Origin of the sequence: Salinivibrio sp. IB282 (genome assembly GCF_001995685.1) — a bacterium.
In the GTDB taxonomy this organism is placed as follows: domain Bacteria; phylum Pseudomonadota; class Gammaproteobacteria; order Enterobacterales; family Vibrionaceae; genus Salinivibrio; species Salinivibrio kushneri.
The window spans coordinates 1-57,671 of record NZ_MUET01000007.1 but is presented as its reverse complement, the minus strand read 5'-3'; the positions used below and the strand labels follow the sequence as shown (position 1 = coordinate 57,671).

Sequence of the window (57,671 nt, the reverse complement as noted above, 5' to 3'; positions counted from 1 at the left end):
TGGTGGAGGCACAAGCAGAAATCGACCATCAACGCTTGCCTCTTACACTGGTCAATGGCATTGAAATTTCGACCTTGTGGCAGAACTTTGATATCCACATTGTAGGGTTGAATGTCGACCCCCAGCATCCGGCATTAACCGTATTGATTGCCGAGCAAGCTGAGCGACGCCAACAACGTGCTGAGCTGATTGCTGAGCGGTTAGAGCGCTCGCATTACACAGGGGCGCTTGCGGGGGCGCGTGAACTGGCTGGCGATGCGCCGCTCACCCGTGCGCATTTTGCGCGTTGGTTGGTCGAGCAAGGTCACGCGAAAACCATGCAAGCGTGCTTTAAGCGCTTTTTAACTCGAGGGAACACCGGCTATGCACCGCCTAATTGGTGTTCGATTGCAGATGCGGTTGCGGCGATCCATGAGGCCGGTGGGCAGGCGGTGCTTGCTCATCCGGGCCGATACAAGCTCAAAGCCAAGTGGTTGAAACGATTACTGACTGCGTTTTCTGACGCCAATGGCGATGCTATCGAAGTCGCTCTTCCTCAGCAGTCGCAACAAGAGCGTCGCTTGCTGGCCGATTACGCGCGAGATTATGGTTTGTTGGCCTCGCTGGGATCGGATTTTCATTATCCCTCTCCGTGGACAGAGTTGGGCCGCAATTTATGGCTACCCAAAGACAGTCAGCCGGTTTGGCATGACTGGACATGGTTAGACGCAGCGGAACAAAAATGGCAATCAGCAAATCAACTAGATAGCGACAAGCCAGACGCGTTACAATAACGAGATACGTTATATTGATAGCGATAAGGATTATCCGGCGCGCAGACCATTCACGCTGGATTTGCGGTGCGCATCCCGATGGGGTCAAGCTACAGCAGGAGGAACCATGAGTCAGTTTTTTTATGTCCACCCAGAGAACCCGCAAGCGCGGCTGATCAAACAAGCGGTGGAAATTGTCCGAAACGGTGGAGTGATCATTTACCCCACCGATTCGGGCTATGCGCTTGGCTGTCAGCTTGAGAACAAACAAGCGTTAGAGCGTATTTGCCGTATTCGCGATCTCGATAAAGATCATAACTTCACCTTGTTATGTCGCGATCTGTCTGAGTTATCACTGTATGCACGGGTCGATAACGTTGCATTTCGCTTGATCCGCAACAATACACCTGGCGCGTATACATTTATTTTCAAAGCGACCAAAGAAGTGCCAAAACGGTTGATGAATCCAAAACGGAAAACCATTGGCATTCGTGTTCCAGATAACCAAATCGCCCTGGATTTGCTCGAGGCGCTGGGTGAGCCGCTAATGTCGACCTCACTGATTCTGCCCGGTAATGATTTCACCGAATCCGATCCCGAAGCGATTCGCGATCAATTAGAGCACAGTGTGGATTTGATTATGCACGGTGGTGTATTAGGTGAGCACCCCACCACAGTGGTCGATTTTAGCGAAGGCTTGCCTGAAATTCGCCGTCATGGCAGTGGTGATCCCGCCCCGTTTGATTAATGCTAGACGACAGGTGAACCAACGCGTCGTGTCGCGCGTACTTATCCATGCAATGTTCTTGTTCTGATGTTGCGTCAACCTGTGGTTGACCTTCCATTCCCGCCCAGCCACCTTGCTGGGCGTTTTTTTGTCCCGGTGTTTTGCTATTGACTCAGCCACAACAGTTGATATGCCGTGAACGCGTGAAACTGGTTCTCTATCTCTACGCTTATTGGTATCATACACGGCTGGCTAACTTATTATCGTTAGCTCTTATGCCAACCGAGACAGTGATGACGCCTGTGAAGGCGACAGTAAGGTAAGAAAACATGAGCGAAAAATTACAGAAGGTGCTAGCGCGTGCTGGCGTAGGTTCACGCCGCGAGATGGAAGGCTACATCCAAGCCGGTCGGGTGAGTGTTAATGGTGCTGTTGCCAAACTGGGTGACCGCCTTGATGATCCCAGTGCGTTGGTACGTGTTGATGGCCACGCGGTGCAGCTTAATGCGCCTTCTGAGTCTGTGTGTCGCGTTCTTGCATACAACAAACCAGAGGGTGAGTTGTGTACGCGAAGCGACCCAGAGGGGCGTCGTACCGTATTTGATCGCTTACCTAAATTGAAAGATGCGCGTTGGGTTGCGGTTGGCCGTTTGGATGCTAACACCTCAGGCTTAATGCTGTTCACGACCGACGGTGAATTAGCGAATCGCTTGATGCACCCAAGCCGCCAAGTGCAACGTGAGTACATGGTGCGTGTGTTTGGTGACGTGAACGAAGATATGGTGAAAAACCTGGTTCACGGTGTAGAACTAGATGATGGCGTGGCACGCTTTGAAGACGTCGTTTATGCGGGCGGCGAGGGCATGAATCACACCTTTTATGTGGTGATCACTGAAGGACGCAATCGTGAAGTGCGTCGTTTGTGGGAAACCCAAGGTGTGACGGTAAGCCGTTTGAAGCGCGTGCGTTACGGCGATATCTATCTTGAAAAAGACTTGCCGCGTGGCGGTTGGCGTGAGATGGACCTTAAAGAGGTCAACTATCTGCGCGAAATGGTAGAGATGAAGCCAGAGTCGCAGACGGTGATCACGCCAGAAGATCAAAAGCGTAAAAAATCGCGCCAGAAGATCCGCCGTGCGGTACGTCGCTACGAGGAGCGTATCGACAGCAATGATAAGCCGAAGAAAACACGCCAGGCTCGTCGGGGTAATGGACCCGCAGCAGGGCCGAAAGGCGGAAGCCCGAAAAAGGGTAATCAGCGCTCGGGCGCGCCGCGTGGTAAAGGCAAACCAAGAACGCGTAAGTAAGTCTGCGTGATGTTCGCTAAAGCCCGGCCATGTGCCGGGTTTTTATTTTTGTGTGACGGGGTCGCTGTCATCGTGTTCTTTATTATTGATAGCAGCCATCTCATGCTAGCCGATCGCAAGCATCACCGTCGCTATCAGGTGCAAAACTGTCCCTATCTGCGACAAACTTGTTCGATAAAACCACTTACAGCTGTTTTGATGAATTGAACTGTTGGTATGGGGACGAGCGCAACATCAAAGTCAAACTCAGCATCGATTTTTAAATCGGTTTGCTAAAACGAGCGCCCCCAACCATGGGGGCGCTGTGCTTAGCGCTTAGGTTGTGCATCGATACATTGTCCGTGCTCACCAATACCTTCTGGTGCCATCAGATACAGATAGAGTGGCATAATATCCAATGGTGTTTTCAGTGTTTCTGGATCTTCCCCTGGGAACGCGCTCGCGCGCATACTGGTGCGGGTACCGCCTGGGTTGATGGCGTTGACACGTACCTTGGTATCAGACATTTCATCTGCCAGTACTTGCATCATGCCTTCGGTCGCGAACTTAGAAATCGCATAGCTGCCCCAATAAGCACGCCCTTGGTGGCCGACAGTCGATGTGGTAAACACTACGCGAGCATCGTCAGACTTTTTCAATAATGGCAACAGGGCTTGCGTCATCAGCATGGTCGCTTTGACATTCACTTGCATCACATCGTCATGTGACTTTTCATCAATTTGATCGAATGGGCTAAGCACACCGAGAAGGCCAGCGTTGTGCAACACGCCGTCTAAGCGCCCGAACTGCTGTTCAATGGTGTCTGCCATATCCAAATAATGCTGACGCGTGGCTCCCAGCATATCCAGTGGGATAATCGCTGGCTGTGGTGCGCCCATGGCATCAATTTCATCGTATACTGCTTCAAGTTTTTTCACGGTGCGACCGAGAAGGATGACAGTGGCGCCTTTCTCTGCATAGCTAAGTGCGGCTTGGCGGCCAATGCCAGCGCCTGCACCGGTCACCAAAATCACACGCCCTTCAAGCGCGTTTGAGCTTACTTGGTAGTCCACGATATAAATCCTTATTTATTGTTAAACGTAGATTATTGTAAGGTTGCAGGTAAAGTGTGACAACCAAGTGCGTGATGTACGGTTAACGGCATTGCCAACGTAGCGATAAAAAAGAGGATACAACATTGGATTTCATTGCGGATTATGGGCTTTTTCTGGCCAAAGTCGTCACTTTCTTATTAGCGGCATTTGTGTTGGTCGCTTTATTAGCGGCATTTGTGTTGGTCGCTTTAGTGCGCGCCGCGAGCGACAAAGGGGGGCAAAAAGGTAGCCTGAAGCTCACTGACTTGACTGAGCGGTTTAAAAATTATCGTCAATCGCTAGAGCAGCATTTGTACAATGAGTCGTCGTTAAAAGCGCGAGAGAAAGACGAGAAAAAAGCCAAGAAAAAGGAAGAAAAGGCGCAAAAAGCCGCAGCCAAAAAGCAGAGCGAATCATCGGCTCAACGAGATCCACAACTGTTCGTGATCCACTTTAAAGGCAGCATTGATGCCCGCGAAGTGGAGGCGTTACGCGAAGAGGTGACGGCGATTTTGTCGGTAGCAACCGAACAGGATGAAGTCTTGGTCAACGTCGAGAGTGGTGGCGGTATGGTGCATGGCTACGGCCTAGCAGCGTCTCAGCTGGCACGCTTCCGTCAAGCAGGGGTGCCCTTAACTGTGGCGGTCGATAAAGTAGCGGCAAGCGGGGGGTATATGATGGCATGCGTCGCGGATAAGTTAATTGCAGCGCCGTTTGCGATTATAGGCTCGATTGGGGTGATTGCCCAGCTACCTAACTTTAACAAGTTGCTAAAGAAAAACGATATTGAATTTGAGCAGCTGACCGCCGGTGAATTCAAGCGCACGCTAACCATGTTTGGTGAAAACACTGACAAAGCACGCGAGAAGTTCAAAACGGAGCTGGAAGAAACCCATGGTCTGTTCAAAGCGTTTATCAGCGAATACCGCCCGTCTCTCAATGTCGATGAGGTTGCCACCGGTGAGCACTGGTTTGGTAACCAAGCATTGGAGCGAGGATTGATTGATGAAGTCTGTACCAGCGACGAGTATTTATTCCAGGCGGCGAATAACGACCGAAAAGTGCTGTCGGTGTCGTACCAGCAGCGGAAGAACATTGCGGAAAAACTGGCTGGCGCATCCGCGGAAGTGGCCGATCGCGTGCTGCTAAAATGGATCAGTCGTGGTCAGCGTCCGTTGGTTTAATTCATATCCCGTGTGCTGTCTGTTGGTGCTAGACGTTAGACAACGGAGAGAAATAGCGGCAACAGGCGCCCGATAATGAGCGAAATAGTGGTAATAGTGTGAGCCAAGCCAAAGATTACCGCATCCACTTAGCTATTTTGCGTGCGGCAATGGTAATGATTAGCGCGTTTTTGCCGGAAACCGGCATGAAGAACAATCGGGATATTACCATCACAATTGCGTAACAATTGTGGAAGGGACGAGCAATCAGCGTGTTTTGCTGCGAATTTAGTTGATATTCGGCTAGACTCGCTCAATATTGTAAACAGATAGCGGCACTCCGCATGGAAGTGCAACGCAACGAATTTTCGACAGTTTTAGCGCAAAGGGCGTCAATTAGGTCATTATGGGCAAATCTCTCGTCATCGTGGAGTCCCCAGCAAAGGCGAAAACGATCAACAAATATCTCGGCAAAGACTTCGTGGTGAAGTCGAGTGTCGGGCATGTTCGTGACTTGCCAACTGGAGCGACGCAAGGCGGTAAAAAAGCCGCACCTGTGTCCACGAAAGGGCTCAGCGCCGAAGAAAAAGCGCGAATTAAAAAAGAAAAAGAACAGAAGGCGCTCATCAATAAGATGGGCGTTGATCCTTACAATGGCTGGCAAGCGAAATACCAAGTGTTGCCCGGTAAGGAAAAAGTCGTCGCCGAGCTTAAGTCACTGGCTGAGCAAGCGGACCACGTTTATCTCGCAACGGATTTGGACCGCGAAGGGGAGGCCATTGCTTGGCACCTGCGCGAACTTATCGGTGGTGATAACGACCGTTTCAAGCGCGTCGTGTTTAATGAGATCACCAAAAATGCGATTACACAGGCGTTTGAAGCGCCGGGTGACGTCAATATTGACGGTGTTAATGCGCAGCAAGCGCGTCGTTTTCTAGACCGTGTGGTGGGCTTTATGGTCTCGCCGCTGCTATGGAAGAAAGTGGCGCGTGGCCTATCGGCCGGTCGTGTGCAGTCGGTCGCAGTCAAGCTGCTTGTTGAGCGAGAGCATCAAATAAAGGCCTTTATTCCCGAAGAGTTTTGGGATGTGCATGCCGACACGCTCACACCGAAAGAGCAAGCACTGCGTTTGCTCGTGGCGCAGCACAACGGCAAGGCTTTTAAGCCGAAGAACAAAGATGAGGCCATGGCAGCGGTATCGGCGCTTGAGCACGCTAGCTTTGTGGTGCGTGATCGCGAAGATCGCCCGTCAACCAGCAAACCATCAGCGCCTTATATCACCTCAACATTGCAACAGGCGGCAAGTACGCGCCTGGGCTTTGGGGTGAAGAAAACCATGATGCTGGCGCAACGTTTGTATGAAGCCGGTTATATCACTTACATGCGTACCGACTCGACCAACCTCAGTAAAGAGGCGGTCGACGCGGCTCGTGGCCATATTGCCAGCGAATACGGTGAGAAATATTTACCTGAGTCGGCCAATGTCTACGGGGCTAAAGCCAACGCACAAGAAGCGCACGAAGCGATCCGACCTTCTGATGTGGGGGTTAAGGCCGATGATTTGCAGGGCATGGATCCCGATGCGCATCGTCTATACGACTTGATTTGGCGCCAGTTTGTGGCCTGCCAAATGGTACCGGCAAAATATGATTCGACCACTTTGACGGTCGATGCGGGCGATTACACCTTGAGAGCCAAAGGCCGTACGCTGCGCTTTGACGGTTGGACGCGGGTACAGCGTCCTTCTGGTAAAAACGAAGATCAAACCTTGCCAGCGGTTGAGGTGGGTGAATCACTGACACTCGACAAGCTTGATCCCAAGCAGCACTTTACTAAGCCACCCGCCCGTTATACCGAAGCGGCCTTGGTTAAAGAATTGGAAAAAGCGGGCATTGGTCGTCCATCGACGTATGCGTCTATTATTTCCACGATACAAGACCGCGGTTATGTGCGGGTCGAAAATCGTCGCTTCTATGCTGAGAAAATGGGTGAGATTGTCACAGACCGCCTCAACCAAAGTTTTGCCGATTTGATGGACTATGACTTTACCGCTCGCATGGAAGCATCACTGGATAAAATCGCGGAAGGTCAAGCTGACTGGAAAGGGGTACTTGACGACTTCTTTGCCGATTTCACCGCAGAGCTTGAACAAGCCGAGCAGGATGAAGACGAAGGTGGTATGAAGCCCAATAACATGGTGATGACAGATATCGACTGTCCAACCTGTGGGCGTAAAATGGGGATTCGTACCGCTTCGACTGGGGTGTTCCTCGGCTGTTCGGGTTACGCATTACCCCCGAAAGAGCGGTGTAAAACCACCATCAATCTGATGGATGAAGATGGCATTGTTAATGTGCTCGAAGAGGACGTTGAGACCGCTGATCTTCGGGCGATGAAGCGTTGTCCGATTTGTGAAACGGCGATGGACTCTTACCTCATTGATCAGCATCGCAAGCTGCATGTGTGTGGTAATAACCCGAGCTGTGAAGGCTACGTGGTTGAAAAAGGCGAGTTTAAGCCGAAAGGCTATGATGGCCCAGTGGTGGAGTGCGACAAATGTGGTAGCGACATGGTGCTGAAAAATGGCCGGTTCGGTAAATACATGGGGTGCACCAATGACGAGTGTAAGAACACGCGTAAGATCCTCAAAAATGGTGACGTGGCGCCACCGAAAGAGGATCCGGTGCACTTTCCAGAACTGCCATGTGAAAATTCAGACGCCTACTTTGTGCTACGCGATGGCGCTTCAGGCTTGTTTATGGCCGCGAGCAACTTCCCCAAATCCCGCGAGACACGCGCGCCGCTGGTGGAAGAGCTTCATCGCTTCAAAGAGCGTATTTCGGACAAGTTCAAATACCTTGCCGATGCCCCGCAGGAAGATCCCGATGGGCGTCCTACTGTGATTCGTTTTGCGCGTAAAACTAAAGAGAATTACGTGCGCAGCGAAGAAAACGGTAAACCAACGGGTTGGTCAGCCTTCTTTGTGGATGGTCAGTGGGAAGTCACTGATAAGCGCAAGAAGAAAGCCAAAGCCTAATAGGCGCACGCGCCAACGATTAAGCCCGCCGCTAAGGCGGGTTTGTTGTTTTAGAGAAAGCTTGCCCTTGCTTGATCCGCACCAATATCTTCTCGACAACAGTTGTTAAAATCCCGCCTTTGTCGTTTACCGCTGAGGCGTCATGGAGCTGCATCAACTTGTTAATACACTAGGCCAAGACTTAAAACACCGTTATGGCGAACGTGTCCATAAGCTGACGCTACATGGTGGTTTTAGTTGCCCCAATCGTGATGGCACGCTCGGACGGGGCGGCTGTACCTTTTGCAATGTCGCCTCATTTTCCGATGAAACCGCGCAGCACCAAACCGTTAGCGATCAACTGCGCCTGCGCTCGAAAGAGGTAGACCGAGCACGTCGTTATCTGGCGTATTTTCAAGCCTATACCAGTACTTATGGTGAAGTCGCGCGATTAAAGGCTTTGTACCAGCAAGCACTCGCGCGTGAAAACATGGTCGGGTTATGTGTCGGTACTCGGCCAGATTGTGTGCCTGAGCAGGTGTTGACGCTGTTGGYGGACTATCGTCAACAAGGGTTTGAAGTCTGGTTAGAGCTGGGTTTGCAAACCGGCCATGATAAAACGTTAAAGCGCATTAACCGTGGCCATGATGTGGCGGTGTACGAGCGGATCACTCAACAAGCCCGTGCGCTCGGTATCAAAGTATGCACGCATTTGATTGTTGGCCTGCCTGGAGAGGGCATCACCGATCATCAAACAACGATTGACCGTGTGGTGAGCACAGGCACCGATGGCATCAAATTGCATCCGCTGCATATTGTTGAGGGGAGTACCATGGCGAAAGCGTGGCGGGCGGGGCGTCAAAGCGAAATAACATTAGACGCCTACGTCGATAGCGCCACTATGATGATCCAGCGAACGCCCCCTGAGGTGGTGTATCATCGCGTGTCTGCGAGCGCGCGTCCACCGACGTTACTGGCCCCTTCATGGTGCGAGAACCGCTGGTTAGCGATGACCGCCATTGCTAACCAGCTGGACCAACATGGCGCACAAGGCACCGCGCTTGGTACTGCTTTTACTGCGCGTTAGGTTCTGATTGTGAGGACGATACGCCGGGAGTGAGCCGACGCAGCAGTTGGCCAATATCTTGCAACATCAGATATAAACACGGCACCAAAAACAGCGTTAGCAAGGTGGCAAACATCACCGCAAAGCCAAGTGCAACAGCCATTGGGATCACAAAACGCGCTTGCAGGCTGGTTTCAAACATAATGGGGAGTACCCCCGCAAAGGTGGTGATAGAGGTCAGTGTGATTGCCCGAAAACGGGCACAGCCGGCGTCGATCACTGCTTGTTTGATCGCAACACCCGCGTTGCGCGCTCGATTAATATAATCCGTCATCACCAGCGCATCGTTGACTACCACGCCTGCGGCGGCAATCAAACCAAATGTCGACATCATACTTAAATCAATATCAAACCAATAATGTCCCCAAATAGCCCCCGTTAAGCTAAAAGGGATCACAGACATGATAATCAGTGGTTGTGTGTAGCTTTTTAAGGGTACGGCTAACAACGCATAGACCACAATCATCCCGGCAATAAAGAAAAGCTTTTGTTCATCTTGCTGGGCTTGTTGTTCTTCAATCGAACCACTGAGTTCACTGGTAACCTCCGGGTAATCGGCCAATACCTCAGGTAGCACCGATTGCTGAATGGTCTCCACTACTTGATTGGGTTCCACTAACTCTTCATCAATCGCCCCATAGACATAAACCGTTCTAAATCCAGCTTCACGGCGCAGGCTACTCACCCCAGGTTGCTGTTCAAGTTTAACCACATCGCCCAACATAACTTGTTGACCGGTTGGGGTGGTGATCACCGCATAACGTAAGGATGAAAAGGCCTCCCGGGTTAATTTGGGATAACGCACCATGACTCTTATTTCTTCACCGTCACGGATCAGGCGCTGCGCTTCCCCGCCATAGAAACTCCCACCGACTTGTTGTGCAATGGTGGTGAGATCCAGTCCTAGATCATGAGCCACGGGCGTGAGGGAAATAAGCACTTCCTGGCTGCCGGAATCGATGGATGAGGACACATCAAAAAGGCCCGTTTGCTGGTTAAGGCGCGACATTAAAGCACGTCCGGCCGCATTGAGTGTGTCGATATTGGGCCCAAAAAGGAGGAAGCCAAACTCATCACCTTGCTCTCCACCATTCACGTCATCTTGAATGGTGAGTTTTTTAACCCCTGGGATCTCCGGCATCGCCTCGCGCCAGCGCCGTGACAATTCGAAGGTGGTAAAGGGGCGCAATGTATCATCGACTAAAGGGATCACCAGTTGTCCCGAGGTTCGCCCTTCATTAAATACGAGCGTGTCTTGCACCATGGCTTGGCCCGTTTCGGCTTCTGTGGCGTTATCGACCCGGTAGACCATACTTTCAATGGCTTTGAGTGCGGCAATGGTTTGCTCACTGGAGGCGTTATTGTTCATCTCAAGACGAATATTGGGAAAATCATGCGGGACTTTGGGCGTCGGCACCATACGCACGTGGCTGGCAACCACCAATGAAACACTGATAGCTAATAAGGCACCAAATAATGCGAAAGCCGACCAGCGCCAATGCACGGCGAAGGTGACGGCGCGGCGGTATGGCCCATTGACAAAGCGATGGAATTGCCGATTAAAACGCTGGCGAAAGCTATTTGATTTGGGCGTGGAAAAGTGGGTGTGCGCCAAGTGAGCGGGCAAAATAAGCTTCGACTCTACCAAGCTAAAGATCAGACACAAGATGACGATTGACGCGATGCCAAAGAAAAAGGCGCGTTCAGGGCCGCTCGACATAATAAAAGGGGCAAAGACGGCAATGGTGGTGAGCACGCCAAAAGTGGCGGGGGTGGCAACACGCTGCGCCCCGGCGACAACGTTATTGACACCGCCACCCTTGTGCTCCACTTCGGTATAAACACTTTCGCCGATAACGATCGCGTCATCGACGACAATCCCCAACACCATAATAAACGCAAATAGCGAAACGATGTTAATGCTGACCCCAATCACTGGCATTAACATGACCGCGCCAAGAAAGCATACGGGTAAACCGATAAGCACCCAGAGGGCAAGTTTAAAGCGCAAGAATAGTGTCAGCAGTAACGCAACCAGTACCGCCCCTTGTAATAAGTTTTTGAGCATCATATCAAGGCGGGCATTGAGATAGTGTGTCATATCGACCACCGATTTCAGTGCCAACCCGGCGGGCAATGTCGCGTTCTTTTCACTGATGTACCCTTTGACAGCGTCGGCGACAGTGACCATGTTTTCGCTAGCGGTGGCGTTCACCGAGAGAAAAATTGCATTCTGCCCCGAGTACTTAAAGTAGCGCTCGCCCTCTGTAAATCCGTCTTTAATGGTGGCAATATCCTGCAGCAATAACCGACTGCCGTTGGGGCCAATTTTGATTGGGATCTGGCGAAATTCATCACCGCGGTAGCGTTGATTCTCGACCCGAATTGCAATCATGCCGCTGTCGGTGCGTACCTCCCCGGCAGAGAAATTGGCGGAGTAGCGGGCAATGGCGTCACTCACCTGGTTAAGCGTGAGGTTATACTTGCGCAGAATACGGGGGGCCACTTCGATGGCAATCTCGTAGGTAGGGGCACTGAGCTCCACCAAGGTGACGTCCTTGAGTTGGAGGAGCTCGTCTTCAATGTCCTGTGCTGCGCGTTTAAGCTCAGTGAGTGGCTTATTGCCTACCACTGCCATCTGAATAACGGTTTGGCGAAACTCCACTTGCGCGACATTAAGCGGCTCCATCGACGCGGGGAGGTTGGACAGAGCGTCGACCTCTTGTTTTACGCGATCCAGGACGAGATTGAGATCTTCCCCAACATCCACTTCGATTTCGACTTGACCAAATCCGCGCCGCGCGTTTGAAACCACCGATTCGATCCCGGTGACATCTTTAATCGCCTCTTCGACTTTAACCAGAATACTTTCTTCGACCTCCTGTGGAGACGCCCCAGGATAGTCCGCTGTGATATGGATATAGTTGATTTCGATGTTAGGGAACATCTGTCGCTGAATGAAAAAGTAACTGGCAACCCCCATGATGAGTACAAACACCATGATCAGGTTTGCCGCAACCGGATTGTGGGCAAAATAGGCAATGAGCCCACGCGATGGCGTGTCAGCATTATTCATGTTCACCCTCCGGCGATACCTGCGATGCGACGCGAACCGCCATGCCAGGCTCGGGGAATTCAGGCAGCGTGGTAACCACTTGGTCATCATCGCTTAACCCTTGGTCAGCGTAGATATACTGGCCCTCCGTTCTTACCACGCGTAGCGTACGCGGGGTGAGTTTTCCCGCTTGGTTGACTACCCAAACTTGACGATTGTTTATCAAGGACTGCGGCAGCTTAAAGACGTTCTCCAACGTTGCCCCTTTGAACGTCGCCTCGATATAGCTGCCAAAAGGTAGGGCAGGTTTAGCCGACTGGATGCCGTAAGGATCATCAAGGCGCACCACTATCCGCATCATGCGCGTACTTTGCTCTACGATGCCGAGATCGCGCACCAGTCGCGCTTGGCGTTGAGCTGGCTCGCTGCCGTTGCGAGTAAGCTGAACCTCGATCCCCGCTAAGGGTGTAGGTAGAAAGAGGGTGTCGAAGCCAGCAATAGGCAAATGCACTTCCGCCGCCTCGATACTATTAAGTACCCCCACCGGGCTTCCTGCGTTGATGTACTGCCCAACCCCGACGTCTCGCGACACGACGAGTGCATCGTAAGGGGCAGTCACTTGGCAGTTGTCTAAGTCGCGTTGTGCACGTTTTAACGCTGCTTGTGCTGATTTTACGCGGGCTTTTGCGCTGAGGACTTGTGGCTTGCGTAGGTAAAGATCGGTGACTTGTGAGGGAGGAAGGCTTTTTGCTTGACGTTTTGCCACCGCGGCCTGGGCTTGTTCTTCTATCAAGGCCGCTTTTGCACTGGCAAGGTCGGCTTCGGCATTTAGTACCGCGGCTTGATAGTTCTCAGGCTCAATGGAAAACAGCACATCACCACGTTTAACAATGCCGCCAGCAACAAAGTTTGGATGCCAAGCGACGACTTCACCGGACACTTGAGCAGAAAGCTGTGTGGTCTCTACAGGGATGACCTCACCGTGCGCTCGTAAAACCACTTGGTGCTGGGTTGGGTGAACAACGCGTGTTTCAACAATCGGTGGTGGCGGGGACGCAGCATTTTCTTGGGGAGCGGATTCTGTTGCCGCGATGGCGGTATAGCCCAGATAGCCAAGACCGAGAATGATAAGAGGTAAAAACCAACGTAGTCCTTTCATTGATGCCGGGATCCTTTTTCGCCATGGCGTGGCGGTATATTGCACTATGGGGTGAGCTTAACGCTTCATTGACTAATCTATCACGCGAATCTGTTGATTGAATGACAGGTCAACCTAACTTTTGATGCGCATCAGTTTTTCTATAACAGCGAGTACGGCTTAATATGCAACAGCGATCGTTGTGCGGCGATGTAAAAAGCCCTCGATCGCGAGACAAGGCATTGTCGCGGGGGAGTTCCGATGACGTAAACACAGTTGTAGCTGTGGTTATTTTTCATAATAAAATTACATAACTCCCAAATTCCATGCACTTTTTTGCCGTTTTTGACGATAATAAAATGTTTTTTACGTAAAAAAACACCCTCATCTATCCATTCTCTTCTCGTTAATTTTGTAAGAAAAAATAAGATTGGCGACTTTTGCCGTTTTTGACGTGATTTCGTATTCGGATTCTATGATTTTTATTTCATTTTATTGACATTAAAATACGCTTCTCCGGAAGCTGTCATTTCTAAAGAAATGTATAAACAATTGTTTATAAATCACTTTGTGTTTTTTATGAATAGGATCCATGTCATAATACGGTCAAAAACATGCTCTATGTCATATTATTCGTATTAAAAATTAAGCTGTGATTGATATTTTTCTCTGCGTAATTAGTCTGAGGATGTGGTTACACGAAATGTGTAAGCAGCGGGGGAAAGCTGAAATATATTTCTCAGCTTTCAAATCGGTTTTGCACTCGACAAAACTTAATAAATCAACGAGGCAAAGCCAGTATCTTGCAGATAGCAGGAGTCTTTCATGAATAAAATGTTTAGCGTATTGACATTAGCTGCAGCGGTTTTTAGTGCGGTGGTGGCGGCGCCAGCATGTCACAAACATTATCCTCAGAGACATCACCTTTTTTTACTGAATCTACCTTAAGTGGGAATCTCAATTTTTGGATGCGATCCCGTGATCGCGCAGGTACAGATGCCAACGGCAACGATACGGCCAAAGAAACCAACCTTGACCATGGCTCTATCTACGCAAATCTTGCCTTTAACTCAGGCTATGCTGCGGAAGTGGTTGGACTTGATTTGATGGCCTTTAGCACCTTTGATATGTGGCAAAACGGTAGCCCGGACCACGAAATGAACTTTTGGGGCGTGAATAATCCCTTTGATAAAGAGCCAGATGATAGCGAATGCACGGGCGCATGGGACGATGTGTGCACGGATAATGGTGTATCTCTGGCTACTGCGGCGGCTAAGTTTAAATTTGGCGAAAACGTAACGGCGAAGCTGGGTTATTTTCAGCCTTCAGTACCAAGCACGATTGGTATTAACTGGTCGTTTGCGCCGGGCACTCATGTAGGTGGGGAGTTAGGCCTGAGTGTCGATAATCTTGATCTGGGCCTTGTGGTCTCCGAGCGCTATAAAGCGCCTTGGTTTAAAGAAACCTATGAATTTCAAACGACCGATGGTGAAGACGCTGGTACCGCCTATTCGTTAGGGGCGCGGTATACATTGGATAATGATGTTTCTATCGATGCGGCTTATGGGGCTTTAAGTGACGGTGACCGTTGGAATGCCCATCTCAAAGTCAAAGGCACCACTGAGGGTGGCGTGTATTGGTCGCCGCAACTTTATGTGGTCGATGATGATGAGCAATATGATAGCACGGCATTCCAGCTAGCGATGCTTACCAGTATGTCATCAGGTCAATACTCTTATCGTGCAGAGGCCACCTATACCGAAGCCGACTCCGGGGATCCTGCCAAGGTGCAAAATTTAGCGTATCGCTTGACGAGTCAATATGGTGGCTCGAACGGTACCTATGACATTTGGTGGAATAACCGTTCCGACTTTAACCACGATGAAGAACTGGCGGTATTTGGGTCGTTATCGCGTGATTTCTCGGATATTGGTGCAAAAGGCTTTAGTGCAGGCTTTAACGGCGCTTATGGCTTTGGCTCATCCGCCAAGGGGTACGATGATCTAAAAGAATACTCTTATAGCCTGTTTGCGAATTACGCCATTCAAACGGGTGCACTTAAAGATGCGAAAGTAAGCTTCTACTTCACGCAGTACTTTAACGATACCGATGCGCCGAGCTGGAAAGGGTATACCAATCTCTTCCAAGACGAAGATGACTTTAAGCTAACGTTAGCCATTCCTTTCTCCATTAAGTAACGTCTTTTTTGGTACTGTCTTTTAGCTGGGCCCAGTGCTCAGCTTTTTTTATGTGCTGTGCAATCAAACTACATCAGGTTGCCAGCGCATTTGGATGAATATCACTGGCTTTGGTTAATCGTGCTGTGAAGTCAAAATGCTGCTAATCACTGGCAATGCCCACACAATATTCGACCCTTTATCTTTCCACCAAAAATCACTATGACAAAACAAGTAAAAAGTCGCACTAAGTCGCTTAACAGCATGTTATGTCGCTGGAACATTGATAGATTGGTCAGCCTTGGTAAGGTGGCCCTATAATCACTAACAAATAAAATGTTGAATTATTAAGAGAGGGTATGATGAGTAAGAAGCGCCGGTATTCATCGGAAGTGGTTGATGGGGTGTCTAAAGCACCGGCTCGTGCCATGTTGCGCGCGACTGGCTTTGAAAAGCAGGATTTCTCAAAACCGCAAGTGGGCATTGCTTCGACTTGGAGCATGGTGACACCGTGCAATATGCATATCAACGAACTGGCCGATCATGCCTGCAGTGGTGTGGACGCTGATGGTGGTAAGGGCGTTATCTTTAATACCATTACCATTTCTGATGGTATTGCCAATGGTACGGAAGGTATGAAGTATTCTTTGGTCTCTCGTGAAGTGATCACGGACTCCATTGAAACGGTTGCGGCATGCCAAGGTTTTGATGGCTTGGTGACCATTGGTGGTTGCGATAAAAACATGCCCGCTTGCGTTATTGCCATGGCCCGACTTAACCGGCCTTCTATTTTTGTCTATGGCGGAACGATCAAACCGGGTGCAAATCATACCGATATCGTGTCTGTATTCGAGGCAGTGGGTCAGCATGCTAAAGGCGATATTGAATTAATAGATGTTGAAAAGATAGAGAAAACGGCCATTCCTGGCGCAGGTTCTTGTGGTGGTATGTACACCGCGAATACGATGGCATCCGCTATTGAAGCCTTGGGATTAAGTTTGCCGGGCAGTTCAGCTCAAGAAGCGATCTCACAAGATAAGCGTGCGGATTGCGAAGCGGCGGGTAAAGCGGTGGTGCGTTTAATCGAAGAGGGCATTCGCCCCTCAGACATTATGACGCGGGAAGCATTTGAAAATGCCATCACTGTGACCATTGCGCTTGGCGGTTCAACCAATGCGGTGCTGCATTTGTTGGCTATGGCGAATACGGTTAATGTAGATTTAAGCTTGGATGACTTTACACGCCTAGGGCAAAAAGTCCCTGTGCTTGCGGATTTGCGTCCAAGTGGTCAGTACATGATGTCAGAGCTTGTGGCCATTGGTGGTRTTCAACCATTGATGAAGCGTCTATTGGACGCGGGTCTATTGCATGGTGATTGCTTAACGGTGACAGGAAAAACCTTGGCGGAGAACTTAGAGGAGGTTGAAGACTATCCTGATCACCAAGATATTATTCGTCCGTTTGATAATCCTATTAAGCAAACCAGTCACTTGGTGGTATTGAAAGGCAATGTCTCTCCGACGGGGGCCGTGGCAAAAATCTCGGGCAAAGAGGGTACGCAGTTTACTGGTCGTGCTCGCGTATTCCACTCTGAAGAAGAAGCCTTGCAAGCGATTTTAGATGGCAAGATCGTAAAAGGGGATGTGATTGTTATTCGCTACGAAGGACCCAAAGGGGGCCCAGGCATGCGCGAAATGTTGAGTCCAACTTCTGCCGTGATGGGGCGTGGCTTGGGTAACGACGTTGCACTGATCACGGATGGTCGCTTCTCTGGGGGGAGTCATGGTTTTGTCGTAGGCCATGTGACACCGGAAGCCATGGATGGTGGCCCCATCGCAATAATTGAAGATGGTGACACCATTTCTATTAATGCTGATGATATGTCGATTGATGTCGATTTAACGCAAGCCGAAATGAATCAGCGTTTAAGTCAGTGGCAACAGCCAGAGCCACGATACAAACGCGGCGTATTGGCAAAATATGCCAATACTGTGATTTCCGCAGCGGAAGGGGCGGTGACTGACCAAGATCTAAAACTATAAATCGTTGTTGAGTTTTACGGTTTATCACTTGGTTGCTCAGCCAGTCTTAGCGCTTCACCAAGGTTTGAATGTGCTGTGCAATCAAATTACATAAGGTTGCCAGCGCATTTTGGTGAGCAACACCGGTTTTGGTTAATCGCGCTCTCGAGTAAAAATGCTGTCAATCAGTGATAAGGCTCTCAAGCTGATGATAAAGCGGTCGGATGTCTTATCGTTGAAATAGTACTGGCTGGAGCCTCGTTCTATGATACACGCGAACACTTTTTAACTAAAACAGGGTTACGTATGGAATGGTATTTAAAAGTGCTGCGTAATTATGCCACTTTTTCAGGGCGCGCCCACCGTCGCGAGTATTGGATGTTCTTTCTGATTAACTTTTGTATCTCGTTGGCGCTTAACATTGTCGCTGAAGCAACGGGATTAGTGTTGCTGAGCATTGTGTATTCATTGGCGGTACTACTGCCAACCTTAGCGGTGACATCAAGACGTTTGCATGATACCGGGCGCTCAGCATGGTGGTTGCTCATCTCACTGATCCCTATTCTCGGAATGCTTGTATTGCTGGTGCTTTGCGCGTTGGAAGGGGATCAAAATAGCAACCAATACGGTTCTAACCCCCAGCTTGCGGAAGGTGTTTAGCACGATGGAGTGACTTGCTTGCATGAGAACGGCTGTTACGACAAACACCGAGTTTGATGACAGTCGATAGCCTGCTCATGGCGAGTGACTCGGTTTTTCAGCATTCCTCTTTCCAACTTAGGTGCTACATGATTATACTCGAGCCCTACCAATTAGTTGACGCTAGTTTTTCTCCGTGGCGTCCTATTTATTTAGACGTTGCTCAGGCCCTGTCTGATCGTATCTCGACACCTGATATTGAGGTACTGCATTTTGGCTCCACGTCAGCCAAAGTAGGAGGCAAGGGGATTATTGATTTATCCATTCTCTATCGTTCCGGCGAACGCGACCATGCTGTCGCTCATCTCTATGCACTCGGTTTTCAAGATCAGCACAGTGATCAGCCTTTTCCCGAACACCGTCCTCGCAAAGATGCCTCTGTAACCTATCAAAGTGAGCGGTTTCTGATCCATGCTCACGTGATTGAAAAAAACAGTGAAGAGCATCGTCGCCAAATGGCGTACAAACAGTATTTGCTCGATAACCCTAGTGTACGCATTGAATATGAAAACAAAAAGCGCGCCATACTCGCTCAAGGTGTGCGTGATCAAGATGTTTACGTCAAGCACAAAGCTCCTTTTGTAAAGGGGGTTTTGGCGGAACTTTAAAGGCGCATGTGCAGCATGATTCACCTCTATCGTTCTGCCTGCTTTTCAACCATCTGAATCAAAAAGAATAAAAGGGCTATTGACCTCGGGTTAAATTTCATTAAAGTACAGTCTCGTTCGCAGCGCAGTCTGCGGACTATGGTGCTACCACGCATAACTGCGTTGCCCTGGTGGTGGAATTGGTAGACACAAGGGATTTAAAATCCCTCGGCGTTCGCGCTGTGCCGGTTCAAGTCCGGCCCGGGGCACCATAGCACTTTCATAATCCCTATCTGTATTCTATCTCGAGTAAAATAGTCTCATTCTGTCGCGCCTCAAACACAGAGAGCTTGGCGTTTTCTGATACGCAGTAGGTCGCTACGAATAATTGCATAATCGCCGATAGTTTAAGGATGCTGACAAGCGGTAATAGCGCTTTGTGTCTTTGCCGCGCTCCGGTAGGATAGCGAGAGGAGGGCGGCATGAATCTAACCCAAATTGATGCGTTTTGTGCAGTCGCAGAGACTGGCTCAGTGTCTGAAGCTGCACGTCAGCTGGATGTGAATCGTTCACGATTGAGTATGGCGATTAAAGCGCTCGAGCAATCACTTAACGCCGAATTGTTCTATCGCACCGGTAACCGTCTGACACTGTCGGAAATCGGCAAAGCCGTTTACAAAGATTTCGAGAGTATATCGGTCACCGCGGCCCGCATTCGTCGCACGTGCGAGCAAGCGAACGCGGGCTTTAATGCCGAAGTGTGGATCGCGCGTGATGATGCGATCCCCGATCAACTTTGGCAGGACTGGGCGCACCAGCTAAACAAGCGCTTTACGGCGACGTCCTTCAACCTCGTATTGGCGTCGAGCGGTGATCTGGCCAATTTGGTTGAAACGCAACAAGTCGATTTTGCCTTTGGAGTAGACTACGAACGGATTGACGATCCGCGCATCAACTATCAACCGCTGGGTAAAATTCGCATGATGTCGGTGTGCAACAGTGAGCATCCATTGAGTCGATTGCGTCGAGTCAGTGATGATCAATTGCGTAATGCCATGCAAGCGGTAATGGTCTATCTCAATGAAAAAGACAATCCCGAGCTGCAACCTTTCTCACGCCGCTACATTGGCTTTTCCAGTTTTGAATATATGCTCAATACCATCTTACAAGAAGAAGCGTGGGGCGTGTTGCCTGAGCCGCTGATCCGGCAATACTTACGAGAACAGCGCTTAGCAGTGATCAAACATACCTATGGTTTGACCCAAGAAGACTATTGTCTATTCACCGCCTCAGGGATGGCCGAGCATCCGGGAATCCAATGGCTGAGTGATAGCATTACTAACTACTTGTTTGATTTCTAAATACGCGGCTCGATAAGTGGTTTTTCAATAGGTTGCCATACAGGTTAAGCAAAACTTAACCTAGGTTAAAAAGTTTAAGATTTTCTGAACACCTACCGAGCGCTACAATGCCGTCACTGATTTTTACTGAGCATCATTATGACCGCATACACGCGTTATCTTCCTTTTTCATTGGCTGTGTTAGCCTGTTTAACCCCTTGGGTAAGCTCGCCGATCGCTCTGGTGCTGGGCTTTTTGTTAACCTCCTTGGGCTGGGTACCAAGCGCAATCCCCCTCACCAAAATCACCAAAAAATTGCTGGCTTATTCGATTGTGGGTCTAGGGTTTGGTATCCCACTGCAAGAGGCACTCGCCGTGACAGGCGATGGGATAGGGCTGATTATTGCCACCATTGCAGGCACGCTGGTTTTTGGCACATTACTGGCCAAACTGATGGGACTGGATAAAAAGACCGGTCACCTGATTGCCTCAGGCACTGCGATTTGTGGCGGCAGTGCAATCGCAGCTGTCTCGCCCGCTATCAACGCAGATGATAAAGAAATTGGTTTGGCGTTAGGCACGGTGTTTGTGTTGAATTCATTGGCGCTGTTTGTGTTTCCTATGGTAGGACATGCGCTGGGGCTAGATCAGCACACGTTTGGAACCTGGGCGGCAATCGCGATTCAWGATACGTCATCGGTGGTGGGCGCGGCGTCCGCTTATGGTGAGCAAGCACTAACGACCGCGACCACCCTCAAACTTGCGCGCGCATTATGGATTGTGCCTGTGGCGTTTGTCAGTGCACTCATGTTTCGCAGTCACGCTAAAAAAATCACGATTCCGTACTTTATCGTTTTCTATTGTCTGGCGATTGGTATCAGTGATGTCTTTGTCCAAGCGCAACCTATCTATGAAGTGATTTTCGCCATTTCAAAGCAAGTATTAGTGGTGTGTTTATTCTTAATCGGCTGCAGTATTTCTGTTACCCAGCTACGCAAGGCAGGCCCTAAGCCTTTACTGTTTGGTGTTGCGCTGTGGGTGATTATCTCCTGTACATCGCTTGCTTGGCTGCTGCTCGCTGCCTAGTCTCCATCGTTGCCTCAGGTTCACTCATGCGGCGTGTCCTGAGGTAAACGTAATACCGCGACCAACAGAAACGCACTGAGTGCCGCACCAAACTGCCACCATCCTGTGCTGGTTATCGCGAGGAAAAGCTGCAAGCCAATTGCCGCGAGTAACACGCCTTTTCTCATCTTCTTAGTCCATAAAGAATCTAAATTTAGATTTAGTATGCGTAAAAGTTATATACAAGCAAAATGCGATTTAGCGCTATCTCATAACTAAAATTTGTTTAGAACACTCACTGTCAGAAATATTGACAGTTATTTTTTCTTGTAAGTAATTGAAATGACATGGATTTTATTGGAATCTTTACAGAGTGATGAAAATGTCAGCAAGTTCGTGTTTGTAAAGCGGCGCAGTAGCACCAAGAATATGTGCGTGTTTTCTACTTTTGGTGTTTTATGTCTCCTCAAAACGTGATCAATGAAAAGTCAGTATTAGTGTTTTCAGCCCTTCTCGCATTGGGGTTTGCCATCGCCGGCCTTGCCGTTGGATGGATTGCTGGCTCTTTAGTGATTATGTTCGACGGTATCTACTCCTTGATTAGTCTAGTGTTAACTTTGTTGTCACTGGGAGCGTCATGGTATATCCACTCGCGTTACGCAAGGCCGATCACACGTGCGCTGCTGACACCGCTTGTTGTCGCCATTAAAGGCGCCGTGATTATGCTGCTTGTGAGTTATTCTCTGTATGAAGCGGTTTCTTCCTTGGTCGAAGGCGGACGTGCGGTTAACCCGTCATTGGCGGTACTGTTTGGTATTGTCAACGTGGTGGGTTGCGGTTACGGATGGTGGATGATTGCACGTAAAAACCGGGCAGGGCAAAGCCAGTTGGTGGAGGCGGAATCGCGCCAGTGGCAAATGGACACCTTATTAAGTCTGGCGGTCACCTTGGGCTTTCTAGGTGCTTGGTTAGTGGCGCATTCACCCTGGTCGGATTATGCGGTTTATGCAGATCCTATGATGATGGTGTTGATGTCGTTCTACTTCATCAAAGTGCCATTTGTCATGGTGCGTAACGCGTTAAAAGAGCTCGCGCCTGTTACAGTAAAGTGGTATCGCACCCGCTCAATGGCGTAATCAGAACACGCCGCAACGCGGACCTAGCCAAACGATCTTATACCCTTGCAGGGGCCAGCATATACTGAGGCGGCGTTTAGCCGCCTTACTGATATTACCTTATGCACTATAACTTTTTTGATTGGCTTTCATATCAACCTAGATACTGTGACCGATTTCAACGTAGTGTGACGGTATACATTTTGTTCTTTATGCTCGTCTGTTGAGGTGTTGACAGCAGAACGTCGCGACGGCGCTTACACTGAAAAGTAACCATAGCGCTGTAGTAGAGAGAGAATGTTGCATATAGCAAAAGCGGAGTTAAATAATCTAGACGCCCTCATGGTGTTATTTGACCAGTACCAGCGCTGGCTCGCGATTCGTCCGCCGCTCAGCCAAACAAGGGCGTTTACTGAGCAACGGTTGCGCGAGCAAGATACTTGTATATTGACCGCTTCTTACCAATCCTCCATGGTGGGATTTGTCCACCTAACGCCTTTGTATTCATTGGCGAGGGCGCGCCGTGGCTTAATTATTAACGATTTGTACGTGCAGCCGGATTCACGGCGACAAGGTGTCGCGCGGGCGTTAATCTCGCACGCTCTCAAGGAGGCTCGTGCCCGCCAAGCCGCTTGCTTATTGCTACAAACCCATCAAAGCAACCATGCCGCTCATCATCTTTTTGAATCTTTTGGTTTTATTTGCGACGTTAGCCAGTACTATTTTCTGGACGTAACCGATTAACGGGTGACGAAAGGAGTAGCTAATGGCGTACGATTTTGATGCCCAGACGGTCTCACTCACGCAACCTTGGTTGGCGGGTGAGCACGCTGGGCAATGAGCTCGCATCAGCTTGTGCACTACAACGCGAGTTTAGTGAGGTAGTGATGGCTTAACGTCAGTGAGCGTGCCAGCGGCTTGGGCAGGGTGTCGATTTCGAGGCTATCAAGCAGGTTTTTCACATGCAGCCCAAGTTCGGTATCACCACTGATACTGAGTTGGCGCTGGAAAAACAGCGTATCCGGATCGCAATAGTGGGTCGCCATTTTTAAAAACGCTAACCAATCTCCCTCGATACTGGCGTCTTCTTCCCCCGATAAACTCACTAATAATTGGTTGTCTTCGTTCAGCGACACGAACCAATTCGCGTTGAGATCACGCAATCCAATGCGAATAGTACGGCCAGCAAGAAAGTCGAACTCGTCCTCTGCCAGCGGTACCGCAAAAGCGGTATTCATGACTTTCGTCAGTACCTGAGCTTGCAGCCCATATGGTAATTGAGTGATCGCTTTTAGCCCTGGTGTAATCAGAGCTGGCTGAGGCAGTGGCAGAGCAAGGGGTTGTTGTGTGATTGGGTTAACGAGCATTTGGCTTTCCTTTGGTGCCAATGGTTGAGTGCCACTAGAGTAGCGAGGTTGGAGGCGCTGCCATTGGATCCGAGTCAAAAATGAGGAGGGTTTTTGTGGCAACAGCGTCATTTATCGCGATTTTTATCCTCATGGGGAAGTGAGCTTGATACATATCAACCCCCCACACTGGCAACGCCCTTATCTTAGCCGGACAATCATAAAATGGAATGCAATGTTATGGAGCTCCTTTGTCCGGCGGGCAATATTCCGGCGGTTAAAAAAGCGATCGAGCATGGCGCCGATGCGGTGTATGTCGGCTTAAAAGATGATACCAATGCGCGCCATTTTGCTGGGCTGAACTTCACCGACAGCAAATTGCAGCGTGCCAGTCAGTATGTGCATGACCACGGCAAAGACTTGCACGTTGCCATTAACACCTTTGCTCACCCCGATGGTTGGCGCCGCTGGCAATATGCGATTGATAGCGCCGCCGGAAATGGCGCTGATGCACTGATCCTTGCTGATATGGCCTGTTTAGATTACGCCGCCAACACCTATCCCCATTTGGATATACACCTTTCTGTTCAAGCATCCGCCACTAACGCTGGGGCGATCCGTTTCTATCAGCAGCAATATGGCGTTAAGCGAGTGGTATTGCCACGGGTGCTGTCTATTCATCAGGTTAAACAACTAGCACGCGATACCGATGTTGACTTAGAGGTATTTGCCTTCGGCAGCCTGTGCATTATGGCCGAAGGGCGCTGCTATTTATCGTCTTATCTTACCGGCCAGTCGCCCAATACCGTTGGCGCTTGCTCACCGGCGGCATTCGTGCGCTGGCAAGATACTGAGCAAGGGTTGGAGTCGCGCTTAAACGGCGTCTTGATTGACCGTTACCAAGCCGATGAAAAAGCGGGGTATCCTACCCTCTGCAAAGGTCGTTTCTGTGTTGACGGCAACCGCTATCACGCCCTGGAAGAGCCCACCAGTTTGAACACCTTAAGTGTCCTACCTGAGCTTTATCGCGCTGGGATCAAATCGGTCAAAATCGAAGGTCGTCAGCGCAGCCCTGCGTATGTGGAGCAGGTTGCACGGGTATGGCGTCAAGCGATTGATCGCTGTGTCGCAAACCCCGAGGCGTTTGATATTGCACCGGATTGGGCGCATTCGCTCGATAGCCTTTCTGAAGGGGTGCAAACCAGTTTGGGTGCTTACCATCGCAAGTGGCAATAAGGAATTATGATGCAATTTTCTCTCGGGCCAATCCTGTATTACTGGCCTAAGGCTGAGGTTGAAGCCTTTTATCAAGCGGCAGCAGATAGCCAAGCCGATGTGATTTATCTCGGCGAAACCGTCTGTGCTAAGCGGCGAGAGCTGAAAACCAAAGACTGGATCGGGCTCGCGCGTGAGCTGGCCGAGTCTGGTAAACAAGTGGTGCTCTCGACCATGGCGCTGATTGAAGCGCCCTCAGAGCTGAGCATGCTAAAACGCTACTGTGATAATGATGATATTCGCATTGAAGCGAATGACGTGAGCGCGGTGCAATTTTTAAGCGAACGTCGGCAGCCCTTTGTGGTGGGGGCGGCCATCAATTGCTATAACCCGCAAACATTAAAGCAATTTGTTGACCTTGGCATGACACGCTGGGTGATGCCGGTGGAGCTTTCGCGCGATTGGTTGGTGAATATGTTGAACGGCTGCGATGCACTGGGTATTCGCGATCAGTTTGAGGTGGAGGTGACTGGCTATGGTTACTTACCACTGGCTTATTCGGCACGCTGTTTTACTGCACGCTCAGAAAACCGTGCCAAAGATGACTGCGAGCTGTGCTGCCTCAACTACCCCAATGGACGGTTAACCGAGTCACAAGAGGGTCAAGCGGTATTTGTGCTGAACGGCATTCAAACCCAGTCCGGGCAGTGCACAAATCTCATTAACGATTTACCGTCGATGCAAGGGCTGGTGGATGTGGTGCGGTTAAGCCCACTGTCGCTTGACACCTTGCACTGGGTAGACAAATTCCGTGCTAACCAAGCAGGCAATAATCCGCAACCGCTCAACCACGATTGCAACGGCTATTGGCACCACTTGGCAGGCATGACACAAATCATCGAGTAGTTGACGTTTCCTTTCAAGGGTGTGGGTAGAGTCACTGCATCAGTCTGATTTATCGGCCAGTATCTAGTGTTGTAGTTTGACTAAACAATGGCATCAGGCGGTTGAGAGCCAGAACACCCCAAGACTTGAAAAGGAACACAAGGATGCAAGTGAGACGTGCCTCGGTTGAGGACTTGGATGCCATCTTCGCCCTGAATGTACAAATTGGTGACATGCATCATCAACATGCGCCGCATCTGTTTGCAACGCCTGACCCAAGTGGTCGGGCGTTTTTGCAGCAAGCACTGCAAGAAGAGGATAAGTACTTCTGGGTGGCAGAGCATCAACACAACGTGATTGGCTTTTTGTCGGCAAGGCTGGAGTCGTTTGAACATATTCCTCATCTGGTCGACGATCCCATGTGTCATGTGAATACCATCGTGGTTGATCGTGATGCTCGTGGAACCGGGGCGGGCAAAGCGTTAATGGCTGCGTGTACCCAATGGGCGAAAGACAATCATGCCACTGTGATAAAACTAGAAGTGATGACGTTTAATCAGGATGCACAGGCGTTTTATCAAGCGCTGGGGTTTACCCCAGACTCTATCACCATGATGCAAAGATTGAATTGCGAGCCGGAGGAGCCAGCACAATGATTGATAAAGACACCGTGATGCGGGTGGCACGACCCACTGACAATTTGGCCGATATTACTAACATGTATTGTGATGGGCTGGGGTTTGAGCTATTGGCGACGTTTTCTGGCCATAATGATTTTGATGGTGCCATTATTGGTCACCCACACCACAACTATCATCTTGAATTTACGCATCATCGCGGCACGCATGTCGGCCCAGCGCCCTCACAAGAGAATTTACTGGTTTTTTATTTGCCGGATCACGCCGCATGGCAGGCTGCCTGTCAACAAATTGAAGCCGCTGGGTTTAAACCTGTGCCGAGCTACAATAGCTACTGGGATAAAGACGGCTGCACCTTTGAAGATCTGGATKGTTATCGTGTGGTGCTTCAAAATCGCGAATGGGCATGGTGAATGTGAGTTAGCGCGTCGCTCATAAGTTATTGGCTATTAACATTATTGGCATAACAGATTAGCGCTTTGTGTGATTATCTATTAACGTTACTCATGTTTAGTTAGCAATAACTAATGATAGCTTCAGTGCGGTCTAGTCAGGTGTTTTAGCGTTCGCACTGATGGATAAAACATAAGGAGAAAGCAATGTCTCAGCAACGCTCAACGTCGGGCGGCCAATGCCCTGTGATGCATGGTGGCGCAACATCGGAAGAGATGGCACACAAAACCTGGTGGCCCAATGCACTTAACCTCGACATTCTTCATCAGCACGACACAAAATCAACGCCGTTTGATAACGATTTTGATTACCCGTCAGCCCTAAAAACACTCGATATTGACGCACTTAAAAATGACGTTAAGTCGCTACTTACCGACAGTCAGTCTTGGTGGCCTGCCGACTGGGGACATTATGGCGGTTTGATGATTCGCATGGCGTGGCACTCCGCGGGGAGCTATCGCATTGCCGACGGCCGCGGTGGCGGTGCGACCGGTAATCAACGTTTTGCGCCTTTAAACTCATGGCCGGATAACGCCAACCTCGATAAGGCCCGTCGCCTTCTATGGCCGATTAAGAAAAAATACGGCAACAAAATTAGTTGGGCAGATTTGATCTTGCTCGCGGGCACGCTGGCGTATGAATCGATGGGGCTAAAAACCTACGGGTTTGCGTTTGGGCGTGAAGACATTTGGCATCCAGAGAAGGATACTTATTGGGGCGCAGAAAAAGAATGGTTGGCCCCAAGTGATGCAGAGAACAGCCGTTACTCTGGCGCACGCGATCTCGAAAATCCACTTGCCGCAGTGATGATGGGGCTGATTTATGTTAACCCTGAAGGGGTAGATGGCAACCCAGATCCGCTCAAAACTGCCCATGATATGCGTGTCACGTTTGAGCGCATGGCGATGAATGATGAAGAAACCGTCGCGCTAACTGCCGGTGGCCATACCGTGGGTAAATGTCACGGCAATGGCGATGCGAGCGTATTAGGACCTGAGCCTGAAGCGGCCGACGTTGATGAGCAAGGCTTAGGCTGGAATAACCACCAAGCGCGCGGCATTGGTCGCGATACGGTCACCAGTGGCATTGAAGGGGCTTGGACTACCCATCCCACGCAATGGGATAACGGCTACTTTTATCTCCTGTTTAACTATGAGTGGGAATTGAAGAAAAGCCCTGCGGGTGCCTGGCAGTGGGAGCCTATCGACATCAAAGAAGAAGATAAACCTGTTGATGTTGAAGACCCCTCGATTCGTCGTAACCCCATCATGACCGATGCCGATATGGCACTCAAAATGGACCCGGCCTATCGCAAAATCTCTGAACGCTTTTATCAAGACCCTGACTACCTGGCAGACGTCTTTGCTAAAGCCTGGTTTAAACTCACGCACCGCGATATGGGGCCCAAGTCACGTTACATCGGCCCAGATGTGCCGAGTGAAGACTTGATTTGGCAAGATCCCGTGCCTGCAGGACGTACCGATTATGACGTGGCAGCGGTAAAAGCAGATATTGCCAATAGTGACCTGACGTTGGCAGAGAAAGTGACCACCGCATGGGATAGCGCACGGACTTATCGCCAATCCGATAAGCGGGGTGGGGCGAACGGCGCGCGGATCCGCCTAGCACCGCAAAAAGATTGGCTCGGGAACGAGCCGGAGCGTTTGGCGAAGGTAGTCAACGTGCTGAGCAATATTGCCCAGAAGCACCAGATTAGTTTGGCCGATACCATCGTGCTGGCAGGCAACCAAGGCATCGAAGAAGCGGCAAAAGCGGCTGGCGTCCCCGTCGACGTCCCCTTCGCACCTGGCCGCGGTGATGCGACCATGGAGCAAACCGATATTGCTTCGTTTGAGGTGTTAGAACCGGTTGCAGATGGATTCCGTAACTGGTTGAAAAAGGACTACACCGTTCAGCCTGAAGAGTTACTGCTCGACCGTGCCCAATTGATGGGACTCACAGCACCTGAAATGACAGTACTACTGGGTGGTATGCGTGTGCTTGGCACCAACTATGGTAGTGCCCCGGAAGGCGTATTTACCGATCGGGTCGGTGAGCTTAGTCATGACTTTTTCGTCAACCTGACGGACATGGCGTATCAGTGGAAACCTGTCGGCCGTAACCGCTATGAGATCATTGAGCGTAATTCGGGAGCAGTGAAGTGGACGGCGAGCCGCGTCGATTTAGTGTTTGGCTCTAACGCCATTTTACGCGCTTATGCCGAGTTTTACGCGCAAGATGATAACCAAGCCAAGTTCGTACACGATTTCGTGGCGGCGTGGGTGAAGGTGATGAACGCTGATCGTTTTGATCTGGTCGCTAAGCAATGATTTAATCGTTACAAATTGTGATCACCAAGCCGCCTTTCATTGATAGGCGGCTTTTTATTTGTCTTAAATCAAGTCAGGGCTTGGTTGTTGTCGTGCTACATGCAGGGTTTTAGTACAGTGAGCTGAGTAAATTCCATCCAATTCTTTTATCTTTACCATCTGGCGGAGTGAATTATGCTAGAGCTGCTCATTGGGCTAGTTGTAACAGTGGCCGTGGGTTACTTCATTGTCAAAGGTTATCGTCCTGCAAGTACCTTGCTAACCGCAGGGATTTTATTACTGATTATCACAGGGCTAATTGGGCACAGTGTCCTGCCGGCTAAATTGACGTCGACGGGCAAGCTGTTTACCGACTCGCTTGAATACGTGAAATACATGCTGCAATACCGGGGTGGTGGTCTCGGGATGCAAATTATGTTGTTGTGCGGCTTTGCGGCCTATATGTCGCACATTGGTGCCAACAACGTCGTGGTGAAACAGTTCTCTAAGCCGCTCTCGGTGATCAAGTCACCCTATGTGCTGCTGGTGGCGGCTTACATCGTGGCCTGTTTGATGTCGCTGGCGGTCAGCTCTGCCACTGGGTTGGGGGTCCTGCTGATGGCCACCTTGTTCCCGATGAWGACTGCGATGGGCATTTCTCGTCCCGCCGCGACAGCAGTGTGCGCGTCTCCTGCAGCGATTATACTTTCACCCACCTCGGGCGATGTGGTGATTGCAGCGGAAAAAGCAGGCTTACCGCTCCACGTGTTTGCGGTCGAAACCGTATTGCCGGTCTCTATTTGTGCGATTATTGTGATGGCCGCCGCGGCGTACTTTTGGAATAAATACCTGGATAACAAAGAAAACACGCCGATGGAGCGTGTGGACGTCTCCGAGATAGAAACTCACGCGCCAGGTTATTACGCCGCCTTACCTTTTCTGCCTATCATTGGGGTGTTTTTATTTAACGGTGAAACCATTCCGGGCCTCTATCTAGATATCTACACCATTGTGGTGCTCTCTATCTTTTTAGGTGCGCTCGTCGACTTCGCCACCAAACGTTTTAATGGTCGCAAAACGTTAGAAGATCTGGATGCGTGTTATGAAGGGATGGCGGATGCCTTTAAAGGCGTGGTGATGCTGTTAGTCGCTGCAGGGGTATTTGCACAAGGCCTTATGTCAATTGGTGCGATTGACAACTTACTCGGCTTAGCAGAAAGCGCTGGGGCAGGCGGTATTGCATTGATGATGCTGCTTACTTTACTCACCGTCGCAGCCGCTGTTGCCACTGGCTCTGGAAATGCACCTTTCTATGCGTTTGTTGAATTAGCACCGTCTTTGGCAGCGAAAATGGGCCTCAATCCGGCATTTTTGATTATCCCTATGCTGCAAGCCTCTAACTTAGGCCGAACCATATCGCCGGTGTCTGGAGTGATTGTGGCGACATCTGGGATGGCAAAACTCAGCCCGTTTGAGGTGGTTAAGCGCACCTCGGTGCCGGTCCTCTGCGGGTTAATTACCGTGATTATTGGCACCCTTGTATTGGTGCCGATGATGGCGTAACGCCGCAAGGCATGAAACGCTCGCGTGCAAGTGTTCGCGGGCGTTTTTAATCGTATCGCACCATAGACCAATACAGTTTTGGAAGAAAGCAACATGACTGCCCCGACCAAAATCACCTTTTTCTCCACCTTAACGCCCATGGTGGCCGCCGGTGTTAAAACCATCACCATTCGCGATGAATCTGAAAGTCACTATCAACCCGGTTCGCGCGTCGCGGTATATCAGCTAGAAACTGATCATTATGTATGTGACATTGTGATCGACAGCGTTGCTCCGCTAGCGTTCGAGGACATTAATGCTCGCCATGCTGAACAAGAGGGGATGTCACTTTCCGACTTGAATGCGCTGATTTTGCAAATCTACCCAGAACGCCCGCCGTTGTTTGTGATTGATTTTCACCTTGCTTAACGGTTCGCGCGTGTTCGTCATGGCGCACCATTAAAAAAGCGCCCGATAACACACACGCATCGGGACGCTTGATGGTTTATTAGACGATCTTAGGTTGACCATCCGAAGCGGTGGCACCCCCGTCGACGGGGAGATTAACACCGGAAATAAATGACGCATCGTCACTGACAAGAAATGCTACCGCAGAAGCAACCTCTTCAGGCTCTGCTGGACGACCTAGTGCGATACGTTCATTGAACTTTTCCCGCACCGATTCAGGCCAGCCATTAGTCATATTGGTTTTGACTAAGCTCGGGCAAACGGCATTAATACGCACCCCTTGAAGGCCGTGATCGAGTGCCATGGCACGTGTTAGATTCGCAACCGCGCCTTTTGCAGCACAGTAAAAAGCCGCGCCCCAATCACCGCCCAGGCCTGATACTGACGCCGTATTTACCATCGAGCCTTTGGTTTTTATTAACTCAGGCATGGCGTATTTAGCGCAAAAAACCACACCATCAATATCGACACCTGATACTTTTTCCCAGTCGTCCAATGTGCCGTCAATCACCGAGCCAGGTGTATGCACCCCAGCGTTATTGATCAGCATATCTAACTGACCAAAGTGAGACACCACTTCTTGAATCATGGCTTCTACCGCTTTTGGATCTGACACATCGACAGAGAGCTTCAAGACGCGATCAGCATCGTATTTTGCAGCTGTGTCATTTAATGCCGCTTGGTTCCAGTCCGCAATGGCCACTTTGGCGCCTTCTTGATAAAGGCGGTCGGTAATCGCGGCGCCAATACCGTTGGCGGCACCGGTAATCAATGCGACTTTTTGGTTAATACCTTTCATTGTGTTCTCCTTTATGTCTGTTTGATCAGGCGAATACCGGATCCATACTGCCGGCCTCGCGTGGGGCCATGAGCTTAAAGTTGTCGCTGTAGTCCACGGGAATGGCGATAACAGCTGGGCCTTGGGTATCCATGGCTTGTTTCAGTTGAGTGACTAAATCTTCTTGTCGTGTCACCGCAAAGCCTTTAGCGCCAAAGGACTCGGCGTAGGCTTTAAAGTCAATCGGGCCAAATTTCACACCAGAAAAGCGCTGATACTTTTTGACTTCTTGCATCTCTACCATGTTGTAGGCGTTGTCCACCCAGACAATGTGTAACAAGTTGCATTTGAGGCGGACTGCGGTTTCAAGCTCCATGCTCGATTGCATAAATCCACCGTCTCCGGACACGGACACCACTTTACGGTCGGGGTTGAGCAAGCTCGCGCCAATTCCCCACGGCAAGGCGACGCCCATGGTTTGTTGGCCATTAGAGACCAATAATTGCCGAGAGCGGAAGCAATTAAGATAGCGCGCAATCCAAATATGGAAGCTGCCCATGTCTAAGCACAAGGTGGTGTCTGGAGTGATCACATCCTGCATGGCTTTAATCAAATGCAGTGGATGCATGGCAAAATCTTGGTGTGAACGACTGTATGCTCGAATAGCTTGGCGCTGGTGGGCCACTTCTTCAAGTAAATCAACTGTTGATTCGGGCATAAGCCATTGATGATCGAGTTGTTCGGTGAGCGCATTAAGGGTGGGCTCAATCTGGCCAACGAGCTCCACGCTAGGGCGGTAATAGTGCTCAATTTCTGCTGGTGCCACATCGATATGGATAATATCGGTGTGTTGCGTGTTCCAAAGCTCTGGATCATATTCAATTGGGCCAAAACCAATGGTGACGATCAGATCAGCGTTCGCTAACAAGAGATCACCGGGTTGATTATTAAATAAGCCGACCCGACCCGCAAAGCGCTGATAGTAGGTGATGTCGACGGTACCAGCAGCCTGATAGGTCCCGATGACGGGAAGCTGAGTACGATTGAGTAGGGCGCGAATAGCTGCGGCATTTTCAGGACGGCTGGCTTGTAACCCCAGTAAGAATACCGGATTATGCGCCGCTTTGATTTTGTTGGCCGCTTCGCGGATAGAGCGCTTATCAGCCATCCCTAATGGTGCCGGGAATGAAGGCGCGAGCACGCCACTGTCGACCGGTTGGTTAAGAATATCCATAGGTAAACTGACAAACGCGGCACCCGGGCGACCGCTTTCCGCTGCACGAAAAGCGTTGGCAAGGATTTCAGAGGTCGCTGAACCGGCTTGGACTTCGGCACTGTATTTGGTAACCGAATTGAAAATGCTGACGGTATCTAGGCTTTGGTGGGTTTGTTTTTGTTGATCGGCACGTTTCACCGCCCCACCTAAAGCAACCACAGGATCGCCTTCAGAATTAGCAGTCGCCAGTCCAGTCACCAGGTTCGTGCAGCCCGGGCCGGACGTTGCCATGGTGACGCCCGCTTTACCGGTTAAGCGGCCAATAACACCGGCCATAAAGGCGCCATTCGCCTCATGGCGGACCGGGATCATTTTGATATTGGTATCTTCAATCGCATCAAAGAGGCGATCAATTTTTGCGCCAGGTATACCAAAAATATACTCGACGCCTTGGCGTTCTAAGTGGGTTGCGACCAGTTGTGCGCCTGTGTCCCAATGCGTTGTTGTTGTCATGTTGGGCTCCTCGTGAGGTTAGCTCCCTATGGGAGGTGATATTATTTTTCTGCTTGTTCGATAGCGGCGTGAATATTGTCTGGTGTTAAGTTCGCGCCCAAAAATTCCGCATTGGTGGGGAGGTCAATCACCAACTTGGAGACGCGGCCGATTTGCAAGGTGCCGCATGCCAACTCGTAGTCTTGGACATGGCCGCCGCCTGCGCGAGTGTCAGTGATAAAGTGCTCGTGATAGCCCGCGACATTGATGCCCTGGGTATATTGCGGGCTACGGAAACCAGCAATTACGCCATTAACGTGATCAAAACGAAATTCTGGTTGGGCATCGATGGCCTCGAGCATGGGCTTGTATGGTGGTGTTTGCTTGGGCACGGTGCGCGTACGCACATGCTCGAAGGCGCCATCAATTCGAACGGCACAGAACAGGTTGTCACTTGGCACCAGTGTGTCGATTACGTCGTGCAGCTCTTGGCGCGACATGGGATGATCAAACTGTTGTGTAATGTCTGGTTTGAAAAAGGTCATAACGGCGAATGGTGTTTTTTGCTCAGGATCCGCGCGCCTTGCCGAACCATCGCCGCGTAGTTGAAAAATCGTCTGATCAAAGGCGATGAGTTCACCGTCCAATTGGTTAAAGGTCCCTAGGCCAAAGTCGCCATGTTCGAGCAGGTCGGCCATGGTGGTCTCGCCCTCATACACGCCATCAATCAAGGCACTCATCAATGAGGTTTGATAAATCTCACCTTCTCCTGTTTGTTGGTGATGCTTGAGATAGGCGGCGGCGACATGTTCTGCACAGTGGCAGGTTTGGGTGCTCATAAAGCGTCCTTATAAACCGAAGTCAGTTAGGTTAAAACCGAATCTTGATGATGCGAGGTTGAAGAAAGAGACACCAATACAAATAACGTTGGTTTTGATATCTAAAAGATATGGCACATGGAAAACGTGGTAAGATATTGAATCCAAACAGTTGATAATGCGCAGCATTAAGGCATGACGATGGAGTTTAGGTATTTACGGTATTTCGTCACAGTGGCCGAGTGTCAGCACTTTACGCGCGCGGCTGAGAAACTGGGTATTGCTCAGCCGCCACTGAGCCAGCAAATTAAAAAGCTAGAACAAGAGATAGGTGTGCCCTTATTAGAGCGCCTACCGCGAGGTGTGTCGTTGACACCAGCAGGAGCGGTGCTTTATCAAGGTGCGGTAAAAATTCTCAGTCAGTTAGATCAAGCCGTGCAGCGCACAAAGCAGGTTGCCCGCGGGGAACGTAATCAAATACGCCTCGGTTTTGCCAGCTCGACGGTCGTCAGCCAACAAGTGTTAGCGCTGGTGCGAGGGTTACAAGAACATCATCCCGATATCGACTTTCAGCCGGTCGAGCAGCCCATGCCATCATTAGTGGAGACACTTCGTCAACAAGAGGTGGATTTAGCTTTCTTACGTTTGCCTTGTTATGCCAGTGAACATGTGGCGCATACCGCCTTATTTGATGATCCCTTTAAACTGGTTGTCGCGGCTGACCATCCTCTCGCGACATGTCACAGCGTGACGTTGTCACAGCTCGGCAATGATCCGATCATTCTCTTCCCTCGTGATATCGGGCCTGGGCTCCATGACGCGTTATCTGATGCATTAAAAAGCGCAGGATTGACACCATCTTCTGCATCGCTTGCGCCACAACTCCATTCCGCAACCGCAATGGTATCCGCGGGTTTTGGCGTGGCCTTGGTTCCCGCTTCGCTAACCACCCAGTTGAGCGACCACGTGTCAGTGCTGTCGCTGGTACAGATGCCTTTGAGTAGCCAAGTGGTGCTGGCTTGGCAACGCACGAATACTGCCCAAGTGGTGCGTCGCTGTATTGCAACGGCACGCGAATGGGCGAATGCTCAATAAGCCACCCAGATCGTCATCGTGTTCAACGCTAACGCGCGGCGTGTTGTAAAAACTCGAGTTGCATCCGCTCTTGCTCGGACATTTGATAGGGCTCGTCGGATAATTGTCCGGTATCGAAAGTACCGAGTGAATAATAGTCTTGTGGGCTGATGCCAAATTGTGCCCGTTCACCGGGATAACCGGACATTCGCTCAATGACCACGTCTTTCAGTTGCCATTCATCGCCATAGCCACGCATTGCGGCTTTGAACGCGCGTAGCGCCAGAGTTTGCTCTCCTTCACTGAGGCGTGTCTTACTGGTTAATGCCGCAACGGGTTGATCGTCAGCAGTAAATAGATTGGCACGTACTCGGTAAATACCGCTTTTGTCGATATCCAAAACCAGTGGTATCACCATATCTGGCCCGCGGCCGAAAACCGGCTTCACCCCTTTCACTTCCGCAATAGGTTGATAAAGACGAAAGTCGGCAGTGAGCACGTCGTCGCCCCCATTAAAATTGAGAGCCGCTTTGAGGCGAAGCTCAATGGGCCAGTCAGCTTTGGGTTCAATGTTCCACTGTGTCTCTGTCACATTGAAGCGGGTCAATTCCCGATTAGCCTCGACATCAATGACTGACACAGTCGCGTGATTAAAAGAGGCCGGGGTGATCAGTGAGGCTTGAATGTTTTCCGGATAAAAGTAGCGGTATTGGTTGAGCTTTAATGCTGCTTTTACCGAGCCATCGAGGATCGGCATCGGCGTCGAGACATATCGATTCCAGTGTAGATAAGGGCTTTGCTTCGATGGAATAGGGATCGAATAGGAGGGGTGCTGGATTTGCTCTGCATAGTCGGCCGCAATGTAGCTCAGTGTCGGTGCCATCGAGGTTTGCTCGATATCGGGTTCTTCTGGACGATATTGCGCATTTCGAGGGGTAGACGCTGGCGTCGATGGCTCGTATTCGGCAACGTCGGGCGATGGCTGTTGAATGCTCTGTTCAGCCGTCATTTTGGTGGGCGGCGCGCCGGGAGTATCAAGCCATAGGTAGGCAGTAATGCCAATGGATACGACCAAGGTTACTGCGAGTAGCAGTCGAGTCATAGTAGCCCCTAATTAATGTGTTACAGGCACGGTAGCACAGGAAAGAAAAGCGAATCAGTCGTCCTACTGCCCTTGTATCGATGAAAGGGCAGCTTTGTTAATGACGTCACAGTGTATCCGAAATTATTGTGGAAGAGCATGGACCAGCTCTGACAAGGTGTCACGGTCTGAATCACGGACAAAGCGGTATTTCTTGCCGAACCAGCCATCTTCGTCAACGGTCTCGACGGCGATACGAGACTGATCGCCGAGCACAAGCTCTGGATCGGTTGCCGTCACTTTCCCCTTGTGCCAAGGGTTAAAGATAGTGAGATGGCTGTATTTGTCGCCCATCAACAGTGGATAGTGCGAGGGCATAAAACGTCTAACCCCTTTGTGGACATAATCTAACTGGCCGTCGAACTCAATCGCGGTCGAACAGCTATCAAATGCATCGGCATCGGCAGCGCCACAGGCGGAGTGTGCGGCAACCACTCCATCATCACTGCCTGGAATAAAGGGAGATGTCGCCCCCAAGAAGTCAGAGCCATTTCCGACAAAACGAATACGCGGTACGCGGTTATCAGGCCACATCGCGAGTTGTCGCGCGTTGGCCACTTTCAAGTCGTTCAGTACGCCGATATTGCCTTTGCTGGGGAGTTGTCCCATCCATAGTGACACGGCTTTTTTCATGGCATGATTGAGCCAACCGCCGCCTTCGGTAACATTCACCGCGATATTGGCCAACTCAACGCCGCCACCCGCACCGGCGAAGTCAAAGGTACCGACAATATTAAGAGGTTCGAGCCCTGCGTTGGTCAGCCAGTTTTCTTGATTATCTAACAGGTAGCGCGCGACCAAGTCGCCGGTAGAGTGGGTGACTAAAAGGCAGCCGGACAGACAGGTTTCTTGCTCTGAAAGCGTTTTTAATGCAGGCCATAGATAATCTGAGGCAATCTTTCCTTCGATGCGTTCGTGGGCGGGCCAATCGATACGGGCATCGGCGTACTGCAGCCAGTAATCTTGCCAGTAGTCTGAGCCATCTTGCGCGACCTGATCGTGATCGGGGCGGCTTTGCAGTTGATCAGGCTGAAAGCCGTGAATCAGTACCACCTTATACGAGCCGATCGCGGCGAAGGCCGAAGCGGAAAATATGGCCGCCAGCATGAGTAATGCGCGATATATATTTTTCATTGTTTTAGCCAACTTGTTTTGAGTAAACACTCAATATTATATAGCGTATTGTGCAATAAGTGCCATAATCATTAGGTCAATAATCACAAAGTTAAACGCAATCGTGTCGCAGTATATAAAAAAGCGCCACTCGGTGGTGGCGCTTGATACCATGGCGCTTAACGCTTAACGCTTAACGCTTAACGCTTAACGCTAACGAAAATAAACACGCACATCGGTTTGGCTTCGGCTTCCATCGCCCGTGAGCAGTAGGTGCAGACGTTGCTGATCACGTAAATCGACCTCGATATACTGGTTGCTGCCCGGCACGTCTGAAACGGCTTGATTTTGCGCTTGCGTTGGCCAGTAATCCTCGGCGGCGAATACGCTCAGGTTTCCCGCGTCACCATCCGCCATGACCCACACTTGCGCTTTGGTTGCGCCTTCTGGCACATCGGCATATAGGTAGCGACGTTGATAAACGCTAATACTGTTGGGGCTGGCGACGTTAAGTTGCATCGGGCGCAAGTCATCGGTGCCAGCTGGCGTTTCAGGCTGTGGTTCTGGCGTTGGCTCGGGTTGCACTTGGCCTTCCGCATTCACTTTAAGGGTGACATCGGTAAAGTCACCGCGCCCGGTGACACTTAAGGTATAGCGGCCTGGCTCTACATCGTTAAGGGTCACGGTTTCATTACTTGTCTGGTTCCACTCGGTGGCGTCAAAATCGTAATAGTGCGCTTGACGATCTTTCGCCACGTAGAGATCGGCATTGCCCTGTCCTTCAATGCTAAATGTCAGCGCGCTAGCAGGTTGGGTAAGGTCAATTTGATACAGGTGCTCACTGTAGGCTTGTCCACTAATGGTAACGGTTTGACCTAGAGACAGGGTTGTGACGTCTGGTTGTTCTGGTTCCGGCTCTGGCTCGGGATCAGGATGAGGCGGCTCGCCGCTATCTGAACTATCCAGCGTGGTCAGCCATTGTGAAAATGCGGGACCATACTGTTCACCATAATCCTTTACCAAGTTCGACCATTTTTCAAAGTGTCCAGCTCGGCCGGCTGCGAGCAACGCATTGACAGCTTCTGGGTGCTTTTCAAACAAGAAGCGTACCGCCAAATATCCCCAGCGATAAACGCGGTTCACATCGTGCTGATAGGTGGTGGCAAATACGTCACTGAGTGAATAGCCGCCTTCTTTGCCCAAGCGTATGGCGTCGGCATAGTCATCGCCATGGGCCATGTATTCAGCAAAGCCTTCTAGCCACCATACGGTGTGGCCGTGGCGAAGTACGTCGTTAAAGTCGCCATACATATTAAAGCGCCCATCGAGATAATGAACATACTCGTGCTCGAGGTTCCAAATCGAAAGCGATTGACCATTATCATTGCGGTAAGCGATAAAACGGGCTTGGTTGTCTGGATCGGCAGGATTTCCTTCTAGGTATTGGCCGCCATWATCGGTCGAGTTACCAAACAAAAAGGCTGAATAGGTTTTGTAGTCCGATGGGTTATCAAACACCACGACTTCAACGCTGTCGTTCAGATCGTCGGCGACCGCTTGATAACCTGAGTTCACGGTTTGATGAAAGGCCACTTCTTTATCGTGCAGGCTTTCACATGCCTGCTGCGATTGCGCTTGTGTCATGCTTTGTGAACGAATAATGGCCGGGCCATCACATTGATGGCGATAAGGCACCACTTTGGCTTCTAGTGTTGCTTTGGCATCAGACAAACCTAATTCCGTCACCTTGTCGGGGGCGTAAGCATCCACCATTTCTGCCATGCCCACCCATACGGCGTCGTTTTTGCCGCCTAGCGGGAAACGCGGTAATAGATCACGATAATGGCTAATCACACGATCTCGCACGCTGGCTTGGGGGGCCATCAATAGCCGTCCCATTTCGCGGACAGTGTTTGATACCAATAACGCCCCATGGTCGCTATTGGATAGCTGAGGATGATTGACAACGAACTGATAAAGGCGGTCAATCAAGGAGAGATCGGCGGCGAGCACATCGTAAAAGGCTTGACGAGACTGGTGGCCTGCCATGGCACGGAAAAGGTTGTTGAGCGCATCAGCGTAACGGCGGTCGTCTAGGCGGTCTGGGTTGAGGTTTTCCAGCAGTTGAATTTGTAGGTCTAGAGTCTGCGGCAAGCGCTTGATGCTGTCGGCCATCAGCGTTAAGCCATGCAAGGCATCGGCTTGGGCGCGACCTTTTGCCGTGGCGTAAGGCGAGCGTAAAAATGCATTGATGGTATCCGCGAGGCGATCGTCTAGCGCATCAGAAAAATCAGCGTTCGCTTTGTCACCGTAGAAGCGTACATAGTAGGCCGCGCGTACGTACTCGGCTAAATTAGCAATTTGGCGAGCTTGGCTGTCATCACCCTGATAATGGGTAATGGTCTGCGATAAACGCTGTGCCACTTTACCTACAAAGGCTTCTTGGTAGAGATTGTTATATCGAATAGACGCGGTGTCATACCAGCTGGTAAAGCAACCGCGTTCAGCACTCATAATCGCTTCGATAGGTGCATTACTGGCCGCCAAATCGGCAATATCACATTGAGCGCTAGCCCATGCACTGGTGCTGCTAAAGGCGGCAAGCGCAATGAGTGCCGATAGCGGTTTGGGTCGGGAAGGAAATAGTGTATACATTTCAAGCTCCTAGATGTTTTTAGGCGGAGCCGTTATAACTATTTTCCCGACACTATGGGCTTAATAAGCCTAAAAATTAGGGCTTGGTTCCGTTTTCTCTTAAAAATTTGCCAGTAATGTATCATTGCGAGTCTTTTTCGCGCAGGTGTAATTTGGCGATACGTTTTGTCACTGTATACACACGTTTCAAAGACTCAGTCCACTCCATCTCAATGCTGAATAGCTGTAGACGGTTGGCATCATGCTCGATCAAGCGCTCGGCTTGGTGAGCCAACACTTTATCTAATAGGGCGTTGAGCGCACGTTTGGTGTGCAGTACTTGTTTCGCGCGGTTATTATCGCCACGCCGAATGGCATTCACACTATCTAGCAGTGCGTGAGTGACTTTATCTTGAATCGTATCAAGGGTCTCCCGCATCTCATCGCTGATATCGATCTCGGCATGCAGTGATTTATCCATGATAGGAACCAAAGTGTCCTCAATCAGGTCAGCAATGCTCTCGAGTTTATCAGTAATGCTAATCAGGGTGATCTGTCGGTCACTCTGTGCTTGTGTGAGTGGCTCTTTACGCAATCGACCGAGATAAAAAAGCACATGTCCGTGCAAAATATCGACTTGATGCTCAAGCTCGTCGATTTTTTCTAATGCATGAGTCGCCGCATCTCGCTCTCGCTGGGAGGCTAATTGAGAAGTGAGAGGGGGGAGCGTATTCATCATATTGCAAACCCGGCGTCCGATGCGGCCAATTTCGAGCTGGGCTTGATCCATGGCGATATCGGGTGTCATCAGCAGCTCTTTAGAGAGATATTTGGGTGAAACACTCGGGCGTTCACTTGGGACAGGCTTAGGTTTTTTGGGGATGATTTTCTTGGCGAGCCAAACAAACCCGCCGACAAACGGCAACATGACCAATGTATTGACGACGTTGAATAGGGTGTTGGCATTGGCAATTTGGCGAGGCAATTCCGCGCCTAAGCGCTCAACCCCCGTGAGGTCAGGATGACTTGGCGACAGTGCGACGCTCCAATCACTCAACACACTGATCAATGGAAGCCATACCAACACCCCGATAATGTTAAACAGAATATGTACGCTGGCGGTTTGTTTAGCCTCTCGCGATTTCCCAATCGCGGCGAGGAGGGCGGTCACACAGGTGCCGACGTTGGCACCCATCGCTAATGCGATCCCGCCCTCGAGGGAGATAAAGCCTTGCCCCGCTAGGACGATGACAATCCCGGTTGTGGCAGATGAAGACTGCACTAGCGCGGTAAACAGGGCCGCCAGTAGAATGGCAAAAAAAGGATTGTGCATTTTCGCCATGGTATCAATAAACGGCTGATAATCGCGCAGCGGTGACATTGCCTCACTCATCACGTTCATCCCCGTAAAGATCAATCCCAACCCGAATAGCATTTTACCGTATTGCTTGGTTTTATCGGCCTTGGCGGTAAATTGAATAAAAAAGCCGACGGCAACCATCAGATAGGCGGCTTGAGTGATTTTAAAGGCGACAATTTGGGCGGTAATGGTTGTCCCGATGTTGGCACCCATGATCACGCCTGTTGCTTGCGCGAGCGACATTAACCCCGCAGAAATAAACCCGATGAGCAGCACAGTCGTGACAGAGGAAGACTGAATGGTTGCGGTCACCCCGGCCCCTGTGAAGACACCGGCGACTCGGTTAGTGGTGAGTTTGGCTAACAAGGCTTTAAGTCGGCTTCCAGCGGCGTTTTTTAGTGCTTTGGACATTTTATCCATGCCGTATAAAAACAGCGCCAGGCCACCGAGCAGCCCCATTAACATTGTGAGGGTATGGAGCGAAGACGCGTCCGTGTTCGCTGCCCATGTGAGGGAGGGCAGCAAAAATAAGAGGGTGGCCAAAAAGCGCCACTGCCAAGTATGACTCAACGCGGTTAGTCGCATTTATCGCCTCTACGTTGCTAGATTATGACCAATAATCATTAACATAGATGCAATAAAACTGTAATGCGAGTGGCGCAGTGACGTTAGGTGAGGCATTGACGGAAAGAATCGCTAGGGGATCACACTCTTAGAGTAACGTGAGACGGTGTTAACTCAAATAAAGCGGCCGACAAAAGGTCGGCCGCAGAGCACTTAGCTTTGGCAGCTGCCTTGATACTGCCAAACCCATTGGTTAGTGAAAGGGTCTATGCTCCAGTTGTCTTGCGTGGCCTGGAATAGATGCCCTTGATACTGAACGGTGACGCCTGCTGGATAATAGTTGTATCCACCCCAAGTCGGCATATTGGTACAGCGGTTGGTCTCAACCCCGCGATCGTCAAGGCGTGCTAATACGTTGGTCGCATAGTCACGCGCCCCCACCACCGTGACGTGCAGAGCCATGCCCTGAATTTGGCTAAAGCCACAGTACTCTTCGTTGCCTGCATTGGTTGAGGCGCAATCGTTGTCATTGACAGTTGCAGGGCGACCTACCGCGGCATATAAGTCTACTTCGCCGTGACCACGATAGGTTTGTAGCCAAACGGTGCCGCGAGGCGCATTTTTTACCACGAACTGGTAACCAGCGCCCGCACGCCCTTGGATTTGCACGGGCTGATCGAGCGTCAGCGGCAAAATCTCTGGTTCAGGTTGTGGTTCTGGGTCTGGCTTAGGGTTTCCTTCCGTCCCTTGGCAGCCCTGAGTTTGAATGCCCACTTCGGCAAAGGCCTGACTCACTGCACCCGCTGGGTAGTTAAGATCTTTAGCGGCTTCGCAAACCCCATTCGCACCTTGTTGGAAACTGGAATTCGGACGCCAATAAAGCTGATTCGCTGTCGCAAATGCCTTAAAGGCCTTTTTGATATTCCATTGGTCGCTGGTGGCGAGATGGTAAAACGCTTTGTTGAAGATACCTGAGCTAAAGTGCACGTCGATGCCAGAGTAATAGCGGTCGACATGACCAATGGAGCGTCCATCTTGGCTTGGGTTAATGAAATAACGCATGGCTTCGCTATGCTTCATCACGTATTCACCCATTTTCCAGTTAAACTCACCAAACACGTACTGTCCCAGAGCCGCTGCGGCGACATCCGAGAATGATTCATTCATCCCACCGGACATACCACGGTACTCAAGTCCTGAGTTTTGCTCGGTAAAACCATGACTCACCTCGTGAGCAATGACATCCCACGTGGTGAGGGGATACATGCTGCCATTACCGTCACCAAAGGTCATTTGCCGGCCATCCCAAAAGGCATTGCCGTAACCTTGACCGTAGTGGACGCGCATGGTGAGTTTCTGTCGAATCGGACGTATACCGAGCCAGTCTTGGTACATATCAAATACTTTCTGACCAAAAAACTGCGCATCATTCATTGGCGCATAAGCACCGTTGACTTGACGGTAGGTGTTTTGTGGGCAATTAAACTGATGAACCTCTCCGCCCCATTCGCGGTTATTCATGTTTAATGTCACCACGTTGGGGCTATCCATTTGGCAGTAGCGGTTGACCTCAAAACTGCCTAGCTGGGTATTGGGACCGAAATTAAATCGGCCGCTCTTTTGGTTACCGCCGGGGCCACCCGCCTCTAGGTGCGCGATGCCGTCCCAGCTGTCGAGAATATCGCCAGACTTCGCATCAATAATTTTGATCGGACGCGATGGGTGACCATCGTCGCTGGCGAGATAGTCGACTTTGTAGACCAGGCGGGCTGTTTGTTGTTTATCCAGCCAGACCAAAAGCTCTGTGTTTGCATCCGCTTGGTGAAAATGCTGACTGCCTTGGTGAGTCTGGCCTTGTGCAATCGCGATAGCCTGCTGTTGATTAATCATGGGGAGTGTACCACCGATATCTTGTTCGATATCAGTGACAACGTCACCTTTAACGCTGGGCGCAAAGCCGCGTGCGGCGGTATTTTCAACCACCGAATAACCGTAAACGGGAACGCCATGATGTAGCTGCTGCTTGCGCACTAAGGCTTTGTTGCCCACTTGTAGGCGTGACTTTTCACGAAAGCTTAATGCTGGCGATGAGGCCACCATCGTGCGAGGTTGATCATCATTTAATGCCGCGCTCAAGTCTAAGCTTGAGGCGTCGACCACATTGGCAGCCTGAGCAGGTATCGCTAATGGAAGGGTTAAAGCGAGTAGCGTTTTACGCATAGTGTCCTCTTCATACTACAACGAGTTAAACATCCTTGGTTACTATCCATCGTGTGCGTATCAAGCGGGTTTTCGAGCAGTGATAATGAGGATTTGGTTCAAAAAGTGTCTAGAAAAGTGGAACTGGTGTTCGATTTTTACGTTATGTGCACAAAATAAAAGACAGCGCTAGCGTGTGTTAAAAAATGATTTAAGCGTTGTAATTTCGTGGCTATGCTAGCTAGGGGATTCGATATTGGGAGTAATGCTGTGAGTCACTCATACTCGCGCCTTTTACTGCGGGCAATATTATTAGGCTTTTGCTTAACCGTGACGCCTGTGATGGCAAACCAACAGGCTTGGCAGTCGCCTGATTATATTGTTGAGGCATTTTATCGTATCGCATTTCAGAGCGAGTATGTGCAAGGTGAACAAGGCGTCCGCAAGTGGGATGGCCCGATCCGCTATCATGTGGCGCATCCGATCAGTGCGAGCCAGTTACACGACGACCTTGTCACATATCATGTTGCACATCTGGAGACGCTAACCGGGATCGACTTTATCCCAACGCCGACTTCGCAGCGTGCCAATCTAACGATTATGTTCACCAATCATGAACGTTTTTTAGATGATGCGCGCAAACAGTTTAACAATGCCGATGTCTCACCATTACATGATGCCGTGTGTGCGGCTAACTTTCGAATCAATCAAGATGGCACGATTCATCATGCAGCGGTTGTTATTCCCGTTGATTTAGCACGCTCCAAAGGGAAACTCGTGGCCTGTGTGGTGGAGGAGCTGACACAAATTATGGGGCTGCCCAATGACGATGATCGGGTTTTCCCATCGATTTTTAATGACCGCACGCCACAACAGCTTTTGACTGGGCTAGATGGCTTATTGCTTAGGCTGTTATACCTCGACGAAATAGAAGCCGGGCAAGATTGGCAGACGGCACAGACCATCATTCAGCCAGTCGTTGAACAGTGGGCAAGTGACGGCACCATTGACAATGCACACCGCAGTGTCAAAACCGGTGAGCTTTATCGTTTACTGGGCTGGTAGCCGAGCGATTAACGCCATTCGTTTTCCATTGATTTGCTCAATAACACAAATTGTTTAAAGTGATTTAGACATTTCGCCATCTTCGACAACACTTAAAGGACAGGACAGCAAATTGTCATGACGGTCAAGGGAGGCGACATGGAGTCGATCACTGTTAAAGATTATATGAACAAACGCCCGGTAACCTTTTCACCGGATATGCCGCTTTCTAGTGCACTGGAAAAACTGCTTCGTAGTCAGCAAACGGGTGGGCCTGTGGTAGATGCCAATAAGCGGTTGGTCGGGTTTATCTCCGAGCAAGATATGCTGCAGCAGCTGCTACGTGACAGCTATCATTGCCAAGATTCACACGCCGTGGCGGATTGTATGACCAGCAACGCGTTGGCGGTTGAACCCGAGGACAGTATTATCAAGCTTGCGGAAATGATGGCGCCCACCAAGCCTAAACTGTACCCGGTGGTCGACGAGGGCAAGTTGGTGGGTATTATCACCCGTCGAGATGTCTTAAGAGCGATCAGTATGCAAATGGGTGAATGTCTGACCCATCCAGTTTGAGGTTTTTCATTACGCGCACCTTACTATTTGGGTAAGGGGCGCTTATTTGCTATCGCCACCAAGATGGCATCGCCTTTCTTGTTTCCCCTCCCATACTGACGGCTGTCCTTTCGCGCGTTGTGGTTGGCCGCGTACAAATATTGAACGAATTGTGGTTGTTTTTCATTCAGTCTTATGTGCTAGTCAATCAATTTTAATCCTGCTTATTTAAGTAGTTACTTGCCACTGGGCAACATATAGTTCGATTATTAGTGCTTGTTTTGCGTTTTTCTGCTATTGTGCCGCCCGTTGGTAGCGGGCAGTTATCGCGAGGTTGAGGCGTACAAAAGCCCAAGCGCGGCAGCAAAACGATAAGCAGGATGCTGGAGTATCGTGACGTGTGGCTAACCCGTATTGACGTCAATGTGAATGTAAATGAGGTAACACAAAGGTCAAATTAAACAATCAGGGAGGATGAGGTGAGAGAAACAAAGAGGTTATATGTATCAACTCAATTCAATTGGTGCGCTAGAATCATTCCTGATTGCCATCGGTGTCCTTTTTTTAGGCCATTTTGTTAATTCAAAAACGCCCGCATTAAGAAAATTTAATATCCCAGAGCCGATTGTGGGCGGGTTAATTATTGCGTGTGTTATTTCTATATTACACTACAACGGTATTGATTTTAAATTTAGCTTGCCGTTAAAAGATACGTTTATGCTGATGTTTTTTGCGACCGTTGGTCTGGCAGCAAATTATAAACAATTAGTAAAAGGCGGCTTAAAGGTATTTTGGTTTCTTGCCATCGCTTCTGTGTACATCATTATACAAAACGCTATTGGTGTCAGTTTTGCGTCGATGCTTGGTTTAGATCCATTGATGGGGCTGGTCGCTGGATCGATCACCCTGTCTGGCGGGCACGGAACCGGCGCGGCTTGGGCCCAGATCTTGACCGATGAATATGGTATTCAAAGTACCCTGGAAATTGCAATGGCGTCGGCAACACTCGGTCTGGTGATTGGTGGTATTATTGGTAGCCCAGTTGCTCAGCGTTTGATTAATAAACATCAGCTTGAGTCTGAATATGGACGTGGTACCACAACACACGAAAAATATCCCGAGCTTGTCACGTACAATGAAAATGAAGAAGATAAAGTGACAGCGAAGAAAGTCATTGAAGTCTTATTTATTTTACTGCTGTGTATTACGGGGGCTCGCCATTTATCTGAATGGGTGAGCGGGTTTAATATTGAATGGCTAATGGTGCCTGACTTTGTTTATGCTCTCTTCTTGGGTGTAATAGTCACCAATACGCTTGAGGTTTTTAAACTCAGAAAGCTAGAGTCAGAAACCGTGGATATGGTCGGCACTGTCTCTCTCTCATTATTTCTAGCGATGGCGCTAATGACGTTGAAGCTATGGAACATTCTCGATTTAGCAGTCCCATTTTTAATTATTCTGGCGATTCAATCGGTGGTTATCGGCTTATTTAGTTACTACGTCACGTTCAAGTTGATGGGGAGTAATTATACAGGGGCCGTGATTGCTGGTGGACATTGTGGTTTTGGCCTCGGCGCTACCCCGACCGCGGTGATGAATATGGGCTCAATCGTGAATCGTTTCGGCCCCGCGCCTCAAGCCTTTATGGTGGTGCCGATTGTGGGGGCTTTCTTTATCGATATCGTCAACCTGCTAATTTTACAGGGCTATATTTTTATTATCCAATAGGATCATTGCGCTCAGCTATCATTGCTGAGCGCATTTTTTCTGCTGTCGCGCAGCGTTTGGCAAACTCAATGAGCGTTGTTTTTATAAGCGCTTGACTCTGGAGTGGGCTCCAACCCTTATACTGACCACAAGTTAATGACACACCGACCAAAGAAGGAGTCGATTATGTGTAAGCATTGTGGACATCACCACTGTCATCAACCGCATCACCAAACGGTGTCTCCGTCTACGCAAACGGTAACGAATACCTGCCAAGCGTCGAGCTGCTGTTCCAGTCACCAAGAGGGTGAGGGTAGTGCGGGCGATGATGACCCCGACAGGCGACAAACCTCGTGTCACCATACCTGCCAGAGTGCGCCCTCGGCGTCATCTCCTCAGTTATCCTCCATCACCCATGAGTGGGTGGTTACTGGCATGGATTGCCCAAGCTGTGCCGCTAAACTTGAAAAAGCAATTCATACCACGCCGGGTGTAAAGAGCGCACAAGTATTATTTGCGACCGAAAAACTACGAGTCGCTTTGACTTACGATGCCTCAACGGAGACGCAATCTGCCATTGAGCAAGCGGCTAAAAAAGCCGGTTTTCCGCTCGTCACCTTGGATCAAACCGCCACTGCGCCTTCTGGTTGGCAAAAATGGCGCGATGACGCCCTGCTGTTTGGTTTAATTGGCACTATGCTGGTCGCTTGGGGGCTGCATTATTGGTCGGCTTCTTTATCCGATTGGCTGTTTACTGCGGCGACTGTCGTTGGCCTCGCTCCTATTGTGCTTAAAGCGGGTCGATTGGCGCGTCAAGGATCGCCGTTTTCGATAGAAACCTTGATGAGTATTGCGGCCATCGGTGCGTTATATCTTGGAGAGACCACCGAAGCGGCAATGGTATTGGTGTTGTTTCTGATTGGCGAGCGGTTAGAAGGGTATGCGTCCACGCGCGCCCGCGATGGCATTCAGTCGCTGATGGCATTGGTGCCAGAAACTGTGACGCGAATTGATAGCGACGGTTCACGTGAGACCGTGGCGGCCAGTGATCTACAGCCAGGTGACCGGATTGAAATCAGTGCCGGTGAGCGACTCCCCGCGGATGGGCAGCTAATGGACGCTGCGGCGAGCTTTGATCAGAGCGCACTGACAGGCGAACCGATCCCTGTCGATATCGAAGCCGGTGACACCGTGATGGCGGGCAGCCTTGCAACCGATAAAACGGTACAGCTGACCGTGACATCCGCACAGGGCGAAAATGCCATTGACCGTATTTTGCGCCTTATTGAGCAGGCCGAATCGAAAAAAGCGCCGATAGAACGGTTTATCGATAAATTCAGCCGCTGGTACACGCCAGCAATGATTGGGCTCGCCGCGCTAGTTGTGGTAATTCCACCCCTGTTCTTTGCCGCCAGCTGGCAAGAATGGTTATACCGAGGGTTAGCGCTATTGTTGATCGCGTGCCCATGTGCGCTCGTGATTTCGACACCTGCGGCGATTACCTCCGGGCTCGCCACCGCGGCACGTCGTGGGGCATTGATAAAAGGTGGGGCGGCACTGGAAACATTGGCAAGCGTCAATGCTGTCTCTTTAGATAAAACCGGCACGCTCACTGAGGGTAAACCCATGGTGACGGATGTGCGCGCCTGGCAAGGTGAGGAAACGGCGCTACTGCAAGCGGCGACCGCCATCGAGCGTGGTAGCCATCACCCATTGGCAAAATCCTTGGTCTTGTATAGCGCCGAGCGTGGCATCTCGGTGCCGGATGCCTCGCATATCCAGGCGAATGCCGGTCGCGGTGTGCAAGGCGTAGTTGAGGGACAAGCCGTCCGGCTGGTTGCGTTAGACAAGGTGGGTGAGTCGACGTTAAATCATGCGCAATATCAAGAGGCCAAATCGGTGGCCGAGCGCGGGGTGACGGTTGCGGTTGTGCTCATTGACGAGCAACCAAAAGGGATGATCGGCTGGCGAGATACACTGCGACAGGATGCGCGAGAAGCCATCGAGCAATTGCGTGCGATGGGTATTCAGCCTGTGATGCTGACGGGTGATAACCCGACCTCGGCGGCGGAAATAGCCAATGAGTTGGGCATTGATTACCGCGCTGGACTATTGCCGGAGAATAAGGTTGAGGCGGTAGAAGCACTGGCAGGGCAATATCGTATCGCAATGGTTGGTGATGGCATTAATGATGCGCCGGCAATGAAAGCGTCGCACGTTGGGGTGGCAATGGGAAGTGGCACCGATGTGGCGTTAGAAACGGCCGAGGCGGCATTGAGTCATAACCGGCTGGTCGAGTTACCCAGAGTCCTGCAACTGGCGCGCGCGACCCAAGCGAATGTGCGGCAAAACATCACCATTGCATTAGGGCTTAAAGGGGTGTTTTTGGTGACCAGTGTACTCGGTATCACGGGACTTTGGGTGGCGGTGCTGGCTGACAGCGGTGCTACCGCGCTGGTCACTCTGAATGCGCTACGTTTACTTCGTGACTAGCGCTGAAAAACAGGGCAAAGGCTGTCTGCTTTTGCCTTTATAAAGTGATAACGATCTCTAAATTCTGAAATCTGTAATGTCCAATATAGTAATAGGTCGATGATGGTCACACAAAAGGTGGCAAATTTGGGTATCCTAAACGCATAACCAATAACGAGTTCGGGCCTCATCAGCAAGGCCCACATTAATTCTAATGCGGATAAATGCATCCAGCGAGGAGACGAATGATGTCTGATACCCCTGTATTTCACCTTGGCGTAACAAAAGCGGATCTTCAAGGCGCAACCACGGCGATTATTCCTGGCGACCCGGCGCGCGTTGAAAAAATTGCTAACTTGATGGAAAACCCAACTTTTCTCGCCTCGCAGCGTGAATATACCTTGTATCTTGGTTGGCTCGATGGCAAGTCAGTGGTGGTTTGCTCAACGGGTATCGGTGGCCCATCGACCTCTATCGCGGTTGAAGAGTTGGCACAGCTTGGTGTTGGCACCTTCTTGCGTGTAGGCACGACGGGGGCGATTCAGCCGGACATTAATGTCGGCGATATGATTGTCACCACTGGCTCTGTGCGCCTTGACGGCGCAAGCAGCCACTTTGCGCCAATGGAATTCCCAGCGGTGGCCGATTTTGACGTCGCCACGGCCATGAAAGCCGCCGTTGATGACGACGGCGCCACGGTTCACACTGGTGTGACAGCATCCAGTGATACCTTCTATCCAGGTCAAGAGCGTTACGATACCTTTAGCGGCCGTGTAGTGCGTCGCTTCCAGGGTTCAATGCAAGAATGGCAAGACATGGGCGTGCTGAACTTTGAGATGGAATCAGCCACCTTGCTGACCATGTGTGCTAGCTCTGGCTTGCGTGCAGGTTGTGTGGCCGGTGTGATTATCAACCGTACACAAAAAGAGACCCCAGACCACGCGACCTTGAAAGAAACGGAAGCGCGCTCAATTAAAGTGGTGGTTGAGGCAGCACGTAAGCTCCTGTAAACAAGCGAGACATCGTTATCCTACTAAAACGCGGAGCCCCGAAGGCACCGCGTTTTTTATTGTCGACCGTTTAGCGAACCTGTCCTATTGCTTCGCACAAGCGATTAACTCGTTCTTACCTCAATCGTACCGCCTGCTGCGATAAACCAGTCATAAAGATGGGTTCGCAGGTTGGCGAGTTGGTCGGGGCCAATTAGAGCCAAGCCTAAATCGGTGGCACGGGTAATATCGTGATGCCTTAATGGACGGAAGCTCACCAACATCGCGCGCGCCTGCAATCCTCCGAGTAAATCACGCAAGGACTCCAGCTTGTATAGGGTATCGTCGCCATCACTCGACATGCCTTTGGTTTTGCATTCAATAATATGCAGCTTGTTATTCACCACCATGGCGACATCTAACTCATTGCGCACCTCGCGCTCACCGATTTGGCGATAAACCTGCAAGGAAAGTGCGCTGTCTTGGATGGTGGGAAGCTCTTGTTGGATGGAGGTAACAGTATGGTGCACGTAGCTTTCTAACCACTCGCCATTGGCAAAGCGTCGCGCTTCTTCACAGCTAAATGTCAGCACCCCTTGTTCATAACTGGCTAAGCCGGCATCCGAGAGGTCATCGAGAAGAATACCAAGCTCGCGATAACCTTGCTGTTTTTCACTGAGCGCGACGTTTAAACGCTGCTCTTTACGACAGGTGGTCGCGAGGTAGTTCAACGTGGCTAGGCCTGGGCCTAGCTCATAGGCATTGCTGGCCCACTTTTCTCCCAGCCGATAAATGTCGTTGGTTAAACACCCTGTGACTTGGTCATCTTGGTGCTCACAGCGCGCATTCAATCCCCTTGGGCGCCAGCACACGCGTTAAACGCTCAAATTCCAGATCTTGCTCCAGCGTGCCAATGAGTATCAGCTTACTGACAGGCAATTGCTGATGCAAAACAGGGGTAACGAGACGGACAGGGTCAGAGTCGATGATTCCTACATGAATAGCCATAATTGCTCCAGGCGGGCTATGAGGCGGCATAAGGCCGCTTAATTATCGGTATAGTTGCCAGCCTCAACAGGTGGCGTAACTATTAATATCCGGCCTCGCGGTCAGGCTTTCAACCACTCGCTGAGTAAATAAGTGTAATTTTACACAGCGCTGACGTGATACCCGTTCTACTAACCCCGCAATAACCCGCCCCTTCTTCGTGACAGTGCCGCGCTAACCTTTGTGTAGCCGCTTTGCTTCCCTTCTAGGTGCGACTTTGCTTAAGTGCTTGCTGACGCAAGGTCTCGGTTAAACTATTTAGCTCAGGCAACATGCGTTGAATTAAGTGTAGCTGTTGTAGCACCATGCTGAGTGGGGCGTTATCAACAGGCACGTAAGTAGGAGACTGTGACTCGATGGTGGCATTGGCGTGGTGCTCATCAATGCTCACTGGCTCGCCCGTGGGTGTCTTGGTGCCGGTTGAGGGCACTTGTGCGGGTAACGCTGTAGGCAATGCTTGCCCCAAGCGCTCAGTCAACGTGTTGAGGGATTGATGAATTTCACGATGGAGCTGCGCCATCTTTTGATGATTAACCTCATCATCCATCCGGCTGCGATGCGCGCCTAGGGCCGAAATATAACTGAGCATGGCGTTGTTCAAGCACAAAAACCGGAAGGTCTCTTCAATATTGGTGCGATAGCGTCCAGGCTCCACCAGCATGTTACTGATCGCGGTGGTCAGCTCGGCATCGGCATTATGGGCATGTCGACGCGCGATCCGATAGGCAAGGTTGTCCCGCTTACCCACTCGATATTGCGCAATCACATGAGCCAAGTAGTCACGGTTAGCTTGCAGCGCTTCAGTCATGATCCCGCGCAAGCGGTGGGCTTGCCAGTCGGGTAGTACATAACGGACGGCGGCGACCGCAATCAAACAGCCAATCACGGTATCGCCAAGGCGAGGAAGAATAACCGCGAAGCCTTGGCCAAACTGGCTAAAGCACATCAGCACCAGCAGGGTAATAAATAAAGTGGCGAGTGTGTATTGCACGGTACGAAAGGCGAAAAACAGTACCCCAGTGATCACCATCAACGCCAATTGACTGCTGGGATCAGGGAAGAGATAGAGTGCGGGCACCCCCAAAAGTAAACCAGCGACCGTCCCTAAAATGCGCTCTTTCAACTTACTGCGCGTCGCAGAGTAGTTGGTCTGACACACAAATTGAATGGTCATCAAAATCCAAAAGCCGTGCTCTAACCCAAGCCCTTGGATCAGTGCATAACCGGTCAGCAGTGATAAGGACAAACGCACCGCATGACGGAAACGCAGTGATTTAACCGTGAGCTGCCGGCGAATGCGGTAAGCCATTTCCCCTAACGAGTGTGCATCCGGGTCGGCCAGTTCACTTTCTTGGAGGTTGTCCGTGCTGGCTAAGTGGCTCAAGCTGGCCAGTTGTTGTTCCACTGTCTCCAAGTTTTTGTAAAGAAAATCGAGTTGTTGCAGCAGCGCGAGGCGAGTGCTGTCTTGCTCCTCTTGTGCCGACAAATAGGCCATCGACTGTTTGATTGCCATGAGGGCTTGGTGGCCTGTTTTCGGGTGATGGTAGTGTGTACCGATCGACATCGCTTGCGCAACATCCCGGCAGGCTTGCGCTTGCGCGTTTAATAAGGCTTCAAAGCGAAAGAGGATATCGGAATGAAAAAAATGCGCCGCCAGATCCTGGTAACGATAATGGGATGAACTCACACGTTCGTGAATATCTTGGGCAATGAAATAGGTTTGTAGCAAGGTTTGATGCCGCTGTGTGAGTCGACCGCGTCGAGCACGGGCCAGTAATGACGCTTTCGCTTGATTGAGCGCGGCCACCACTTGCGCATTTTGGTTGGCGGCGGCAATACGCGTCGGTTGCGGAACCAACTCGGCGACCGGATGGAACAAACTGGATTTGGTTTCCATATAAGTGGCGGTTTGACGAAACACCGCAGCCAATCGGTGTTGAACCGGGCGATGAGGCCATATCATGATCCAAGCCAGCGACAACAGCCCATACCAGAGCGCCCCAGATAACAGCATCATCGGCTGTAACCACATATCACTGCCTTGCTCCATCCCCAGCATGGTGTAAACCGCCAAAAGTAACGAGGCAAAGGCGATGGTGCCATAGCGCTCACCGATCGCGCCCAGCATGATAAAGCCAAAGCTGGAGGTCGTCAGGCCAATCGCGAATAGCCAAGGGGTGTCGTACAGTAGCTCGACCGAGAAGGCCGCGACGGTAAAGCAAACAAGGGTGACACCGAGCGCACGCAACCGCCCCCAAAAATGATCATCCACTTCCGCCAATGCCGAGGCAATTACACCGAGCACCAGTGGCGTCACAATATCTGTGCGTCCGGCGTATCCCGCGTACAACGCCACACCCATCAGGGCGATCAAGACGCGAATACTGTCATTAATACGATGGTTCGCCCAATACTCACGCACGGCGAGCGGCAGGAAAGGTAAACGAGGCAGAGAAAAAGGCATAAATAAGGGTGACCGGCCAACAATGTTGGCAAGATAGCAGAAATGGAACCAGAAACTAAGCCTCAATGAGGGATTTTCTCGGGGAATAAGAAAAGGGTTGCGGCAGGTCAATTTCGTGTTGTCAGCGCACTGCGTAGGCAGTGGCATCGCGCTAGTAAATTGATTTATCGAGCATTGAGAAGTAGCATGCCAAGCATCTTTTTAGGGCACAACGCGTGCGCTATTCGCTGAATAACGTTGAGATATGAAACTTACAGCCAATCGCTGGGCACAATGGCTTGTTTACGGCGATCATTACAGCTTGCAGCTTGAAGATGATGGCTTACTGCTCGAATCTCGTCATCACCGACAATACATTCCTTTCTCGGCATGGGATGGGCAGCTAACGGTATCGCGTGGGTTGCTGTGGGGGACGATTTCGCTGACCGGTTATACCGTTGAGGGCGAACCACTGCCATTCGAGGTCTTTGGCTTGCCATGGGATCACGCCCAACAAGCGGGACAAACGATTTACCGCCACTATCAAGCCTATATCGCCCGTTATCAAAAACGGCTAGCGATGATTCAGCCGAGTTTGTTGGCCGAGTTTGATGCACTGGTGAATGCGCCAGGTTATGCGCGTGTCGCCCAATTACGCAGCGCCCAACAAACGGTATTGAATAAGCTGGAAGGCGAGGGGATCCCTGCCTCGTTCTTGGCCAATTTGGACGAAAGCCTTGCTACCACACTATCGCCTGTGCTGCAGGCCGACTCAAGCTGGCTGAAAGCCCGCAATCAACAGTGGCAAGCGGCGATGCTTAACCAGTGGCAAACCTGGTTTGATACCATTGAATCGTCGCCATTGAATGCCGGGCAGCGCGAGGCCGTGCTTACCGATGAATCCCATACCCTGGTGGTGGCGGGCCCTGGCAGCGGCAAAACCAGCGTATTGGTGGCACGCGCCGCGTATTTAATTGAAAGTGGTCAAGCCAAGCCTGAGCAGCTTTTGTTGCTGGCCTTTGGTCGTGATGCTGCGACAGAGCTTAAAACGCGGATAAAGACCAAAACGGGCCATGAGGTGAATGTCACCACTTTTCATGGCTTTGCCCGTCAGCAACTCGCCGAGCACCAAGGACAGGCCCCGGTTATTTCGCCGCTCGCCAGTGATGAGACCGCCAAAGCGGCGTGGCTGACCCAAACACTCGCCGAACAGTGGCAACAGCCCACTACCCGCAAACGCTGGGACAAATTACATCAGCAGCAAACACTGCCGCTTGATGATAACGCTGAACTGACTGCGTGTGCCCATGACGGCCGGTTGCACACCTGGGTTCGGTCGCGTCTTTCACGGGTGATCCAAGCCAACACTACCAAGCGTGCGCTAACCGATAAACTGGCAAGCTTTGAGGCGCAGGCCGCCTTAAAAGATGAACTGGCGGTGATTTGGCCGTTATACCAAGCCTACAAACAAGCACTAAAAGCGGAGAACGCCGTTGATTTTGACAGCTTAATTACCCAAGCCACTAAGCTGTTTCAGCAGCGAAAATTCGTCACGCCCATTCAATTTGTGATGGTCGATGAATACCAAGACATTTCCCCAGCACGATTGGCGATGCTCGAGGCACTGTGTCACGGTAAAGCGGACAGTGAATCGCAAGTACCACGCGCTTCCTTGTATGCGGTGGGGGATGACTGGCAAGCCATTTATCGCTTTGCCGGTGCCGATGTCAACTTAACCACAGAGTTTGCGCAGCGTTTCGGCGACAGTGAAATTTGCTGGCTGACCACCTGCTATCGCTATCCGTCTACCTTGGGTGATGTAGCGCAGCAGTTCATTGAACAAAACCCCAAGCAGCTGAGCAAACAATTGGATTATGCGCGCGATAAGGCATCGGCGAAAACGCCCAAAACGATCAAGGTGATCACGGACGATAAGATAGAAAAGACACTGGCAAGCCTTGCCAAAAAGCACGCTAAAGCCGAGAAAGCAGTGAGTGTGATGCTGATAGGTCGCACGCATGCCATTTGTCCTGACGCGCTAGAAAACTGGCAGAATGCTTATCCGTCATTGGCGCTTCGCTATACCACCGCACACGCCAGCAAGGGGCAAGAAGCCCACTATGTATTTATCCTCGGCATGGATGAAGGCGTATTTCCCGCCAAGCCGCGCTCGCTTTCACTCGATGAGGCCTTATTAGGGAAAAATGAAGAACCGATTGATCACGCGGAAGAACGGCGACTGTTTTATGTCGCCCTAACGCGCGCACAAAAACAAGTTTGGCTGGTACACCAAAAAGGCCATGCCTCACCGTTTGTGGAGGAGTTGAAAGGGTACCTTTAATTACTACTCATTACGAACAACCAGATTTATATCTCGGTTTTTATTATTCGACCCATTTAGCATATGAAGCAGGTTTTCTGATAGGAAGGATCCTATGATTACGTTTAAAGAGCTTGTTAATAAGTCATTAAGTAACATTGATATCAATAAAGTGAAGTTTGTAAGACATAAAGATAGCCGTGCACAATATCGAGATATAATAAAGGATAGAGGTAGTCTTTTAGCATATCAGGCTGAACAATCAAAAGATGTATTTAAAGAGTGTGAATATCCCCCGGTGTCAGGATAGTTGTCCAGATATTGAATCGCCCAAAAATCCAGCAATGGAGGGGTAACGGAGGACACTATGCCGAGATATTCCGAAGAAAGAAAAGCCGCCATCCTCAAGAAACTGTTGCCGCCGAATAATAAAACTATCTCGGAAATTGCAGCCGAAGAACACATCAGCGAGGCAACGTTGTGCAATT

The 57,671-nt window shown here is 50.5% G+C and carries 43 protein-coding genes, 1 tRNA gene and 3 pseudogenes (1 of these 47 running past the window's edge); 31 read left to right on the top strand and 16 right to left on the bottom strand.

The window, feature by feature from the left end; genetic code table 11:
* From rnm to rluB, 3 genes are all read left to right on the top strand, one after another.
* Nucleotides 1–773 carry the 3' portion of an RNase RNM gene (rnm, locus tag BZG14_RS02955; RefSeq protein WP_077485743.1) on the top strand. Its footprint begins 130 nt before the window's first position, so only the last 773 of its 903 coding nucleotides appear in the window; its start codon lies off the left edge, out of view; its stop codon occupies nt 771–773.
* A 106-nt stretch (nt 774–879) separates the two neighbouring features.
* Entirely contained in the window at nt 880–1,500 is a 621-nt protein-coding gene (locus BZG14_RS02950; RefSeq protein WP_069362606.1) for an L-threonylcarbamoyladenylate synthase, read from the top strand.
* A 308-nt stretch (nt 1,501–1,808) separates the two neighbouring features.
* The gene (gene rluB, locus BZG14_RS02945; protein ID WP_069362605.1) at nt 1,809–2,786 is read left to right on the top strand and encodes a 23S rRNA pseudouridine(2605) synthase RluB; all 978 of its coding nucleotides are present in this window, start codon (nt 1,809–1,811) and stop codon (nt 2,784–2,786) included.
* A gap of 308 nt (nt 2,787–3,094) precedes the next feature.
* On the opposite strand, the gene BZG14_RS02940 is transcribed toward rluB, so the two are convergent.
* On the bottom strand, nt 3,095–3,838 hold the full coding sequence (locus BZG14_RS02940; RefSeq protein WP_069362603.1) for a YciK family oxidoreductase: 744 nt from the start codon (nt 3,836–3,838) through the stop codon (nt 3,095–3,097).
* Between the two features lie 125 nt (nt 3,839–3,963).
* Here BZG14_RS02940 and sohB point away from each other — a divergent pair, with 125 nt between their 5' ends.
* The 4 genes from sohB (at nt 3,964) to BZG14_RS02925 (ending at nt 9,125) form a co-directional block, all read left to right on the top strand.
* The gene (gene sohB, locus BZG14_RS02935; protein WP_077607941.1) at nt 3,964–5,043 is read left to right on the top strand and encodes a protease SohB; all 1,080 of its coding nucleotides are present in this window, start codon (nt 3,964–3,966) and stop codon (nt 5,041–5,043) included.
* 98 nt (nt 5,044–5,141) lie between these two features.
* Nucleotides 5,142–5,267: a hypothetical protein gene (locus BZG14_RS15990; protein ID WP_268794217.1), complete on the top strand. Its 126-nt coding sequence runs from the start codon at nt 5,142–5,144 to the stop codon at nt 5,265–5,267.
* Nucleotides 5,268–5,428: 161 nt separating this feature from the next.
* On the top strand, nt 5,429–8,059 hold the full coding sequence (gene topA / locus BZG14_RS02930; RefSeq protein ID WP_077607940.1) for a type I DNA topoisomerase: 2,631 nt from the start codon (nt 5,429–5,431) through the stop codon (nt 8,057–8,059).
* Nucleotides 8,060–8,201: 142 nt separating this feature from the next.
* Entirely contained in the window at nt 8,202–9,125 is a 924-nt protein-coding gene (locus BZG14_RS02925; RefSeq protein WP_077607939.1) for a TIGR01212 family radical SAM protein, read from the top strand.
* On the opposite strand, the gene BZG14_RS02920 is transcribed toward BZG14_RS02925, so the two are convergent.
* Nucleotides 9,112–12,240, bottom strand: a complete 3,129-nt coding sequence (locus BZG14_RS02920) for an efflux RND transporter permease subunit (RefSeq protein ID WP_077607938.1) — start codon at nt 12,238–12,240, stop codon at nt 9,112–9,114. The two genes, BZG14_RS02925 and BZG14_RS02920, sit on opposite strands and share 14 nt — an antisense overlap.
* Complete coding sequence (locus BZG14_RS02915; protein WP_077607937.1) at nt 12,233–13,378, bottom strand: efflux RND transporter periplasmic adaptor subunit; 1,146 nt, start codon at nt 13,376–13,378, stop codon at nt 12,233–12,235. The genes BZG14_RS02920 and BZG14_RS02915 overlap by 8 nt, the downstream gene beginning before the upstream one ends.
* Before the next feature lie 804 nt (nt 13,379–14,182).
* On the opposite strand from BZG14_RS02915, the pseudogene BZG14_RS02910 reads away from it, so the two are divergent.
* The 7 genes and pseudogenes from BZG14_RS02910 to BZG14_RS02880 all read left to right on the top strand — a co-directional run bounded on the left by BZG14_RS02910 (nt 14,183) and on the right by BZG14_RS02880 (nt 21,267).
* Nucleotides 14,183–15,555, top strand: a pseudogene (locus BZG14_RS02910) (multidrug transporter).
* Nucleotides 15,556–15,893: 338 nt separating this feature from the next.
* The gene (gene ilvD, locus BZG14_RS02905; RefSeq protein ID WP_198532005.1) at nt 15,894–17,576 is read left to right on the top strand and encodes a dihydroxy-acid dehydratase; all 1,683 of its coding nucleotides are present in this window, start codon (nt 15,894–15,896) and stop codon (nt 17,574–17,576) included.
* A 285-nt stretch (nt 17,577–17,861) separates the two neighbouring features.
* On the top strand, nt 17,862–18,215 hold the full coding sequence (locus BZG14_RS02900) for a DUF805 domain-containing protein (protein ID WP_069362591.1): 354 nt from the start codon (nt 17,862–17,864) through the stop codon (nt 18,213–18,215).
* 128 nt (nt 18,216–18,343) lie between these two features.
* Nucleotides 18,344–18,862 carry a GrpB family protein gene (locus BZG14_RS02895; RefSeq protein ID WP_077607936.1) on the top strand — a complete coding sequence of 173 codons (519 nt, stop codon included), beginning with the start codon at nt 18,344–18,346 and terminating at the stop codon, nt 18,860–18,862.
* A 164-nt stretch (nt 18,863–19,026) separates the two neighbouring features.
* Nucleotides 19,027–19,113 (top strand) — tRNA-Leu (locus BZG14_RS02890).
* Between the two features lie 210 nt (nt 19,114–19,323).
* Entirely contained in the window at nt 19,324–20,202 is an 879-nt protein-coding gene (locus tag BZG14_RS02885) for a LysR family transcriptional regulator (RefSeq protein ID WP_069590163.1), read from the top strand.
* Nucleotides 20,203–20,340: 138 nt separating this feature from the next.
* On the top strand, nt 20,341–21,267 hold the full coding sequence (locus BZG14_RS02880) for a YeiH family protein (protein ID WP_077607935.1): 927 nt from the start codon (nt 20,341–20,343) through the stop codon (nt 21,265–21,267).
* 20 nt (nt 21,268–21,287) lie between these two features.
* Here BZG14_RS02880 and BZG14_RS15545 read toward each other — a convergent pair whose 3' ends face one another.
* The gene (locus BZG14_RS15545) at nt 21,288–21,434 is read right to left on the bottom strand and encodes a hypothetical protein (RefSeq protein ID WP_158011282.1); all 147 of its coding nucleotides are present in this window, start codon (nt 21,432–21,434) and stop codon (nt 21,288–21,290) included.
* Nucleotides 21,435–21,704: 270 nt separating this feature from the next.
* On the opposite strand from BZG14_RS15545, the pseudogene BZG14_RS02875 reads away from it, so the two are divergent.
* Both BZG14_RS02875 and BZG14_RS02870 read left to right on the top strand, forming a co-directional pair.
* A pseudogene (locus BZG14_RS02875) lies at nt 21,705–22,337 on the top strand (cation transporter); the annotation flags it as partial.
* A 321-nt stretch (nt 22,338–22,658) separates the two neighbouring features.
* Nucleotides 22,659–23,105, top strand: a complete 447-nt coding sequence (locus BZG14_RS02870; RefSeq protein ID WP_069590169.1) for a GNAT family N-acetyltransferase — start codon at nt 22,659–22,661, stop codon at nt 23,103–23,105.
* Nucleotides 23,106–23,221: 116 nt separating this feature from the next.
* Here BZG14_RS02870 and ubiT read toward each other — a convergent pair whose 3' ends face one another.
* Complete coding sequence (gene ubiT / locus BZG14_RS02865) at nt 23,222–23,728, bottom strand: ubiquinone anaerobic biosynthesis accessory factor UbiT (RefSeq protein ID WP_158011723.1); 507 nt, start codon at nt 23,726–23,728, stop codon at nt 23,222–23,224.
* 219 nt (nt 23,729–23,947) lie between these two features.
* On the opposite strand from ubiT, the gene ubiU reads away from it, so the two are divergent.
* The 7 genes from ubiU (at nt 23,948) to yqfB (ending at nt 31,178) form a co-directional block, all read left to right on the top strand.
* The gene (ubiU, locus tag BZG14_RS02860) at nt 23,948–24,943 is read left to right on the top strand and encodes a ubiquinone anaerobic biosynthesis protein UbiU (RefSeq protein WP_077607933.1); all 996 of its coding nucleotides are present in this window, start codon (nt 23,948–23,950) and stop codon (nt 24,941–24,943) included.
* Between the two features lie 9 nt (nt 24,944–24,952).
* Nucleotides 24,953–25,828, top strand: coding sequence for a U32 family peptidase (locus tag BZG14_RS02855; protein WP_077607932.1), 876 nt, complete (start codon nt 24,953–24,955; stop codon nt 25,826–25,828).
* Between the two features lie 143 nt (nt 25,829–25,971).
* Nucleotides 25,972–26,463 (top strand): GNAT family N-acetyltransferase, encoded by a 492-nt coding sequence (locus BZG14_RS02850; protein WP_077607931.1) that lies wholly within the window; start codon nt 25,972–25,974, stop codon nt 26,461–26,463.
* Nucleotides 26,460–26,858: a VOC family protein gene (locus BZG14_RS02845; protein ID WP_077607930.1), complete on the top strand. Its 399-nt coding sequence runs from the start codon at nt 26,460–26,462 to the stop codon at nt 26,856–26,858. Before BZG14_RS02850 ends, BZG14_RS02845 begins: the two co-directional genes overlap by 4 nt.
* 186 nt (nt 26,859–27,044) lie before the next feature.
* A complete protein-coding gene (gene katG, locus BZG14_RS02840; protein WP_077607929.1) occupies nt 27,045–29,228 on the top strand; it encodes a catalase/peroxidase HPI in 2,184 nt (727 codons plus the stop codon).
* A gap of 174 nt (nt 29,229–29,402) precedes the next feature.
* Entirely contained in the window at nt 29,403–30,770 is a 1,368-nt protein-coding gene (gene dcuC / locus BZG14_RS02835; RefSeq protein ID WP_077607928.1) for an anaerobic C4-dicarboxylate transporter DcuC, read from the top strand.
* Nucleotides 30,771–30,863: 93 nt separating this feature from the next.
* Nucleotides 30,864–31,178, top strand: coding sequence for a N(4)-acetylcytidine aminohydrolase (gene yqfB / locus BZG14_RS02830; protein WP_077607927.1), 315 nt, complete (start codon nt 30,864–30,866; stop codon nt 31,176–31,178).
* Between the two features lie 79 nt (nt 31,179–31,257).
* On the opposite strand, the gene BZG14_RS02825 is transcribed toward yqfB, so the two are convergent.
* From BZG14_RS02825 to budA, 3 genes are read right to left on the bottom strand one after another with little or no spacing between them, the layout of a single operon-like run.
* Nucleotides 31,258–32,016: an SDR family NAD(P)-dependent oxidoreductase gene (locus BZG14_RS02825; RefSeq protein ID WP_069362573.1), complete on the bottom strand. Its 759-nt coding sequence runs from the start codon at nt 32,014–32,016 to the stop codon at nt 31,258–31,260.
* 25 nt (nt 32,017–32,041) lie between these two features.
* Nucleotides 32,042–33,724 (bottom strand): acetolactate synthase AlsS, encoded by a 1,683-nt coding sequence (gene alsS, locus BZG14_RS02820; RefSeq protein WP_077607926.1) that lies wholly within the window; start codon nt 33,722–33,724, stop codon nt 32,042–32,044.
* 41 nt (nt 33,725–33,765) lie between these two features.
* On the bottom strand, nt 33,766–34,542 hold the full coding sequence (gene budA / locus BZG14_RS02815) for an acetolactate decarboxylase (RefSeq protein WP_077486299.1): 777 nt from the start codon (nt 34,540–34,542) through the stop codon (nt 33,766–33,768).
* Between the two features lie 180 nt (nt 34,543–34,722).
* Between budA and BZG14_RS02810 the strand changes: the two genes are divergently transcribed.
* Nucleotides 34,723–35,616, top strand: a complete 894-nt coding sequence (locus BZG14_RS02810) for a LysR family transcriptional regulator (RefSeq protein ID WP_077607925.1) — start codon at nt 34,723–34,725, stop codon at nt 35,614–35,616.
* 28 nt (nt 35,617–35,644) lie between these two features.
* On the opposite strand, the gene BZG14_RS02805 is transcribed toward BZG14_RS02810, so the two are convergent.
* The 5 genes from BZG14_RS02805 to BZG14_RS02785 all read right to left on the bottom strand — a co-directional run bounded on the left by BZG14_RS02805 (nt 35,645) and on the right by BZG14_RS02785 (nt 44,627).
* Complete coding sequence (locus tag BZG14_RS02805; protein WP_077486301.1) at nt 35,645–36,697, bottom strand: hypothetical protein; 1,053 nt, start codon at nt 36,695–36,697, stop codon at nt 35,645–35,647.
* Nucleotides 36,698–36,820: 123 nt separating this feature from the next.
* Complete coding sequence (locus tag BZG14_RS02800) at nt 36,821–37,870, bottom strand: hypothetical protein (RefSeq protein WP_077486302.1); 1,050 nt, start codon at nt 37,868–37,870, stop codon at nt 36,821–36,823.
* A gap of 192 nt (nt 37,871–38,062) precedes the next feature.
* A complete protein-coding gene (locus BZG14_RS02795) occupies nt 38,063–40,504 on the bottom strand; it encodes a M9 family metallopeptidase (protein WP_077607924.1) in 2,442 nt (813 codons plus the stop codon).
* Nucleotides 40,505–40,625: 121 nt separating this feature from the next.
* Entirely contained in the window at nt 40,626–42,428 is a 1,803-nt protein-coding gene (locus BZG14_RS02790) for a Na/Pi cotransporter family protein (RefSeq protein ID WP_077607923.1), read from the bottom strand.
* A gap of 192 nt (nt 42,429–42,620) precedes the next feature.
* On the bottom strand, nt 42,621–44,627 hold the full coding sequence (locus tag BZG14_RS02785) for a M4 family metallopeptidase (protein ID WP_077607922.1): 2,007 nt from the start codon (nt 44,625–44,627) through the stop codon (nt 42,621–42,623).
* A gap of 249 nt (nt 44,628–44,876) precedes the next feature.
* Here BZG14_RS02785 and BZG14_RS02780 point away from each other — a divergent pair, with 249 nt between their 5' ends.
* From BZG14_RS02780 to udp, 5 genes are all read left to right on the top strand, one after another.
* Entirely contained in the window at nt 44,877–45,671 is a 795-nt protein-coding gene (locus BZG14_RS02780; RefSeq protein ID WP_158011722.1) for a DUF2927 domain-containing protein, read from the top strand.
* Nucleotides 45,672–45,809: 138 nt separating this feature from the next.
* Nucleotides 45,810–46,226, top strand: coding sequence for a CBS domain-containing protein (locus tag BZG14_RS02775; RefSeq protein ID WP_077486307.1), 417 nt, complete (start codon nt 45,810–45,812; stop codon nt 46,224–46,226).
* Nucleotides 46,227–46,706: 480 nt separating this feature from the next.
* Nucleotides 46,707–47,933: a sodium/glutamate symporter gene (gltS, locus tag BZG14_RS02770; RefSeq protein ID WP_069362811.1), complete on the top strand. Its 1,227-nt coding sequence runs from the start codon at nt 46,707–46,709 to the stop codon at nt 47,931–47,933.
* A gap of 165 nt (nt 47,934–48,098) precedes the next feature.
* Entirely contained in the window at nt 48,099–50,405 is a 2,307-nt protein-coding gene (locus BZG14_RS02765) for a zinc/cadmium/mercury/lead-transporting ATPase (protein WP_077607920.1), read from the top strand.
* A gap of 227 nt (nt 50,406–50,632) precedes the next feature.
* Nucleotides 50,633–51,394 (top strand): uridine phosphorylase, encoded by a 762-nt coding sequence (gene udp / locus BZG14_RS02760; RefSeq protein WP_077607919.1) that lies wholly within the window; start codon nt 50,633–50,635, stop codon nt 51,392–51,394.
* A gap of 104 nt (nt 51,395–51,498) precedes the next feature.
* On the opposite strand, the pseudogene BZG14_RS02755 reads toward udp, so the two are convergent.
* From BZG14_RS02755 to yccS, 3 genes and pseudogenes are all read right to left on the bottom strand, one after another.
* Nucleotides 51,499–52,218: pseudogene (locus BZG14_RS02755) on the bottom strand (Card1-like endonuclease domain-containing protein); the annotation flags it as partial.
* Nucleotides 52,208–52,381: a hypothetical protein gene (locus tag BZG14_RS16055; protein ID WP_443508435.1), complete on the bottom strand. Its 174-nt coding sequence runs from the start codon at nt 52,379–52,381 to the stop codon at nt 52,208–52,210. The pseudogene BZG14_RS02755 and the gene BZG14_RS16055, both read right to left, overlap by 11 nt.
* A gap of 244 nt (nt 52,382–52,625) precedes the next feature.
* On the bottom strand, nt 52,626–54,884 hold the full coding sequence (gene yccS / locus BZG14_RS02750) for a YccS family putative transporter (protein ID WP_077459402.1): 2,259 nt from the start codon (nt 54,882–54,884) through the stop codon (nt 52,626–52,628).
* Nucleotides 54,885–55,128: 244 nt separating this feature from the next.
* Here yccS and helD point away from each other — a divergent pair, with 244 nt between their 5' ends.
* Nucleotides 55,129–57,204, top strand: coding sequence for a DNA helicase IV (gene helD / locus BZG14_RS02745; RefSeq protein WP_077605702.1), 2,076 nt, complete (start codon nt 55,129–55,131; stop codon nt 57,202–57,204).
* A gap of 94 nt (nt 57,205–57,298) precedes the next feature.
* On the top strand, nt 57,299–57,493 hold the full coding sequence (locus BZG14_RS02740; protein ID WP_077607917.1) for a hypothetical protein: 195 nt from the start codon (nt 57,299–57,301) through the stop codon (nt 57,491–57,493).
* The last annotated feature ends 178 nt before the right edge of the window (nt 57,494–57,671 follow it).

What these genes read in the sequence shown, in the direction of transcription:
- BZG14_RS02950 (WP_069362606.1), top strand. Translation starts at nt 880, where the DNA reads ATGAGTCAGTTTTTTTATGTCCACCCAGAGAACCCGCAAGCGCGGCTG.
- rluB (WP_069362605.1), top strand. Translation starts at nt 1,809, where the DNA reads ATGAGCGAAAAATTACAGAAGGTGCTAGCGCGTGCTGGCGTAGGTTCA.
- topA (WP_077607940.1), top strand. Translation starts at nt 5,429, where the DNA reads ATGGGCAAATCTCTCGTCATCGTGGAGTCCCCAGCAAAGGCGAAAACG.
- BZG14_RS02920 (WP_077607938.1), bottom strand. Translation starts at nt 12,240, where the DNA reads ATGAATAATGCTGACACGCCATCGCGTGGGCTCATTGCCTATTTTGCC.
- BZG14_RS02915 (WP_077607937.1), bottom strand. Translation starts at nt 13,378, where the DNA reads ATGAAAGGACTACGTTGGTTTTTACCTCTTATCATTCTCGGTCTTGGC.
- BZG14_RS02900 (WP_069362591.1), top strand. Translation starts at nt 17,862, where the DNA reads ATGGAATGGTATTTAAAAGTGCTGCGTAATTATGCCACTTTTTCAGGG.
- BZG14_RS02895 (WP_077607936.1), top strand. Translation starts at nt 18,344, where the DNA reads ATGATTATACTCGAGCCCTACCAATTAGTTGACGCTAGTTTTTCTCCG.
- BZG14_RS02885 (WP_069590163.1), top strand. Translation starts at nt 19,324, where the DNA reads ATGAATCTAACCCAAATTGATGCGTTTTGTGCAGTCGCAGAGACTGGC.
- BZG14_RS15545 (WP_158011282.1), bottom strand. Translation starts at nt 21,434, where the DNA reads ATGAGAAAAGGCGTGTTACTCGCGGCAATTGGCTTGCAGCTTTTCCTC.
- BZG14_RS02870 (WP_069590169.1), top strand. Translation starts at nt 22,659, where the DNA reads ATGTTGCATATAGCAAAAGCGGAGTTAAATAATCTAGACGCCCTCATG.
- ubiT (WP_158011723.1), bottom strand. Translation starts at nt 23,728, where the DNA reads ATGCTCGTTAACCCAATCACACAACAACCCCTTGCTCTGCCACTGCCT.
- ubiU (WP_077607933.1), top strand. Translation starts at nt 23,948, where the DNA reads ATGGAGCTCCTTTGTCCGGCGGGCAATATTCCGGCGGTTAAAAAAGCG.
- BZG14_RS02855 (WP_077607932.1), top strand. Translation starts at nt 24,953, where the DNA reads ATGCAATTTTCTCTCGGGCCAATCCTGTATTACTGGCCTAAGGCTGAG.
- BZG14_RS02850 (WP_077607931.1), top strand. Translation starts at nt 25,972, where the DNA reads ATGCAAGTGAGACGTGCCTCGGTTGAGGACTTGGATGCCATCTTCGCC.
- katG (WP_077607929.1), top strand. Translation starts at nt 27,045, where the DNA reads ATGTCTCAGCAACGCTCAACGTCGGGCGGCCAATGCCCTGTGATGCAT.
- yqfB (WP_077607927.1), top strand. Translation starts at nt 30,864, where the DNA reads ATGACTGCCCCGACCAAAATCACCTTTTTCTCCACCTTAACGCCCATG.
- BZG14_RS02825 (WP_069362573.1), bottom strand. Translation starts at nt 32,016, where the DNA reads ATGAAAGGTATTAACCAAAAAGTCGCATTGATTACCGGTGCCGCCAAC.
- alsS (WP_077607926.1), bottom strand. Translation starts at nt 33,724, where the DNA reads ATGACAACAACAACGCATTGGGACACAGGCGCACAACTGGTCGCAACC.
- budA (WP_077486299.1), bottom strand. Translation starts at nt 34,542, where the DNA reads ATGAGCACCCAAACCTGCCACTGTGCAGAACATGTCGCCGCCGCCTAT.
- BZG14_RS02810 (WP_077607925.1), top strand. Translation starts at nt 34,723, where the DNA reads ATGGAGTTTAGGTATTTACGGTATTTCGTCACAGTGGCCGAGTGTCAG.
- BZG14_RS02805 (WP_077486301.1), bottom strand. Translation starts at nt 36,697, where the DNA reads ATGACTCGACTGCTACTCGCAGTAACCTTGGTCGTATCCATTGGCATT.
- BZG14_RS02800 (WP_077486302.1), bottom strand. Translation starts at nt 37,870, where the DNA reads ATGAAAAATATATATCGCGCATTACTCATGCTGGCGGCCATATTTTCC.
- BZG14_RS02790 (WP_077607923.1), bottom strand. Translation starts at nt 42,428, where the DNA reads ATGCGACTAACCGCGTTGAGTCATACTTGGCAGTGGCGCTTTTTGGCC.
- BZG14_RS02785 (WP_077607922.1), bottom strand. Translation starts at nt 44,627, where the DNA reads ATGCGTAAAACGCTACTCGCTTTAACCCTTCCATTAGCGATACCTGCT.
- BZG14_RS02775 (WP_077486307.1), top strand. Translation starts at nt 45,810, where the DNA reads ATGGAGTCGATCACTGTTAAAGATTATATGAACAAACGCCCGGTAACC.
- gltS (WP_069362811.1), top strand. Translation starts at nt 46,707, where the DNA reads ATGTATCAACTCAATTCAATTGGTGCGCTAGAATCATTCCTGATTGCC.
- BZG14_RS02765 (WP_077607920.1), top strand. Translation starts at nt 48,099, where the DNA reads ATGTGTAAGCATTGTGGACATCACCACTGTCATCAACCGCATCACCAA.
- udp (WP_077607919.1), top strand. Translation starts at nt 50,633, where the DNA reads ATGTCTGATACCCCTGTATTTCACCTTGGCGTAACAAAAGCGGATCTT.
- BZG14_RS16055 (WP_443508435.1), bottom strand. Translation starts at nt 52,381, where the DNA reads ATGGCTATTCATGTAGGAATCATCGACTCTGACCCTGTCCGTCTCGTT.
- yccS (WP_077459402.1), bottom strand. Translation starts at nt 54,884, where the DNA reads ATGCCTTTTTCTCTGCCTCGTTTACCTTTCCTGCCGCTCGCCGTGCGT.
- helD (WP_077605702.1), top strand. Translation starts at nt 55,129, where the DNA reads ATGAAACTTACAGCCAATCGCTGGGCACAATGGCTTGTTTACGGCGAT.
- BZG14_RS02740 (WP_077607917.1), top strand. Translation starts at nt 57,299, where the DNA reads ATGATTACGTTTAAAGAGCTTGTTAATAAGTCATTAAGTAACATTGAT.